At 61.2% G+C, this 57,210-nt stretch carries 53 protein-coding genes and 1 rRNA gene (1 of these 54 only partly in view); 32 read left to right on the forward strand and 22 right to left on the reverse strand.

Annotation, left to right across the window (positions count from 1 at the left end):
- Positions 1–127: 127 nt before the first annotated feature.
- Positions 128–243: ribosomal RNA gene (rrf, locus tag BUE38_RS19900) — 5S ribosomal RNA — on the forward strand.
- A gap of 260 nt (positions 244–503) precedes the next feature.
- On the opposite strand, the gene BUE38_RS19905 is transcribed toward rrf, so the two are convergent.
- The 5 genes from BUE38_RS19905 to BUE38_RS19925 all read right to left on the reverse strand — a co-directional run bounded on the left by BUE38_RS19905 (position 504) and on the right by BUE38_RS19925 (position 7,343).
- Positions 504–2,126, reverse strand: a complete 1,623-nt coding sequence (locus BUE38_RS19905) for an ABC transporter ATP-binding protein (protein WP_073436994.1) — start codon at positions 2,124–2,126, stop codon at positions 504–506.
- Positions 2,127–2,150: 24 nt separating this feature from the next.
- The gene (locus BUE38_RS19910; protein ID WP_073436995.1) at positions 2,151–3,035 is read right to left on the reverse strand and encodes an ABC transporter permease subunit; all 885 of its coding nucleotides are present in this window, start codon (positions 3,033–3,035) and stop codon (positions 2,151–2,153) included.
- A gap of 3 nt (positions 3,036–3,038) precedes the next feature.
- Positions 3,039–3,965 carry an oligopeptide ABC transporter permease OppB gene (gene oppB / locus BUE38_RS19915; protein WP_073436996.1) on the reverse strand — a complete coding sequence of 309 codons (927 nt, stop codon included), beginning with the start codon at positions 3,963–3,965 and terminating at the stop codon, positions 3,039–3,041.
- A gap of 20 nt (positions 3,966–3,985) precedes the next feature.
- Positions 3,986–5,626 (reverse strand): peptide ABC transporter substrate-binding protein, encoded by a 1,641-nt coding sequence (locus tag BUE38_RS19920; RefSeq protein WP_234987119.1) that lies wholly within the window; start codon positions 5,624–5,626, stop codon positions 3,986–3,988.
- Between the two features lie 88 nt (positions 5,627–5,714).
- The gene (locus BUE38_RS19925) at positions 5,715–7,343 is read right to left on the reverse strand and encodes a peptide ABC transporter substrate-binding protein (RefSeq protein WP_234987120.1); all 1,629 of its coding nucleotides are present in this window, start codon (positions 7,341–7,343) and stop codon (positions 5,715–5,717) included.
- Between the two features lie 451 nt (positions 7,344–7,794).
- Here BUE38_RS19925 and prfB point away from each other — a divergent pair.
- From prfB to BUE38_RS19960, 7 genes are all read left to right on the forward strand, one after another.
- Positions 7,795–8,893 (forward strand): peptide chain release factor 2 gene (gene prfB / locus BUE38_RS19930; RefSeq protein ID WP_371860439.1). Its coding sequence is split into 2 segments (ribosomal slippage): positions 7,795–7,869 and positions 7,871–8,893, totalling 1,098 coding nucleotides; the frame shifts between segments, so codons are not numbered across the junction.
- A 171-nt stretch (positions 8,894–9,064) separates the two neighbouring features.
- The gene (lysS, locus tag BUE38_RS19935; protein ID WP_073436999.1) at positions 9,065–10,606 is read left to right on the forward strand and encodes a lysine--tRNA ligase; all 1,542 of its coding nucleotides are present in this window, start codon (positions 9,065–9,067) and stop codon (positions 10,604–10,606) included.
- Between the two features lie 125 nt (positions 10,607–10,731).
- Positions 10,732–11,118 (forward strand): hypothetical protein, encoded by a 387-nt coding sequence (locus tag BUE38_RS19940; RefSeq protein WP_073437000.1) that lies wholly within the window; start codon positions 10,732–10,734, stop codon positions 11,116–11,118.
- Positions 11,119–11,473: 355 nt separating this feature from the next.
- Positions 11,474–12,877 (forward strand): MFS transporter, encoded by a 1,404-nt coding sequence (locus BUE38_RS19945; RefSeq protein ID WP_073437001.1) that lies wholly within the window; start codon positions 11,474–11,476, stop codon positions 12,875–12,877.
- 199 nt (positions 12,878–13,076) lie between these two features.
- Positions 13,077–13,388, forward strand: coding sequence for a BolA family protein (locus tag BUE38_RS19950; RefSeq protein ID WP_073437002.1), 312 nt, complete (start codon positions 13,077–13,079; stop codon positions 13,386–13,388).
- A complete protein-coding gene (locus BUE38_RS23330; protein ID WP_073437003.1) occupies positions 13,385–14,233 on the forward strand; it encodes a hypothetical protein in 849 nt (282 codons plus the stop codon). Before BUE38_RS19950 ends, BUE38_RS23330 begins: the two co-directional genes overlap by 4 nt.
- Positions 14,226–14,750 (forward strand): GNAT family N-acetyltransferase, encoded by a 525-nt coding sequence (locus BUE38_RS19960; protein WP_234987121.1) that lies wholly within the window; start codon positions 14,226–14,228, stop codon positions 14,748–14,750. Before BUE38_RS23330 ends, BUE38_RS19960 begins: the two co-directional genes overlap by 8 nt.
- A 159-nt stretch (positions 14,751–14,909) precedes the next feature.
- Here the strand turns inward: BUE38_RS19960 and BUE38_RS19965 are convergent, their stop codons facing one another.
- Together BUE38_RS19965 and rsmD are read right to left on the reverse strand one after the other, a co-directional pair.
- Entirely contained in the window at positions 14,910–15,131 is a 222-nt protein-coding gene (locus BUE38_RS19965) for a cell division protein ZapB (RefSeq protein ID WP_073437005.1), read from the reverse strand.
- Positions 15,132–15,324: 193 nt separating this feature from the next.
- On the reverse strand, positions 15,325–15,939 hold the full coding sequence (gene rsmD, locus BUE38_RS19970; protein WP_073437006.1) for a 16S rRNA (guanine(966)-N(2))-methyltransferase RsmD: 615 nt from the start codon (positions 15,937–15,939) through the stop codon (positions 15,325–15,327).
- Positions 15,940–16,206: 267 nt separating this feature from the next.
- Here rsmD and ftsY point away from each other — a divergent pair, with 267 nt between their 5' ends.
- The 4 genes from ftsY to rpoH all read left to right on the forward strand — a co-directional run bounded on the left by ftsY (position 16,207) and on the right by rpoH (position 20,316).
- Entirely contained in the window at positions 16,207–17,646 is a 1,440-nt protein-coding gene (ftsY, locus tag BUE38_RS19975; protein ID WP_073437007.1) for a signal recognition particle-docking protein FtsY, read from the forward strand.
- Positions 17,643–18,311 carry a cell division ATP-binding protein FtsE gene (ftsE, locus tag BUE38_RS19980; protein ID WP_073437008.1) on the forward strand — a complete coding sequence of 223 codons (669 nt, stop codon included), beginning with the start codon at positions 17,643–17,645 and terminating at the stop codon, positions 18,309–18,311. Before ftsY ends, ftsE begins: the two co-directional genes overlap by 4 nt.
- Positions 18,308–19,294, forward strand: coding sequence for a permease-like cell division protein FtsX (ftsX, locus tag BUE38_RS19985; protein ID WP_073437009.1), 987 nt, complete (start codon positions 18,308–18,310; stop codon positions 19,292–19,294). Before ftsE ends, ftsX begins: the two co-directional genes overlap by 4 nt.
- A 152-nt stretch (positions 19,295–19,446) precedes the next feature.
- Positions 19,447–20,316 (forward strand): RNA polymerase sigma factor RpoH, encoded by an 870-nt coding sequence (gene rpoH / locus BUE38_RS19990; protein ID WP_073437010.1) that lies wholly within the window; start codon positions 19,447–19,449, stop codon positions 20,314–20,316.
- A 75-nt stretch (positions 20,317–20,391) separates the two neighbouring features.
- On the opposite strand, the gene slmA is transcribed toward rpoH, so the two are convergent.
- The 5 genes from slmA to coaBC form a co-directional block, all read right to left on the reverse strand.
- Complete coding sequence (gene slmA, locus BUE38_RS19995) at positions 20,392–21,003, reverse strand: nucleoid occlusion factor SlmA (protein WP_073437011.1); 612 nt, start codon at positions 21,001–21,003, stop codon at positions 20,392–20,394.
- Between the two features lie 86 nt (positions 21,004–21,089).
- Positions 21,090–22,016 (reverse strand): acetylglutamate kinase, encoded by a 927-nt coding sequence (argB, locus tag BUE38_RS20000; protein ID WP_073437012.1) that lies wholly within the window; start codon positions 22,014–22,016, stop codon positions 21,090–21,092.
- A 116-nt stretch (positions 22,017–22,132) separates the two neighbouring features.
- Positions 22,133–23,518 carry a phosphomannomutase/phosphoglucomutase gene (locus BUE38_RS20005; protein ID WP_073437013.1) on the reverse strand — a complete coding sequence of 462 codons (1,386 nt, stop codon included), beginning with the start codon at positions 23,516–23,518 and terminating at the stop codon, positions 22,133–22,135.
- A 136-nt stretch (positions 23,519–23,654) separates the two neighbouring features.
- Positions 23,655–24,137 (reverse strand): dUTP diphosphatase, encoded by a 483-nt coding sequence (gene dut, locus BUE38_RS20010; protein ID WP_073437014.1) that lies wholly within the window; start codon positions 24,135–24,137, stop codon positions 23,655–23,657.
- Positions 24,138–24,207: 70 nt separating this feature from the next.
- The gene (gene coaBC, locus BUE38_RS20015; RefSeq protein ID WP_073437015.1) at positions 24,208–25,515 is read right to left on the reverse strand and encodes a bifunctional phosphopantothenoylcysteine decarboxylase/phosphopantothenate--cysteine ligase CoaBC; all 1,308 of its coding nucleotides are present in this window, start codon (positions 25,513–25,515) and stop codon (positions 24,208–24,210) included.
- 178 nt (positions 25,516–25,693) lie between these two features.
- On the opposite strand from coaBC, the gene radC reads away from it, so the two are divergent.
- From radC to BUE38_RS20085, 14 genes are all read left to right on the forward strand, one after another.
- The gene (gene radC, locus BUE38_RS20020; RefSeq protein ID WP_073437016.1) at positions 25,694–26,368 is read left to right on the forward strand and encodes a RadC family protein; all 675 of its coding nucleotides are present in this window, start codon (positions 25,694–25,696) and stop codon (positions 26,366–26,368) included.
- Between the two features lie 348 nt (positions 26,369–26,716).
- A complete protein-coding gene (gene rpmB, locus BUE38_RS20025) occupies positions 26,717–26,953 on the forward strand; it encodes a 50S ribosomal protein L28 (RefSeq protein WP_073437017.1) in 237 nt (78 codons plus the stop codon).
- A gap of 43 nt (positions 26,954–26,996) precedes the next feature.
- The gene (rpmG, locus tag BUE38_RS20030) at positions 26,997–27,152 is read left to right on the forward strand and encodes a 50S ribosomal protein L33 (RefSeq protein WP_021819788.1); all 156 of its coding nucleotides are present in this window, start codon (positions 26,997–26,999) and stop codon (positions 27,150–27,152) included.
- A 159-nt stretch (positions 27,153–27,311) separates the two neighbouring features.
- On the forward strand, positions 27,312–28,151 hold the full coding sequence (gene mutM / locus BUE38_RS20035; RefSeq protein ID WP_073437018.1) for a bifunctional DNA-formamidopyrimidine glycosylase/DNA-(apurinic or apyrimidinic site) lyase: 840 nt from the start codon (positions 27,312–27,314) through the stop codon (positions 28,149–28,151).
- Between the two features lie 49 nt (positions 28,152–28,200).
- Positions 28,201–29,391 carry a class I SAM-dependent rRNA methyltransferase gene (locus BUE38_RS20040; protein ID WP_073437019.1) on the forward strand — a complete coding sequence of 397 codons (1,191 nt, stop codon included), beginning with the start codon at positions 28,201–28,203 and terminating at the stop codon, positions 29,389–29,391.
- Between the two features lie 27 nt (positions 29,392–29,418).
- Positions 29,419–29,745, forward strand: a complete 327-nt coding sequence (locus BUE38_RS20045) for a putative signal transducing protein (RefSeq protein ID WP_073437020.1) — start codon at positions 29,419–29,421, stop codon at positions 29,743–29,745.
- Between the two features lies 1 nt (position 29,746).
- Entirely contained in the window at positions 29,747–30,223 is a 477-nt protein-coding gene (locus BUE38_RS20050) for an acyl-CoA thioesterase (protein WP_234987122.1), read from the forward strand.
- 164 nt (positions 30,224–30,387) lie between these two features.
- Complete coding sequence (locus tag BUE38_RS20055) at positions 30,388–31,464, forward strand: P-loop NTPase family protein (protein ID WP_073437021.1); 1,077 nt, start codon at positions 30,388–30,390, stop codon at positions 31,462–31,464.
- Between the two features lies 1 nt (position 31,465).
- A complete protein-coding gene (locus BUE38_RS20060; protein ID WP_159438911.1) occupies positions 31,466–33,064 on the forward strand; it encodes an ABC transporter transmembrane domain-containing protein in 1,599 nt (532 codons plus the stop codon).
- 24 nt (positions 33,065–33,088) lie between these two features.
- Complete coding sequence (locus BUE38_RS20065; RefSeq protein ID WP_073437023.1) at positions 33,089–34,648, forward strand: HAMP domain-containing sensor histidine kinase; 1,560 nt, start codon at positions 33,089–33,091, stop codon at positions 34,646–34,648.
- Positions 34,645–35,346 carry a response regulator transcription factor gene (locus BUE38_RS20070; protein WP_073437024.1) on the forward strand — a complete coding sequence of 234 codons (702 nt, stop codon included), beginning with the start codon at positions 34,645–34,647 and terminating at the stop codon, positions 35,344–35,346. Before BUE38_RS20065 ends, BUE38_RS20070 begins: the two co-directional genes overlap by 4 nt.
- 237 nt (positions 35,347–35,583) lie before the next feature.
- Positions 35,584–36,699 carry an alanine dehydrogenase gene (ald, locus tag BUE38_RS20075; protein ID WP_073437025.1) on the forward strand — a complete coding sequence of 372 codons (1,116 nt, stop codon included), beginning with the start codon at positions 35,584–35,586 and terminating at the stop codon, positions 36,697–36,699.
- Positions 36,700–36,815: 116 nt separating this feature from the next.
- Complete coding sequence (gene trpS, locus BUE38_RS20080; RefSeq protein WP_073437026.1) at positions 36,816–37,886, forward strand: tryptophan--tRNA ligase; 1,071 nt, start codon at positions 36,816–36,818, stop codon at positions 37,884–37,886.
- 181 nt (positions 37,887–38,067) lie between these two features.
- Positions 38,068–39,747 carry an NAD-dependent malic enzyme gene (locus BUE38_RS20085; RefSeq protein WP_073437027.1) on the forward strand — a complete coding sequence of 560 codons (1,680 nt, stop codon included), beginning with the start codon at positions 38,068–38,070 and terminating at the stop codon, positions 39,745–39,747.
- A 261-nt stretch (positions 39,748–40,008) separates the two neighbouring features.
- Here BUE38_RS20085 and acnA read toward each other — a convergent pair whose 3' ends face one another.
- Complete coding sequence (gene acnA, locus BUE38_RS20090; protein WP_073437028.1) at positions 40,009–42,753, reverse strand: aconitate hydratase AcnA; 2,745 nt, start codon at positions 42,751–42,753, stop codon at positions 40,009–40,011.
- A gap of 476 nt (positions 42,754–43,229) precedes the next feature.
- Here acnA and BUE38_RS20100 point away from each other — a divergent pair, with 476 nt between their 5' ends.
- The 4 genes from BUE38_RS20100 (at position 43,230) to BUE38_RS20115 (ending at position 46,043) form a co-directional block, all read left to right on the forward strand.
- The gene (locus BUE38_RS20100; protein ID WP_073437030.1) at positions 43,230–43,439 is read left to right on the forward strand and encodes a CPXCG motif-containing cysteine-rich protein; all 210 of its coding nucleotides are present in this window, start codon (positions 43,230–43,232) and stop codon (positions 43,437–43,439) included.
- A gap of 241 nt (positions 43,440–43,680) precedes the next feature.
- Positions 43,681–44,283 (forward strand): peroxiredoxin, encoded by a 603-nt coding sequence (locus BUE38_RS20105; RefSeq protein ID WP_073437031.1) that lies wholly within the window; start codon positions 43,681–43,683, stop codon positions 44,281–44,283.
- Between the two features lie 155 nt (positions 44,284–44,438).
- Positions 44,439–45,395, forward strand: a complete 957-nt coding sequence (gene trxB / locus BUE38_RS20110) for a thioredoxin-disulfide reductase (RefSeq protein WP_073437032.1) — start codon at positions 44,439–44,441, stop codon at positions 45,393–45,395.
- A 207-nt stretch (positions 45,396–45,602) separates the two neighbouring features.
- Positions 45,603–46,043 (forward strand): hypothetical protein, encoded by a 441-nt coding sequence (locus tag BUE38_RS20115; RefSeq protein ID WP_234987123.1) that lies wholly within the window; start codon positions 45,603–45,605, stop codon positions 46,041–46,043.
- A 91-nt stretch (positions 46,044–46,134) separates the two neighbouring features.
- Here BUE38_RS20115 and BUE38_RS20120 read toward each other — a convergent pair whose 3' ends face one another.
- Complete coding sequence (locus tag BUE38_RS20120; protein WP_371860437.1) at positions 46,135–46,413, reverse strand: SlyX family protein; 279 nt, start codon at positions 46,411–46,413, stop codon at positions 46,135–46,137.
- A gap of 114 nt (positions 46,414–46,527) precedes the next feature.
- Here BUE38_RS20120 and BUE38_RS23420 point away from each other — a divergent pair, with 114 nt between their 5' ends.
- Complete coding sequence (locus tag BUE38_RS23420) at positions 46,528–46,992, forward strand: cold-shock protein (protein WP_073437033.1); 465 nt, start codon at positions 46,528–46,530, stop codon at positions 46,990–46,992.
- Positions 46,993–47,068: 76 nt separating this feature from the next.
- On the opposite strand, the gene BUE38_RS20130 is transcribed toward BUE38_RS23420, so the two are convergent.
- The 6 genes from BUE38_RS20130 to BUE38_RS20155 all read right to left on the reverse strand — a co-directional run bounded on the left by BUE38_RS20130 (position 47,069) and on the right by BUE38_RS20155 (position 53,562).
- Positions 47,069–47,458 carry a hypothetical protein gene (locus tag BUE38_RS20130; protein ID WP_073437034.1) on the reverse strand — a complete coding sequence of 130 codons (390 nt, stop codon included), beginning with the start codon at positions 47,456–47,458 and terminating at the stop codon, positions 47,069–47,071.
- 7 nt (positions 47,459–47,465) lie between these two features.
- The gene (dapE, locus tag BUE38_RS20135) at positions 47,466–48,647 is read right to left on the reverse strand and encodes a succinyl-diaminopimelate desuccinylase (RefSeq protein ID WP_073437035.1); all 1,182 of its coding nucleotides are present in this window, start codon (positions 48,645–48,647) and stop codon (positions 47,466–47,468) included.
- A gap of 60 nt (positions 48,648–48,707) precedes the next feature.
- Positions 48,708–49,733: a 2,3,4,5-tetrahydropyridine-2,6-dicarboxylate N-succinyltransferase gene (gene dapD, locus BUE38_RS20140; protein WP_073437036.1), complete on the reverse strand. Its 1,026-nt coding sequence runs from the start codon at positions 49,731–49,733 to the stop codon at positions 48,708–48,710.
- A gap of 41 nt (positions 49,734–49,774) precedes the next feature.
- The gene (locus BUE38_RS20145) at positions 49,775–50,128 is read right to left on the reverse strand and encodes a Spx/MgsR family RNA polymerase-binding regulatory protein (RefSeq protein WP_073437037.1); all 354 of its coding nucleotides are present in this window, start codon (positions 50,126–50,128) and stop codon (positions 49,775–49,777) included.
- Between the two features lie 54 nt (positions 50,129–50,182).
- Positions 50,183–51,379, reverse strand: coding sequence for a succinyldiaminopimelate transaminase (gene dapC / locus BUE38_RS20150; protein ID WP_073437038.1), 1,197 nt, complete (start codon positions 51,377–51,379; stop codon positions 50,183–50,185).
- Positions 51,380–51,609: 230 nt separating this feature from the next.
- On the reverse strand, positions 51,610–53,562 hold the full coding sequence (locus BUE38_RS20155) for a fimbria/pilus outer membrane usher protein (RefSeq protein WP_073437039.1): 1,953 nt from the start codon (positions 53,560–53,562) through the stop codon (positions 51,610–51,612).
- A 304-nt stretch (positions 53,563–53,866) separates the two neighbouring features.
- Here BUE38_RS20155 and BUE38_RS20160 point away from each other — a divergent pair, with 304 nt between their 5' ends.
- Positions 53,867–54,268 carry an NUDIX hydrolase gene (locus BUE38_RS20160; RefSeq protein WP_073437040.1) on the forward strand — a complete coding sequence of 134 codons (402 nt, stop codon included), beginning with the start codon at positions 53,867–53,869 and terminating at the stop codon, positions 54,266–54,268.
- An 8-nt stretch (positions 54,269–54,276) separates the two neighbouring features.
- On the opposite strand, the gene BUE38_RS20165 is transcribed toward BUE38_RS20160, so the two are convergent.
- Together BUE38_RS20165 and map are read right to left on the reverse strand one after the other, a co-directional pair.
- The gene (locus BUE38_RS20165; protein WP_073437041.1) at positions 54,277–56,958 is read right to left on the reverse strand and encodes a [protein-PII] uridylyltransferase; all 2,682 of its coding nucleotides are present in this window, start codon (positions 56,956–56,958) and stop codon (positions 54,277–54,279) included.
- Positions 56,959–56,964: 6 nt separating this feature from the next.
- On the reverse strand, positions 56,965–57,210 hold the end of the coding sequence (gene map / locus BUE38_RS20170; protein ID WP_073437042.1) for a type I methionyl aminopeptidase. The gene runs 546 nt beyond the window's last position; 246 of the gene's 792 nt are visible here — the last part of the coding sequence; its start codon lies off the right edge, out of view; its stop codon occupies positions 56,965–56,967.

The raw sequence follows: 57,210 nt of genomic DNA on the forward strand, positions 1-57,210 counted from the left end.
AACCGGTACTAATGGTCCGTGAGGCTTGACCATATAACACCCAAGTGGTTTTGGTCGATGACGCACGAAATTTACGATTGACCGGATACAGAGACGTATCACGTCGGCATGATCTACACCCTTTTCGCCTGACGACCATAGCGAGTGTGAACCACCTGATCCCTTGCCGAACTCAGTAGTGAAACCGCTCAGCGCCGATGGTAGTGTGGGGTCTCCCCATGTGAGAGTAGGTCATCGTCAGGCATCTATTCGAAAAAATCCCCCGGATACGTCCGGGGGATTTTTTTTGCTTCGAGCGCCGAGCACGCTGGGCTCGGGCCGCGTGCGGTTCCGTGCCCCCATGTTGCTCGAAGCTCGTTGCTTGCCAACCCCGGTCATCGAGCGATGGTCGGGGTTTTCGCCTTCTGTGGCAGGCCACGAGCCTCGAGCACGCTACGCTCGGGCTGTGAGCAGTGCCGTGCCACCATGCAGCTCGAAGCTCGAAGCTCGAAGCTCGAAGCTCATCAAGCCACATCCTCGAGCATGGCGGCAGCAATCAGCTTCCTGGTGTAGTCGGTCTGCGGGTCGGCAAAGATCTGTTCTGTGCTGCCCTGTTCCACCACGGCGCCTTCCTTCATTACCAGCACCGTATCCGATAGCGCTCGAACCACGGCGAGATCGTGGCTGATGAACAGGTAAGTCAGCCCGTACTTGTCCTGGAGGTCACGCAACAGCTCGATGACCGTTACCTGTACCGAGCGATCGAGTGCTGAAGTGGGCTCGTCGAGCAGCAGGAAGTCCGGTTTCAGCACCAGGGCGCGGGCAATGGCGATACGCTGACGCTGGCCGCCGGAGAATTCGTGGGGGTAGCGATTACGCATGCCCGGGTCGAGACGTACCTCCTCCAGAGCCGCCATCACCTGAGACTCGCGTTCGGCGCGACTGAGGTGCGGAGCGTGTACCTTGAGGCCTTCACCGATGACATCGCCCACTGTCAGGCGTGGTGAGAGCGAGCCATATGGATCCTGGAACACCACCTGGAGTCGTGAGCGCAGAGGGCGCATTTCGGCCTTGTCGAGCGTGTCGAGCCGGGTATCCTCAAAGCGTATCTCACCCTTGCTCTTGAGTAGCCGCAGCAGCGCCCGGCCCAGTGTCGACTTGCCCGAGCCGGACTCGCCGACGATTCCGACGGTCTGGCCACGGCGAATATTCAAGTCGATGCCCTTCACCGCCTCGAAATAGTCGCTGGGGCCGAACCAGCGTTTCTTGATCGCGAAGCGCACACGTACATTCCTTGCCTCCAGCAGCATGGGCTGGCTGTCGGATACGACTGCCTTGCGTCCATGAGGCTCGGCATCGATCAGCATGCGAGTGTATTCATGCTGTGGGGCACGGAAGACCTCTGTGGTGTCCCCCTGTTCGACCAGCTCGCCATGGCGCATCACACAGACGCGGTCAGCGAAGTGACGCACGATGGTCAGGTCATGGGTGACGAACAGGATCGCCATCCCATAACGCCGCTGCAGGCCCTTGAGCAGCTCGAGGATCTGGGCCTGGACGGTGACATCCAGAGCCGTGGTGGGTTCATCGGCGATCAACAATTCGGGCTCGCCGGCCAGTGCCATGGCGATCATCACCCGCTGCCGCTGGCCGCCGGACAGCTCGTGGGGAAAGCTGTCGATGCGCCGGTGTGGCTCGGGAATTCCCACCTGCTCCAATAGTTCGATGGCTTTGGCACGTGCGGGCTTGCCCTTGAGGCCCTTGTGACGATCCAGCACTTCACGGATCTGCTGACCGATACGGTGTAGTGGGTTCAACGATGTCATCGGTTCCTGGAAGATCATGGCGATCTCACCGCCACGAATCCGGCGCATGCGCTTCGCGGTGGCACCGAGCAGTTCCTCCCCCTGGAAACGAATGCTGCCGCTGGCCTTCGCCAACTCCGGTAGCAGCCGCATGATCGCGGTGGAGGTGACTGATTTTCCGGAGCCGGATTCTCCGACCAGGGCAAGGGTCTCGCCGGGCTCCAGTTGAAAATTGATGCCCTTGACGGCCTCGACGCTGCCATGGGGCAGCTCGAACTGCACCGCGAGGTCAGCGACCTCAAGCAGGGGGCCGCTGGCGGGACGGGATGGGTGTTCAGTCATGCTGGCTACTCCTTGGTGTCACCGTCAGCGAGTCTTGGGGTCCAGGGCGTCGCGCAATCCGTCGCCGAGGAAGTTGAGACAGAACAGGGTCACGGCGAGGAACACTGATGGCACCAGCAGCATCCAGGGTTCGGTCTGCATGGATTCGGTGCCTTCGGAGATCAGCACCCCCCAACTGGTCAGTGGTTCCTGTACCCCGAGGCCGAGGAAGGACAGGAAGCTTTCCAGCAGAATGACCTTGGGTACCGTCAGAGTGACATAGACGATGACCGGGCCTATCGCATTGGGGATCAGGTGACGGGTGACGATCTTGCCATCCTTGACGCCGAGGGCATGGGCGGCCTCGATGAACTCGCGTTGCTTCAGTGCCAGCGTCTGGCCGCGCACGATGCGTGCCATATCCAGCCACTCGACGGCACCGATGGCGGCATAGATCAGGAAGATATTGCGCCCGAATACCACCATCAGCAGGATCACCAGGAACATGAAGGGCAGTGAATACATGATGTCGACAAAGCGCATCATCAGGTTGTCGAGGCGTCCACCGACATAGCCGGAGATGGCGCCGTACAGCACGCCGATCACCAGACTCACGAAGGTGGCCACCAGTGCCACGGACAGGGAAATCTGGCCGCCGTAGAGGGTGCGGGTCAGCAGGTCGCGGCCGTTGGCGTCGGTGCCCAGCAGATGCCAGCCCTCCAGCGTCGGCGCGCTACTGAAGGCGTTCCAATCAACCTCGGCCAGCCCCCAGGGGCTCAGCATGGGACCCAGGAAGCAGGCCAGTGCCATCAGGCCAAGCAGCGCGAGACTGACCATGGCTGCGCGGTTCTGTGACAGTCGACGCCAGGCGTCACGTCCGAGACTGTCACCTGCAGGAGCAATTGTCTGATTCAGGGTATCGGTAGTCATGGCTCAGTCGTCGTAGCGGATCTGTGGATCGAGGGCGGAATAGATCAGGTCAACGATCAGGTTCATCAGCACGATCAGGGCGCCATAGAAGACCACGGTACCCATCACCAGGGTGTAGTCTCGGTTCAGTGCGCCCTGTACGAAGTAACGACCAATGCCGGGAATGCCGAAGATCTGCTCGATGACCACCGAGCCGGTGATGATGCCGGCGATGGCCGGGCCGAGATAGGAGGTCACCGGTAACAGCGCCGGGCGCATGGCATGGCGCCATACCACCTCGGTTTCTGTCAGTCCCTTGGCACGGGCGGTGCGGATATAGTGACTGCCGAGCACCTCGATCATGCTTGCCCGCATCATGCGGGCGATGTAGGCAATCTGAGGGACGGCCAGCGCGACGATCGGCAGGATCATGTTGGGTAGCGCTCCATCATTCCAGCCACCCGCCGGTAGCCACTGGAGCAGCACACCGAAGACCAGTGCCAGCAACGGCGCAATCACGAAGTTGGGCACGGCGATGCCGGCCAGCGCCAGGCCCATCACTGTGTAGTCGATGCCGGTGTTGCGCCTCAGGGCAGCGATGACGCCCAGTGGTAATCCCACCAGTAGAGCCAGCAGAATGGCCAGCCCGCCGATTTCGAGACTGACCGGGAAGCCCTGCATGATCAGTTCGGTGACAGTGAAGTCCTTGTACTTGAACGAGGGGCCGAAATCGCCCTGCACCAGATTGCCGAGGTAACGGGCATACTGCTGCCAGAGCGGCTCATCGAGATGGTAGGCGGCCATCAGGTTGGCCTCGATCTGCGGCGGTAGGCTGCGCTCGCCATCGAAGGGACCGCCCGGTGCCACTCGCATCAGGAAGAAGGCGATGGTAATCACGACCAGCATCGTGGGAATCGCCTGCAACAGGCGTTTCAGGGTGTACTTGAGCATTGCGCCAGAGTCCTCCTTGATTACTGGCTGGTGTCATTCTGCGTCTTGAGAGAGACGTAGCGCAGTGGATGTACATCGAGCGGCGTGCTCTGCCAGCCCCGTACGTGAGGGGCCACCAGATGCACGCTGACGTAGTCGTAGATGGGCAGCAGCACATTGGCATCCAGCAGGCGCTGCTCCGCTGAACCGACCAACTGGCGTCGACGCTGTGGGTCGAGTTCGGCGCTGCTCCGGCGGACCAGGTCGTCGTACTCCTCATCGTGAAAGCCGGTGCTGCGCGCCGCGGACCCACCCGAGGCATAGGCATTGAGGAAGTCGTAGGCATCGTCGACCGTGGCGATCAACCCGTAGCGGGCCAGTTCAAAATCGGCCTGACGTACCGTGGCGTAGTGCACTGCCGCCTCGCGGTTGATCAGCTCCAGTTCGATCCCCAGCGGCTTCCACATGGCAGCGATGGCTACGGCGATCTTGCGATGATCGTCCAGGGTGTTGTACGCCAGGCTCAACTGCAGCGGGTGTTCTGGTCCATAACCGGCTTCATCGAGCAGCTGTTCGGCACGTGCCAGGCGTTGTTCCATTGGCCAGTCGGCAAAGGCCAGACGGGAGTCGGGCGCACCACTGACCGCGCGCGGCACGTACCACCAGGAGGGTGTCTGACCGATGCCCAGCAACTGGTCGGTGATCACTTCGCGACGCAGGGCCAGATTGAGCGCCTCGCGCACACGAGTATCGGCCAGAGGCGTACCTTCGCGCAGGTTGATCATGTAGAAGTAGCTGCCCAGCAATGGGCCGACCTGCAGCGACTCTGGAAGATGCTGCTGGACCCAGTCGAAGCGTGCCGAGGGCACCCCCGAGTAGGAGATATCCAGATCGCCGGCGCGAAAGCGGTTGAGAGCGGAGGCGGGATCTTCAATGGCATGGAAGGTGATGCCGTCGAGGGCGACTTCATCCACGGCGTAATAGTGCGGGTTACGCGCGACGTCGATGTGATCCTGAGGGCGCCAGTCCGTGAGCACAAAGGGACCGCTGGAGACCATGACACCTGGACGTGTCCAGTCGGTGCCACTGCTCAGCAGGTGCTCGGGCAGTGGTGCTGCTTCGCTCATTGCCAGGGCCTGAACAAACCAGGCCGTTGGTTCGACCAGTCGAATTTCCAGCGTATGGTCGTCTAGTGCGGTGACGCCGAGACTCTCGCCATCCACCTTTCCGGCATTGATCTCCCGGGCGCCGACGATCGGATAGTACAGGTTGGCGTTATGGTTGGCTGTGGCGGGATCCAGCACACGGCGAAGGGCAAACACCGCATCGTCGGCAGTGATCGGCTCACCATCCGACCAGAGTGCCTCGCGCAGGTGGAAGGTGTAGCGCTTGCCATCCTCGGAGACCTCCCAGCGTTCGGCGAGGCCGGGCTCGAGGCTGCCATCCGGTGCATAGTTGAGCAATCGATCGAACAGACTGCGGGTGATGCGAGTTTCCCAGTTGCCATTGACCTTCTGTGGGTCGAGGGTTCCGGGCTCGGCGCCATTACCGACCTGCAGGGTGGCACTGGCTGCCGTCGTACTGATCACTGTCGTACTGAGCGCAAGTGATGCCGTCAGTGCGAGACGGCGGATCATGTCCCAGGGGGACATATCTCTGAAAGACATATCTTTGGAAGACACAGGACCATTCCTCCCCAGCGCAGCAGGGGCGTGGCTGCCGTGCGGGCAGAGTCCGGCCCCGCTGCGCTTGATGGGTTGAATTCAGGGATTACTCGTCGATGGAGATCCAGCGCGACGGATGGTCGTCGTCGATATTGTCTTCCCAACCGGAGAGGGCCGGGTTCACCAGGTTGCGCGACACGTAATAGAGCATGGGGATCAGGGCGTTGTCGGCGAGCGCTGTGGCTTCGGCCTGTTCCATCAGCGCTTCACGCTCGTCGGCATCCAGCGTCATGGCCGCCTGATGGTAGAGCTCGTCGTACTCGGCACTGGAGTAAGCGCCGTAGTTGTTGCCGGCACCGGTGCGCAGCAGCGCCAGATAATTTTCGGCGTCGTTGTAGTCGGCGATCCAGCCGGCGCGAGCGATGTCGAAATCGCCCTGAGCAATGGTCTGGTAATGCACCGTGGCTTCGGAGTTGACCAGTTCGACCTCGACGCCCAGCGGCCGCCACATGGACGACACGGCCACGGCAATCTTCTTGTGCTCGTCGGTGGTGTTGTAGCGAAGGCGCAGTCGCAGCGGATTCTCCGAGCTGTATCCAGCCTCCTCCATCAACTCCTGTGCACGCTCCATACGGGCATTCATGTCATCGGTAATGTCGTTGCCATCGGCATCGCGGAAGGTCACGTTCTGAGCGTCGTAATGCTCGATACCCTCGGGGACAAAGGATAGCGATGGCAGGAAGGTGCCCTGCAGAATCTGCTGGGCGATCACCTCTCGGCGTACCGCCATGCTGAGCGCCTCACGCACCCGCGGGTCGGTGGTCGGATGTCCCTCACGGTGGTTGAAGACGTAATAGTAGCTGCCGAGATAAGGCGCCATGTGAGTGGCGTCGGGAATCTGTTCCTTGAGCAGCGAGTACATGCTCGAGGCATACTCGCGCATGATGTCCAGTTCACCCGCACGAAAACGCGAGACCCCGGCATTGCGGTCCTCGATGGTGTGGTAGCGCACGCCATCAAGGGCGACTTCATCGGCCTCGTAGTATTCGGGGTTCTTTCTGGTCGTGATTCGCGACTGTGAGATCCATTCGGTCGGCGTAAAGGCGCCATTGGTGACGATGTTGTCCAGGTCGACGTAGTCCTGCCCGAACTCCTGCCAGGTGTGCAACGGTTGCGGGTAGGTGGTGTAGTGGGTGAGTAGCTGGATGAAGTAGGGCGTCGGGGCATTGAGATGAACGACCAGGGTCCGTGGGTCGACTGCTTCCACCCCCAGCTCTTCAAGAGGCTTGTCGCCGGTATTCACGGCTTCTGCGTTGACTACGGGATAGAGCTGATAGGCGTACTTGGAGGCACTGGCCGGGTCGAGTAGGTGGCGCCAGCCGAACACGAAATCATCGGCGGTAACCGGCTCTCCATCGGACCAGCGAGCATCCTCGCGCAGGTGGAAGGTGTAGGTCCTGCCATCCTCGGAAACGTCCCAACTGGCGGCCATGCCCGGTAGAATCTCACCGTCCGGTGACTCCTTCACCAGGCCCTCGTAGACATCCATCAGCACCTGTGACTCCCAGATGCCGCCGGAAATCTTCGAGGTGTCGAAGGAGGCCAGTTCGCCGGTGACACCGATATCCAGGGTGGCAGCCAGACTGGCGGGGGCGAGTGTAAGGCCTGCGAGGCCGATGGCGGAGACCAGCGCCGTGCGGCGCAACCAGGTATTGCGTGAGAGAGACATCGTCATGACTTCCTTGCACGTTGATGGTTATTGTTGTGCGGCGCGCTATCCAGCAGCGCGGACAGCCGTGCCCGCTTTGGTTGTTCCAGCCCTCGCATGGGCCTCCTGCTGTGGCCCATGGTGATGACCCAGGCTCTGGCCGGTCGTGGTCACTGTGGTTACGGCACTTGGGACTGAGCACCTGGGACTGAGCACTTGAGACTGAGCACTTGAGACTGAATGTACAAGACCATCGCGCCAGGGCCGCAACGCTGTCCAGACGAAAATTCTCATAGCGCATTACGTTTCGTCGATGATGGCGGGCAAACCTTATCTGGCGCAGCGCTTCTGGGCGCCGCGGGTGGCGTTGGAACAGGATGAACCTGGGAGACACCACACCTGGAATTGGCTACAATATTTGCCCTTTTTCAGGGCCAGACGATGGTCCTGCCATTTCCCCTGTGGATAGGCGATTCCCATGTTGGAAACCAACCCGATTCATAACCTCATCAAGGACCTGTCTGAGCGGACAGAAGTCCTGAGGGGGTATCTTTGACTATGCCGAGAAGAAGGATCGGCTAGAGGAAGTCTCCCGCGAGCTCGAGGACCCGGGGGTCTGGAACGACCCGGACTATGCCCAGAAACTGGGCAAGGAGCGCGCATCGCTGGAGATGGTCGTGGCCACCATCGACGAACTCGATCAGGGACTGGGTGATAGCCGCGACCTGCTCGAACTGGCCGAAATGGAAGACGACGAGGATACCGTCAGCGAAGTCGAGCGTGAGCTCGAGGCGCTGAAGACCAACCTCGAGAAGCTCGAGTTCCGGCGTATGTTCTCCGGCGAAATGGACCCGAACAACGCCTACCTCGATATTCAGGCCGGTTCCGGTGGCACCGAGGCTCAGGACTGGGCCAACATGCTGCTGCGCATGTATCTGCGCTGGGCCGAGAGTCACGGCTTCAAGGCTGAGATCTCCGAGCTGTCGGCGGGCGAGGTTGCGGGTATCAAGTCTGCTACTGTGCACATCCAGGGCGACTACGCCTTCGGCTGGCTGCGTACCGAGACCGGCGTGCATCGCCTGGTACGCAAGAGTCCCTTTGATTCCGGTGGACGCCGTCATACGTCCTTCGCCTCGGTGTTCCTGTCACCGGAGATCGACGACAGCTTCGAGGTCGAGATCAATCCGGCGGATCTGCGTGTGGATACCTACCGTTCCAGTGGCGCCGGCGGACAGCACGTCAACACCACCGACTCTGCGGTGCGAATCACCCACGAACCGAGTGGCGTGGTGGTGTCCTGTCAGAGCCAGCGTAGCCAGCATGCCAACCGCGACTTTGCCATGAAGCAATTGAAGGCCAAGCTGTGGGAAGTGGAGATGCAGAAGCGCAACGCCGCCAAACAGGAAGCCGAGGATGCCAAGGCAGACATCGGCTGGGGCAGCCAGATTCGCTCCTATGTGCTGGATGACCAGCGCATCAAGGATCTGCGTACCTCCGTGCAGAGCAGCAACTGTGACAAGGTGCTTGATGGCGACCTCGATGATTTCATCGTCGCCAGCCTGAAACAGGGGCTTTAAGGCGCTACCCGTGGCAACCTGTAGCCTCGCCGCACAGCAGCGTGCGGGGCTACATTGATTTCCATCGTTCTCGATCTTGCCATTTTCACCGTCTCCCTCGAGGAGCCCCGGAAACGATACATCGCGTTTCCGCCAGCGATACGAGACAACTTCTGATACAGGACACTGGCCATGGCCAACCAGGATATTCCCACCACTAGTTCTTCCACTACAGGGGATGCCGCTCAGGAAGAAAACCGCCTGATCGCCGAGCGTCGTGCCAAGCTGGCCGCTCGTCGCCAGTTGGTTGCCGAGAAGGGTGGCAGCGTATTCCCCAATGACTTCCGTCGCGACAGCCTGGCCGCTGAACTGCAGGCTGAACTGGGCGACCGAGACAAGGACGAGCTGGAGTCGCTCGGCCGTGCTGCCGCTGTGGCAGGCCGGGTGATGCGTAAACGTGGTCCCTTCATCGTGATTCAGGATGTCAGCGGGCAGATTCAGCTGTATGTCGACAAGAAGGGGCTGCCGGCGGAAGTGTTGGACGACATCAAGGGCTGGGATATCGGTGACATCGTGGCGGGACGCGGTCCTGTGCACAAGTCCGGCAAGGGCGACCTGTACGTGATGATGCAGGAAGCGCAACTGCTGACCAAGAGCCTGCGCCCGCTGCCGGACAAGTTTCATGGTCTCACCGACATGGAAGCGCGCTATCGCCAGCGTTATGTCGACCTGATCATGAATCCGGATTCGCGTCGTGTATTCGAAACGCGTGCGGCCATCATCAGCGCCATGCGCCGGTTCTTCGAGGATCGCGGCTTCATGGAAGTCGAGACGCCGATGCTGCAGCCGATTCCCGGCGGTGCAACGGCACGTCCGTTCACCACCCACCACAATGCGCTGGATATCGATATGTATCTGCGTATTGCCCCGGAGCTGTATCTCAAGCGGCTGGTGGTGGGCGGCTTCGAGCGGGTATTCGAGATCAATCGCAACTTCCGCAATGAAGGCCTGTCCACGCGTCACAATCCCGAGTTCACCATGGTCGAGTTCTACTGGGCCTATGTCGACTACCGGGCACTGATCGATCTGACCGAGCAGATGCTGCGCGAGATTGCCCAGAAGGTGTTGGGTACCACGACCCTGAACTACCAGGGGGCCAGCTATGACCTGGGCCAGCCGTTTGTGCGCATGACCCTGCGTGAAGCTATTCTGGCTCATGGCGAGGGCATCTCTGGCGCGGACATCGACGATCTCGAGGCGGCGAGGGCGCTGGCAGCGCGCCTCGGCATTCAGGTCAAGGATGGCTGGGGCCTCGGCAAGCTGCAGACAGAGATCTTCGAGGAAGTCGCTGAGTCGAAGCTCGACCAGCCGACCTTCATCACCGAGTATCCCGCCGAGGTCAGCCCGCTGGCGAGGCGCAGCGATGCCAACCCCTTTGTCACCGACCGTTTCGAGTTCTTTGTCGGTGGACGCGAGATCGCCAACGGCTTCTCCGAGCTCAATGATGCCGAGGATCAAGCCGAGCGCTTCCAGGCCCAGGTGGCCGAGAAGGATGCCGGTGACCTGGAAGCCATGTACTACGATGCGGATTATGTCCGCGCACTGGAGGTTGGCTTGCCGCCGACCGCCGGTGAAGGCATTGGTATCGACCGACTGGTGATGCTGTTCACCGATAGTCCATCGATTCGTGATGTCCTGCTGTTCCCGGCCATGCGCCCTGAGGTAGCCGAGTAAGCTCAAGCGTCACTGCCGGCATTGCCAGCGGAGTTTACCGCTGGCAATGATCCGGCGTAGTAAGCGCTGGTAAGGGAGCAACAGAGCGCACATAATGGCTGCGTTTCGACGTCGAGGAGACTGTGATGAAACTGCTCAACCGCTCCGCCCTGAGCGTCAGGCCGACCCAGCATTTCGTTGACTGGATCAATGCGCTTGAACCGACGGTAGGCGATGATGACCTCACTCTTGCTGATGTCGAGCGCGAGAGCACTGTCTATCTGATTCCCGAGATGGATACGAGGGAAGCACTGGACGCCTTCGTTCGCGAGCGTTACCTCGATGTGCTTGAAAGCGAACTGCGTGCCTGGGAAGAAGACGAACGACAGTGGCCGGAGACACTCGATTGGGCCCTGTTCGAGCGTTTTCTACAGGTCGAGCACAGCTATCTGGCGGTAGATCTCGATAATGAGGTAGCGCTGGAAATCGCTGAAGTGGATGACGAATTGCTGGTCGATCTCGACCAGGATTGATGGTGTTCGGCAGACATGGCCATGGGGCGTGATCGCAGCCCACTACATGCCTCTCGGACGGGCCCCGAGGTATCCTCGCGGGGCCTTCTGCTCAGCGAGACCGCCTGCCTGGCGGGACCTTCTGTCTGGATAATTGGTCAGCATGGCTCTTCTGAGTGTCTATTTCCGAGTGCCTGTTTCCGAGTGCCTATTCAGGCCAGGGCTTGAGCCACACTGCGCCTGTGCTCTTTACAGGATGTTGTGGAGTCTGAATCGGACTGCTGTTTTCGATCGACTATTCTGTAGCTCGTAGCTCGTAGCTCGTAGCTCGTAGCTCGTAACCGCTTTCCCCGTGCCATGCCGATGGATACTGTGCATGAGTCGTTTATTCTCTGATCGTGAAGGTGATGATGGCCTGCCTGGTGGCGAGCGCCGTCTGGCCGTGATCGCGCTGGTGCTCGGTACCCTGATGGCGGTCGTCGACACCACCATGATCAATATTGCCCTGCCATCAATGGCACGCGATCTCGATATCTCCCCTTCACGGGCCATCTGGATCACCAACCTGTTTCAGGTGGTCTGTGCGGCCATGTTGCTGGTATTTGCCGCCGCCAGTGAGCTGCTCAGCCGACGCAAGGTCTATGTCGGCGGTATCGGGCTGTTCACCCTGGCTGCCCTGGGCAGTGCGCTGGCGCCCAATTTCGAGACGCTGCTGGTGTTCCGAGCCCTGCAGGGTGTCGGTGCCGCAGCGACTCTGTCGATTGGTCCGTCGCTGTATCGCATGATCTTTCCCTCACGACTGCTCGGCAGTGCACTGGGTCTGTCCTCGCTGGTGGTGGCGGCCGGCTATGCAGCCGGGCCGTCGATCGGCGGTCTGATCCTGTCGGTGGCCCGCTGGCCCTGGCTGTTTGCGCTCAACCTACCTCTCGGTCTGGCGGCGGTGGTCATGGCCTGGCGAGCTCTCCCGCGTGAGGCGCCCCGTGAAGGCAATTTCGACGCCATCGGTGCCGTCTCGTCGATGCTGATGCTGGGCGGGCTGTTCATGGCCATGGATGCAGTCGGTCACCGGGCGCCGTTGCTCGAGATCGTCGGCTGGGTGGCGCTGACCTGCACAGCGATGCTGGGCTTTGTGTGTCGTCAACGGCGTGCCAGCCATCCGCTGCTACCGCTCAGTCTGTTCCGCGAACCACGCTTTCGGCTGGCGGTCGGCGCTCAGGGAACGGCCTTCATCGGTCAGGGGCTGACGTTCGTTGCGCTGTCTTTTCTGTACCAGCAGGAAATGGGGTTCTCGGCGTTGCATACCGCCTGGTTATTCACTCCCTGGCCGTTGACCATCATGCTGGTCGGCCCGCTTGCCGGTCGCCTGGCGGATCGCTTCAATCCCGCTCTGGTGGCGACCCTGGGACTGGTGTTGCTGTTGATGGGACTGGTGAGTCTGGCCTCGCTACCGGCAGATGCCGGGGTTCTGGATAGTCTGTGGCGCACGGCATTGTGTGGAGCAGGGTTCGGCCTGTTCCAGCCACCCAACAATCGTGAGCTGATGACCAGCGTGCCGCTGGCGCGCAGTGCCAATGCATCGGGCGTCATGAGTACCACACGTACAGTAGGGCAGTCGCTGGGTGTCGCACTGGTGGGGCTGTGTCTCGCCGCAGGCACGGGTGTCCAGCAGGCGCTGTGGATCGGAGCCGCGACCACGCTACTGGCATTGTGCATCAGCATCGTTCGTGTAGGACGTGCCGGGCGAGCGCATGGAGAGGCGCGCGCGCTACGGGCTTCGTAGATGTCGGGTCAACAGCGTACAATGATTGTCAGGGAATGAGACTGTGCAGGACACAGTGTCACCCGTCGAGACAGTCCATTGCAGCTCATCACCTGCAGGCGCCATGGATGCAGCTGTCAGGGAACTGTCGAGGCGTTCAGCTTCCTGCTGGGTTCCATTCTCCCTGTTTCGAGAACCACTCACCTATTCGAGAACCGATATGAGCATTCAGGCGACCATCGAAGATAAACTCAAGGCGCTGGAGCCCACCGAGTTGGTGGTCGAGAACGAGAGCCACATGCACAATGTGCCGCCGAATTCCGAGACTCACTTCAAGGTCACTCTGGTGTCGGAGCGCTTTGTCGGATTGATGCCGGTCAAGCGCCACCAGCAGATCTACGCGTTACTGGCCGATGAGCTTTCCGGCCCGGTGCATGCGCTGGCGCTGCACCTTTATACCCCTCAGGAATGGTCAGCTCGCGGAGGAGCACGTCCCGACTCTCCCAACTGCCTGGGTGGTGGGCGCTCGTGACAGCAGAGCCGACACGGCTGGCCTATCTGGACGCCATGGGGCTGACCGCGTGGACCGCCCGCTACCAGTTGCCCAATGCCCTGGCGACACCGGTCTGCGACTGGCCGGAGCAGGAAGCACCGCAACCTGTCCAGGCCAGGGCAGGAGCCGAGAGCCTGCACGCACTGCTGGATGACACTGCTCCGAAGGCGGCGCCGAATTCTGAAGCGTCGCCTGCCGCCGAGGCCAGTGCCCGATCCGGTCGTTCCCAGCGCAAGGCTCGTGCTCTGTTGGGGGATATTGCGCCCCTTGAGGCCGAGCAGGAGCCTGGTGGCAATGCGGCGGCTGGAGAAGTAGAGGCGGTGCCGGAAACGGCAGCCGAAAGTGCTGAAGCGCTGCGTTTCGAGTGCCAGGTATGCTGTCTGGATGGGCGCTGGCTGCTGATGGTGGCACAGTCACAGCCACTGGATGCCGAGTGTCAGCGCCTGCTGCTGAATCTGCTGCGTGCCGCCGGAGTTCAGGCGACACAGCGCCCGGGGTTCGAGTCACTGCGCTGGCCTCTGGAAGAGGGGCTGCCGGTGCATCAGCCCCTGGCCGAGGCTCGTCAGGGACTCAAGGCTTTCGTGGCCGGTCGTCGTCGACGTGGCTGGGAGCCGGAGCGGGTGTTGCTGTTCGGTGAGAGCGAGGTGCTGCAGAGCGTGGTCGATGCCGGTGATAGTGACCACAGCCGCAGTCTGGCACTGCCGCTGTGGCAGGGGCCAGGCCTGCAGGAACTGCTCGGCAGCGCTGAAGCCAAGCGGGCCCTGTGGCCACGCATTCAGGCATGGCGTCAACAATGGCTGGGTGGGGCGCAACAGAGTGACTGAGGTGGTTCTGCTGGAGCCTTCCGACCTGCCGGACCTGATGGCGCTGGAGCAGGCTCAGGAAGTGGCGGTGTCCACACCGGCCTCGTTGAGCGCGGCGCTGTCCAGCAGTCCAGACGAGATGCGGCATCAGGTTTTCGGCGCCCGTTCCGAGGAGGGCCGGTTGCTGGGATATGCGATGCTGGCGCTGCAACCCTTTGATGCCGAATTGGAAGCCATTCTGGTGGCAAGTGAGGCGCGACGTCAGGGGATTGCCGGGCGCTTGCTCGACAGGGTGGTCACCGCCGCCCGTGATCAGCAGCTCGAACGGCTGCTACTGGAAGTGCGGGCCGGTAATCAGGCAGCGATCGCCCTGTATCGAGCGGCGGGCTTTCAGCTGGATGGAGTCCGCAAGGGGTATTATCCTCCAGGCCCAGCCGCAGGCGCTTATCCTCCAGGCCCAGCCGCTTCATCCCCAACCGCAAGCTCCGGGCTGCGCGAGGATGCGTGGTTGATGTCGCTTGACTTGAATTCTTGTTAACCCGGCATGCTTTCATGTTGGGTTAATGGCGGCACATGGACGCGCCGCCGTCGGCAGGGCACACGAATGCGGAGGGACTCAGTATGAGTCCCTCCGCATCATTGTTTCGGTAAGCCTTGCTGCTGCCGACCTGGACCGAGTGAGTCGGCTGTGCTCGACCTAGACCGAATGAGCCGGCTGTGCCGCTGCCTGCGGCTGACTGCCATCGACCTCGTCGAGCTTACCGAGCAAGGACGTCAGGCGACGCTCCCAATCCTCGCGCTCCTGCTTGAGGCGGGTATTTTCCTCGCGCAGCTCCTCGGCTTCCATCTTCAGCAATTCCAGAGCCTCAACAGCGCTGGTGACTTTCTGTTCGAGCTGGTTGAAGAGTTCAGTGCTCATCCTTGTCTCCTGCATGACATTCGTTCAGGCGCGCAGAGCGCGCATCGGGAAGCAGTGGATGAATGGCCGAGCGAATCGCTCACCGAGGCATTCAGGCAGTGTTTCCTGGAGCATGAGCGTAACGCTGTGAGGCGACAGGAACAAGCGTCGCGGCTGGGCGACGTCAAGGTCGTGACCTGGATGCTCGTTGCGATCAATCCATGCTGCGCTGATAGAGCCGTGCATGGCTGTCTCCGGCGCGCAGCTCGCGATGCAATTGCCAGGTGTCGGGCACCTCGACCTCCAGTCCGGACTCGACCTCCAGGTAGATCCAGCTTCGCGGGGCCAGCCAGGCGGAAGCTTCGAGGGTGGCACAGCACGGCTCCGCCAGGCCGAGACGGAAGGGAGGGTCGAGCAGCACCAGTGAGTAGGGCGCATTCGGCGTCGTGTTCTGGAGCCAGGCAATGGCGTCGGTGTTGATGACCTGGCCTTGAGTGATGCCGAGGGTTGCCAGGTTCTGTTCGATCAACTCGGCCACCTGACGATCACTTTCGATGAACGTTGCCTCGCGAGCGCCGCGTGACAGGGCCTCGAAGCCCAGAGCACCGGTGCCGGCAAACAGGTCCAATACCCGGGCAGCGTAGAGCTCCCCAGTCAGCCAGTTGAACAGGGTTTCGCGTACGCGATCGGGAGTTGGGCGCAGACCGGGCTTATCGAGCACGGGCAGCAGACGACGTCGATGGTCGCCCCCGATGATGCGCAGCTGGCCTGGTCGCGATGCATTGCGCGAGGTGCGGGCCGGGCGAGAAGAAGAGCGTTTTCGTGTCATGGGTTGCGATTCTACTGGAAACGCAGCCGTTATTAACGTGTCAATCAAATGGATCACCCTGTTCAATTCGATTGTCGCCTTGATGGTCGACGGCGGTGTTTCCTGTGCCGTAATTACCCCAGCACCAGAGCTTGCTGGGTTGATAACCCGACAGATTTGCGTGCCGAGTGAATAATTCAGTGCTTCAGGCATCGCCTGTTGTCCACAGTGACGGGCCGCAATGGTAGGATGTGTCGGTTCGTTCACCGGCTGAGGTGTTGGTCTTCCATGTTCGGATTTTTGAAACGCAAGAAGAAGCCCGACGTTCAGGAGCAGGCGCAGAGCGCCCTGCCCGAGAGCGCCGAGCAGGCCGATGAGACGGCTGTACAGGACGAGGTGGACGTTGATGCGTCGCAGGACACTCGTCCCGCCGAGGCTGAAAAGGCCAGGGTTGAAGAGCCCCCGGTTGAGGAGACCAGAGCCGAGGAGACCGAGGCTCGGGATGCTCTCGAATCGCCAGCTCCGGCTGATGAGCCACAGGGCGAGGAGACATCGCTGGATGAGCCGGTGGTCGAGGCGGCTGCGTCGCCTGATGGCACGCAGACGACATCCTCCCGTGAGGCTGAGTCGGCGCCAGAGCGTCAGCGGCCCGAGTCCGAGCCTCCGGCAGAGGTCACGGAGCTCGAACAGGGCTCGATGATTGTCGAGCCGACAGTTGGCCAGGTTTCCGACAAGCCTGCATTGCAGGAGAAGCCGGCGCTGCAGGACAAGCCGCGTAGCGAGAAGAAGGGCTGGTTTGCGCGTATGCGTGACGGCCTTGGCAAGACTCGAGCGAATCTGAGTGATGGTCTGGCGGATCTGTTCCTGGGCCGCAAGCAGATAGACGATGACCTGATCGAAGAGCTGGAGACCCAGCTGTTGATGGCGGATGTCGGCATCGATGCCACGTCCGAGATCATCGGGTCGCTTGCCGATCGGGTATCGCGCAAGGAGCTCAATGATCCGGATGCACTGTATCGAGCGTTGCAGGAGGAACTGGCCAATATTCTGGCGCCGGTTTCCCAGCCGCTGGCCATACCGAACAGCGGTGAAGGGCCCTTCGTGATCCTGGTTGTCGGTGTCAATGGGGTGGGCAAGACCACCACCATCGGCAAGTTGACCCAGCGCTTCCAGCGTGAAGGCAAGAGCGTCATGCTCGCCGCCGGTGACACTTTCCGTGCGGCGGCGGTGGAGCAGCTCAAGGTCTGGGGCGAGCGCAACAATGTGCCGGTGGTTGCTCAGCACACCGGTGCCGACAGTGCGTCGGTCATCTTCGATGCGGTGTCGGCAGCACGTGCACGCAAGGTCGATGTGTTGATCGCGGATACGGCTGGGCGCCTGCACAACAAGAGCCATCTGATGGAGGAGCTCAAGAAGGTCCATCGGGTAATGGGCAAGATTGATGCCGGCGCACCCCACGAAGTCATGCTGGTGCTTGACGCTGGTACCGGTCAGAACGCCCTGTCCCAGGCGGCGACCTTCAACGAGGCGGTACCGGTGACCGGCATCACTTTGACCAAGCTCGATGGCACGGCCAAGGGCGGCATTATCTTTGCGCTGGCGCAGCAGCTCAAGACGCCGATTCGCTTCATCGGAGTCGGGGAGACCCTCGACGATCTGCGGCCATTCGAGGCCAGCGAGTTTGTCGATGCCCTGTTCGATCAACGCTCGGGTGATGCCAACGAATGATCGAGTTCGATAACGTCGGCAAGCGTTACGGTGGTCGTTTCGATGCGCTGGCTCATTTGAGCTTTCGCATCGAGCGGGGGGAGATGGTGTTCCTCACCGGACATTCCGGCGCCGGCAAGAGTTCGCTGCTGAGGCTGGTCATGCGCCTGGAGCGCCCCTCGCGGGGCCGGGTGCTGGTCGCCGGTCACGATATCGACCGCCTGCACCACAGTCAGCTGCCGTTCTATCGGCGCCAGATCGGAGTGGTGTTCCAGGATCACCAGTTGCTGTTTGATCGCTCGATCTATCACAACGTCGCCCTGCCGCTGGAAATCCGTGGCCTGTCTCCGCGCGATACCGCACGCCGGGTGCGCGCGGCGCTGGACAAGGTCGGGCTGCTGCATCGCGAGAAGGCCCTGCCTATCGAACTTTCCGGTGGGGAACAGCAACGTGTGGGCATTGCGCGGGCGGTGGTCAACAAACCATCGCTGCTGCTGGCAGATGAACCCACCGGTAACCTCGACCCACAGCTGTCGGCGGACATCATGGCGCTGTTCGAAGATTTTCATCACATTGGTACTACCGTCATGATTGCCAGTCACGACCTGGCGCTGATTGCACGTTTGCGCCATCGTACGCTGCGGCTTCGGGACGGTCGCCTGGTGGCCGATGAGGAGGGGGCATGAGCAAGGCCGGTGAGCGCCAGCAGGTGACACGTCCACGTGGGGCTCGTCAGCAGTCAGTCGAGACTCAGGCTCAGTGGCAGGCATGGAGCCGACATCACCGCGCCATGTGTAGCGACAGTCTGCGCCGGTTGGTCAAGCAGCCGGTGGGCAGCCTGTTGACCATGCTGGCGATTGCCATTGCGCTGGTGTTGCCCAGTGCCCTGTGGCTGACCCTCGACAGTGCCCGCCTGGTCAGTGCCGAACTGGACGCCAGTGCCACCCTGACCGCCTACCTCGAAAGCCGTGTTGATGAAGGGGAAGCCGGGCGCATCCAGCAGGCCCTCGAGGCTCAGCCGGATATTGCTGCAACGCGCTTGATCACCGCCAGTGAGGGAATGGAGGAGTTCCAGCAGGCACTGGGACTGGAAGATGCCCTGGCGCGTCTGGATACCAATCCGCTACCGGCAACGGTCGTCATTACCCCCACTGATCCGCTACCGGAGAAGATGCGGGCCCTGGCCGAACGGCTGGGCGAGATGAGCGGGGTCGAGGAAGTTCGCCTGGATCTGGCCTGGGTCGAGCGGTTGCGCCAGTTGACGGAGGTCGGGCGGCGAGTGACCTTCGCCCTGGCGGTGCTTTTCGGTCTGGGCGTGTTGCTGGTGGTCGGCAATACCATTCGTCTCGCCGTGGAGAACCGCCGCAAGGAGATCGAGGTGGTGACGCTGATTGGTGCCACCCACGCCTTCGTGCGTCGTCCGTTTCTCTACAGCGGTGCCTGGTATGGCATGGGGGGAGGGCTCATCGCCCTGCTGCTGTTGACTCTGGGGAGCGACTGGCTGGCAACACCAGTGGCAGCACTGGCGGAGAGTTACGGTGCGCACTACACCTTGCCGAACCTGGGTCTCGTTGGCTCTACAACACTGCTCAGCTGTAGTACAATATTGGGCTGGTTGGGTGCATGGATAGCGGTCAGTCGCCATCTGGCGGGCATCAAGCCCCGCTGAATCCGGCCCCGACAGAATGCTCGTTATCTCGATAACCCTGTTATCCAGTAAGCGAATTGCGATATCTGCGACTAAAGGGGAACTTTCACCGTTCATCGTTCTCCAATGGGTCGTCCAGACATCATGTTGGTCTTCAAGGAGACAACCTGCACATGAGCAACAGTCTTCTGCCGGTCGGTCATCTTTCTCCGGGTCATGACCTCAATGGCTATATCCAGGCAGTCAACCGCATCGCCGTATTGAGTGCCGATGAGGAGCGTGAGCTTGCCTGGCGTCTCCAGGACGAGGGCGACCTCGACGCGGCTCGTCGTCTGGTCATGTCCCATTTGCGTTTTGTCGTGCACATTGCACGCAGTTACTCCGGTTATGGGCTCCCCCAGGCGGACCTTATCCAGGAAGGCAATGTCGGCCTGATGAAGGCCGTCAAGCGCTTCGATCCGAATCAAGGCGTGCGTCTGGTGTCTTTTGCCGTGCACTGGATCAAGGCGGAAATCCACGAGTTCGTGCTGCGCAACTGGCGTATCGTCAAGATCGCTACCACCAAGGCCCAGCGCAAGCTGTTCTTCAACCTGCGTGGCGCCAAGAAGCGTCTGGCCTGGCTGAACAACGACGAGGTTGATGCCATTGCGCGTGATCTCGACGTCAAGCCGGAAGTCGTGCGTGAGATGGAAGGCCGCCTGGCCTCCCACGATGCCGGCTTTGACGCGGGTCCCAGCGATGATGAGGAGAGTGCCTACCAGGCACCGGCGCATTATCTCGACGATGCCAGTCTGGATCCGGCAGCTCAGCTCGAGGACAGCGATTGGGAAGAGGATTCGTCCCGTCGCCTGCAGGGTGCCCTTGCGTCTCTCGATGAGCGCTCGCGCAATATCCTGGTGCAGCGTTGGTTGTCGGAGAACAAGGCAACCCTGCATGAGCTGGCCGATGTCTATGGTGTCTCAGCCGAGCGTATTCGTCAGCTCGAGAAGAACGCCATGAAGAAGGTGCGTGAGCAATTGGGCGACGCCATGATGGCGGCCTGATACGCAGTCTCTGATTAGCGCACGATAAGCAACGCCCGGACCTCAGGTCCGGGCGTTGCTCGTTTCTAGCCTGTATCAGGCGGGTACCGAAGCCCCGCGCAACAGTTGGGTGGAAATGGCCTGCCACTGGTCTTCCCAGTGTACGGTAGGGCGGTGCCGGTAGTCGCTGCGTACGAACTGGGCGATGCGACCCTCAATCAATGCACTGAGCAGGTTGGCCCCGGCAGTGGCGGGAATGGCCGGGCGCCGCCCTTCACGCAGCTCGGCTTCACGCAGTACCTGCTTGAACTGTGTCTCGAGGCGCTCGAACAGTTGATGGATGCGCAGTCGCAGGCGGGCGGTCTCGCCGGTCAGGACGTCGCCACCGAGTAGCCGGGATAACCCGGGGTTCTTCTCGGCAAACGCCAGTACCAGCGCCGTGATGTGATAACAGCGCGGCAGCGCCTGCTGATGATCGTCGAGGATCCGGGTGATGCGTTCGAACAGGCTTTCCTCAATGAAACTGATCAGGCCCTCATACATGCGAGCCTTGCTGGGGAAATGGCGATATAGGGCTGCTTCCGACACGCCAACCTGACGAGCCAGCGCGGCGATGGTGATGCGCTTGCCGCTGTCTTCCTCCAGCATCAGGGCCAGCGCCTGCAGAATCTGCTCTCTGCGACTGGGTGGTGTAATTGCCTGCGTCATAGATTGATTCTTTATGTTTGATGCCGCCGGATCAAGCCGGCGGGCAATGTTCCCTGGTCATTGACCGGCCACCCACGGGTAGCCGGTCAGCCCTGTCCCTGCTGCTCGACCTCCGGCCCGGTATTGGTGATCAAGGTCCCGACGCCGGCATTGGTGAAGATCTCGAGTAGTGTAGCGTGTGGCACGCGACCATCGACGATGTGTGCACTGACCACGCCTTCCTTGACCGCATCCAGAGCACAGCGGATTTTCGGCAGCATGCCGCCATGGATGGTGCCATCGGCGATCAGCTCATCGACTTCAGCGGTACTCAGACCTGTCATCACCTCGCCATCACGGTTCATCAAGCCAGCGACATTGGTCAGCAGCATCAGCTTCTCGGCGTTCAGTGCCTCGGCTACCTTGCCGGCAACGAGGTCGGCATTGATGTTGTAGCTGTTGCCATCAGCGTCGACCCCGATGGGGGCGATCACGGGGATGAAGTCGCGGGCGGCGAGCATCTCGATCAAGTCGGTGGAGACATGCTCCACTTCGCCGACATGGCCGATATCGATGATCTCCGGGGCGGTCATTTCCGGTGTCTGGTGCTTGACCTGGAGCTTGCGTGCCTGGATCTGACGCCCGTCCTTGCCGGTCAGGCCGATAGCCTTGCCGCCGCACTGGTTGATCTGGTTGACGATCTCCTTGTTGACCAGTCCACCGAGTACCATCTCGACCACATCCATGGTCTCGGAGTCGGTAACACGCATACCGCCCACGAAGCGTGATTCGATCTGCAGTCGCTCCAGCAGCTCGCCAATCTGTGGACCGCCGCCATGGACCACAACCGGATTGATACCGACTTCCTTCATCAGCACCATGTCGCGGGCGAAGGAGTCAATCAGCGCGTCTTCGGTCATGGCATTGCCGCCATACTTGACGACCACTGTCTTGCCGGAGAAGCGCTGGATATAGGGGAGAGCCTCGGAGAGGATCTCTACCACCAGGCGCGGATCGCGAGCCTGTTCGCTCATGGGGGTCATGTCTCCTTGTCGTCTTGCTGCTGCTGTTGTCTTGTTGCTGCCATCTGTCCTGCGGCTGGCGGGACGACTCTGTTCCTGAGTTCAGGTTCAGAACGGGTCGGGCAGCGTCAGGTTTGGGGTAATGTCAGAGCCGGATCAACGTCAGCCAGGGCCGTGGCGAAACGGTCGCGAATTCGGGTCAGGGCCGCCTCGCTCTCACCTTCGAAGCGCAACACCAGCATGGGAGTGGTGTTGGATGCGCGGCACAATCCCCAGCCATCGGCATAGTCGACACGAATGCCGTCGAGAGTGGTCTTGATGCCATCCTCGCCGAAGTTGCCCTGCTGCGCCAGACGAGTGACCAGGCCGAACTTGGTTTCGTCGGTGACCTCGATATTGATCTCCGGCGTGCTCAGGTTCTGGGGATAGCGGTCGAAGAAGGCATCAGCATCGCCGTCGTAGTGTGACAGGATCTCGAGCAGGCGAGCGGCGCCGTACATGCCATCATCAAAACCGTACCAGCGTTCCTTGAAGAAGATATGGCCGCTCATTTCACCGGCCAACAGGGCGCCGGTTTCCTTCATGCGAGCCTTGATCAGCGAATGACCGGTGCGCCACATCTCTGGAGTGCCACCGGCGCCCTCGATGACGTCGATCAGCTTGCCGGTGCATTTGACGTCGAAGATCACCCGGGCTCCCGGGTTGCGGTCGAGCATGTCCTCGGCAAAGGCCATCAGCAGGTGGTCCGGGTAGATCAGGCGTCCTCGAGGCGTGATGACACCGAGACGGTCGCCATCACCATCAAAGGCCAGACCGATATCTGCCTGGTGCTCAGCGACAGCCTTGATCAGATCCTCAAGGTTTTCGGGCTTGCCCGGATCCGGATGATGGTTGGGGAAAGTGCCATCAATCTCGTCGAACAGTGCAATGGTCTCGGCGCCCAGTTGCTCGATCAGCCTGGGGCCCAGCTCACCGGCGACACCGTTGCCGCAGTCGACTACCGCCTTGAGGCGGCGCCCCGGCGTGATGTCGCCGAGGATGCGCTCCAGGTAGAGGCTGCGTACATCCTGCTGGCTGACGGTACCCTGACCGCTACGCAGGTTGCCGCTGGTGATACGCTCGTACAGTGAGGTGATGGCATCGCCATACAGGGCGTCCCTGCCGAGTACCATCTTCAGGCCATTGTAATCCGGTGGGTTGTGACTGCCGGTCAGCATGACTCCAGAGGTGGCGCCTTCGAGCACGTTGGTGGCGAAGTACAGCACGGGGGTTGGAACCATGCCGATATCAATCACATCGCAGCCGCTGGCCGCCAGGCCACGGATCAGGGCGGTCTGCAGGCGAGGGCCCGACAGTCGGCCATCACGTGCGACCACAATGCGTGTTTCGCCGCGCTCCTGGGCCTCGCTGCCGATGGCCTGGCCGATAACCTCGACATTCTCTTCGGTCAAGGTGTCGTCGACAACGCCACGAATATCGTAGGCACGGAAGATAGTGGCTGGAACCTGGGGCATGAAAGCCTTCCTCTGATTGACCATGTACCGGGTATTGCTATGCACTGATGTTGGCCAGGTACTGATGTTGGCCAAGTACTTATGTGGATTCGGGGGAGCCCGTGTTCTCTGCTGGGCTCCGCGGGTCTCGGCGGTGTCAGTGCCGCCCGGAACTGCCGAACCCGCCGCCGCCTCGCAGACTTTCGCTGAAGTCATCGACGATCTCGAGCTCGGCCTGAACCACGGGGACGATGACGTACTGGGCCATGCGCTCGAAAGGCTCGAGGGTGAAGGTGCTGTGGCCACGGTTCCAGACCGAGACCATCAGTTCGCCCTGGTAATCGGAGTCGATCAGGCCGACCAGGTTGCCGAGCACGATGCCGTGTTTATGGCCGAGGCCGGAACGCGGCAGGATCATACCGGCCAGCCCGGGATCGGCAATATGGATGGAGAGGCCAGTACGCACCAGTTCGGTCTGGCCCGGCTCGAGGGTCAGTGGCTGATCGAGCAGCGCGTGTAGATCCATCCCGGCGGAGCCCTCGGTGGCATAGCGCGGCATGCGGTCCTTGAGGCGTTCGTCGAGAATCTTGACCGCCAGGCGAGGGCGTGAGGGCGTTGCAGACGAAGGTTTTGAAGACATTGCAAGGGTTCCTGGTGGAGGGAGCCGAGCGGAGGCAAGGCAAGCCTCGCCGGCTCTCCCGGTAGTCAAATCATGAAGAGCTTGTATGGCGAGGCTGGCGCTGCGCCAGGCAGTCTAGAGCACGGGTGATCACCGCCTGGGCCAGTTGTGTCTTGGGCTGTGGCGCTTCTGCCTGGCGGGCAATGCCATCGCCGTTACGCCACAGCAGGATGGCAGCATTGTCATCACTGCCGAACCCCAGATCCTGTCGGGAAACATCGTTGGCTATGATCATGTCCAGTCCCTTGCGCTCCAGCTTGGCCTGGGCGTACTGCTCGACATCGCGTGTTTCGGCGGCAAATCCTACCACCATGGGCGCGTCGGCAAGGGCTGAAATTGTCGCAATGATGTCCGGATTCTTGATCAGCCTCAGGGTAAGTCCCTGTTCACCCTCGACCTTCTTTATCTTGTGTTCGGCAGCAGCAGCGGCGCGATAGTCGGCCACAGCAGCACAGCCGATGAAGATGTCACAGTCACTGGCGAGGTCCTGTGCAGCCTCGAGCATCTGTTGGGCCGTTTCCACATCGATGCGGGTCACCCCGGCTGGGGTGGGCAGAGTGACCGGTCCGGCAATCAGCGTGACTCGAGCGCCGCTGTTGCGAGCCGCTTCGGCAAGAGCAAAGCCCATCTTGCCGGAACTGTGGTTGGACAGGTAACGCACCGGGTCCAGCGGCTCACGGGTCGGGCCGGCGGTGATCACGATATGTCGGCCATGTCCCGCGCCATCCTGATCAACCTCTCGCTGATCAACAGGGGGTGATGAACCCAGCAGTACAGCGGCAATCTCCTCCGGCTCCAGCATGCGCCCCGGCCCAACATCACCACAGGCCTGGTCTCCCTGGCCCGGGCCCAGCAGTGTCCAGCCGTCGCTGCTCAGTTGCGCGACGTTACGCTGGGTGGCGGGGTTGCGCCACATGGCTTGATTCATCGCTGGGGCCAGCAGTTTCTCGGCATCGCTGGCCAGGCACAGCGTAGTCAAGAGGTCATCGGCCTGGCCCTGGGCGAGTCGCGCCATGAGGTCGGCGGTGGCCGGGGCGATCAGAATGCGATCGGCCCAGCGCGCCAGCTCGATATGGCCCATGCCCAGCTCGGCAGCAGGATCCAGCAACGAGGTACGGACGGCGCGTCCGGTCAGGGCCTGCAGGGTCAAGGGGGTGATGAAGGCCTGAGCGCCCTCGGTCATCACCACCTGTACCTCACAGCCTGCCTGCACCAGCAGACGGGCCAGAAAGGCGCTCTTGTAGGCGGCGATGCCGGCACTGATGCCGAGCAGCACGCGTCGTCCCGGAACAGCGGGCCGTGGACGAACTGTTGGGGATGGCAGATCAGGGGCTGACATGGGGAGTCCCGCACAGATAATCGACCTCATACCTTACCACTGGTCCGGGATCATGCGTAGCCGCGCAGAGGGACAGCGGCTGTCCTTCGACCGTCTAGACTGATGGGTAGCGGCCATGGAAGGTCGCGGAACGGCACCGGGCAATACAGGGTGCCGGATGGAAAAAAGGGGGACACGGATGTCGATACGCCAATGGCCGGAGACCGAGCGGCCGAGAGAGAAGTTGATTCGTCATGGAGCGGCGGCGCTGAGTGACGCCGAGTTGCTGGCGATTATCCTGCGTGTGGGGACGGCAGGAAGATCCGCGGTGGATCTGGCCAGGGAGGTATTGGTGGCGCTTGGTGGGTTGAGGCCATTGATGGAGGCTGATCTTGAACGACTCAGCGCCCTGCGTGGTCTGGGATCGGCCACCTGGGCGCAGCTGCAGGCCGGTCAGGAAATGTCGCGTCGTCACCTGGCCTGTCAACTTGACAGGGGCGAGGCCCTGACGGCTCCGAACCTGGTGCGCCGCTATCTTACCGCTCAGTTGCGGCATCTCGACCACGAGGTGTTCGCGGCGATCTTTCTCGATACCCAGCATCGGGTAATCCGTTTCGAGATATTGTTTCAAGGCACATTGGACAGCGCCTCGGTCTACCCGCGAGAAGTGGCCAGACGCGCCTTGGCGCTGGGAGCAGGGGCATTGATACTGGCCCACAACCACCCGTCCGGTGTGGCCGAGCCCAGCGATGCCGACCGTCGTATCACCGAGCGACTACGCGAAGCGCTGGTGCTGTTCGATATTCGTGTGCTGGATCATTTTGTGGTCGGAGATGGAGAAGTGGTGTCCTTTGCCGAGCGAGGATGGGTATAATGGCGGCTATGCTCGAGAGTCGTTGTGCGTTCTGGGTTGCCGACGACTTTCGCTGTCGAGCAAGGAATCAGGAAGCTCCGCCCCGTGTATCGGGGCGGAGTCGTGTGTTGCAGCTTTTTCCGGCGTTTTTCTTGCCTGTAGGGCAGGGGTCTGGTATAAAGTGCACCCTTTGAATTCCCTTGGGTCAAAAGCACGGGGCTTATAACATGGGCTGAAGGCTCATGCCATGGCTGGAGGTGCCGTCGCGACACGTTTGCCAGACATCTGGTCCTCGTTTCGCTGCAGTCCTCGCTCTTCCCGGTTTGCCCGACAGGTTTTGAACAACTCGCCACGCGGTTGGAGGCTTCCATGTCCAAAGTATGTCAGGTTACCGGCAAGCGCCCGGTGACTGGTAACAATGTTTCACACTCCCAGCGCAAGACTCGTCGTCGTTTCTTGCCGAACCTGCACTCTCATCGTTTCTGGGTCGAGTCCGAAAAGCGTTTCGTGACCCTGCGCGTTTCCTCCAAGGGCATGCGCATCATCGACAAGAAGGGCATCGATGAGGTGCTCAGCGATATCCGCAAGCGCGGCGAAGCTGTCTAAGCCGAGCTGACGACGTTCCACGCGACTTTCTGGGAGAAACGAAATGCGTGACAAGATTCGTATGGTGTCAAGCGCCGGTACTGGCCACTTCTACACCACCGACAAGAACAAGCGTAACACTCCGGACAAGCTGGAAATGAAGAAGTTTGACCCGGTTGTTCGCAAGCACGTGATGTACAAGGAAGCCAAGATCAAGTAAGGCGAATCCACTGGCCCGCGTGGCCAGTTGATCAGCAGCTTGATGCTCTGCTTCCTCCGCAGGCGAAGCGCCTGTCTCGAGAACCCGGCCCGCAGGTCGGGTTCTTGCGTATGGCGAGGCCTCTGCTCACGCCCTTTCCATCAGCCGCCGAGATAGCCGATGCCGGAACTGCCCGAGGTTGAAACGACGAGACGCGGTATTGCGCCTCATGTCGAGGGGCGCGAGATTCGTGAGGTCATCGTGCGCGAGTCGCGCCTGCGCCTGCCGGTGCCGGACGATCTTGTGGACCGTCTGGTCGGTGCACGTTTCGATCGCCTGGCGCGGCGTGCCAAGTATCTTCTGTTGCCGTTGCAGGATGGCGACGATGCTCATCTTGAGCGCGGCACCCTGATCTGGCATCTGGGTATGTCCGGCAGCTTGCGTATCGTGCGTCTGGGGGACCTGCCCAGAAAACACGACCACGTTGACCTGGTGCTCGATGATGGCGGCATATTGCGCTATCACGACCCGCGACGTTTCGGCTTTGTCGACTGGCTACAGGGTTCTGTCGCCAATGATCCGAGGCTGGCGAAGCTGGGGCCGGAGCCGTTGTCCGAGGCCTTTGATGGTGCGCGGTTGTTCGAGATGTCGCGTGGCCGGCGTATCGCCGTGAAGCCCTTTCTGATGGACAACACCGTTGTTGTCGGCGTGGGCAATATCTATGCTGCCGAGGCACTGTTTCTTGCCGGCATCGACCCACGTCGTGCCGCCGGACGCATCTCGCGCGAGCGCTATGATCGTCTGGCTGCGGCCTGTCGAGAAGTGCTGGCAGCGGCTATTACCCAGGGGGGTACCACCCTGCGCGATTTTGTCGGTGGTACCGGCGAGCCGGGCTATTTTGCCCAGCGCCTCAATGTCTATGGCCGGGATGGAGAACCCTGCCGACGCTGTGGTGCTGAATTGCGTCTGGTGACACTGGGGCAGAGAGCCAGCGTATTCTGCGCGGCCTGCCAGAATTGACATCGGGGCTGCCATTTCTCCCTCCCCCCGTCCAAGGAATCTGATTATCGTGACTCGCTCACTGCGCCTGAAGAAGAATGCCGACCGCCGTATCAAGGCCGGTCACCTGTGGCTGTATTCCAATGAGATCGATATTGCCGAGACACCGCTCAAGGGATTCCAGGCGGGAGAGCAGGCGATCATCGAGGAGGCCAATGGCAGAGCCATCGGCCTGGCCTACGTCAACCCCAACTCGCTGATCTGTGCGCGTGTGGTGTCGCGGGACCCGAGCATGCGTCTCGACCGCTCGCTGCTGGTGCACCGTCTCAAGCAGGCACTGGCACTGCGCCAGCGTCTGTTCGCCGAACCCTTCTATCGGCTGGTACATGGCGAGGCCGATCTGCTGCCCGGACTGGTCATCGACCGCTTCGATGATGTGGTGGTGGTCCAGCTCAACACCTTCGGTATGGAAGCGGTGAAGGATGAACTGCTGGACGCGCTGGACAAGGTCATTGCACCGTCCTGTGTGGTGCTGCGCAATGACACCAGTGGACGCCGTCAGGAAGGCCTCGAGCAGCAGATCGAGGTGGTCAAGGGCACGCTACCTGAGCAGGTGTTGCTGCGCGAGAATGGCGTGACCTTCGCTGCGGCGGTGCTCGACGGACAGAAGACCGGCTGGTTCTATGATCATCGCGTCAACCGTGCCTGGCTCAACCAGCATGTAGCCGGCAAGCGCGTACTTGACCTGTTCAGCTACATTGGTGGCTGGGGGGTCCAGGCGGCTGCCCACGGGGCCAGTGAAGTGCTGTGCGTGGATGCCAGCGAGCCGGCCCTGGAACGTGTTGCCGAGAATGCGGCGCTGAATGGCGTACATGAACAGGTCGCCATTGGTCAGGGCGATGCCTTCGAAGTGCTTTCGGCGCTGCGTGCAGAAGGCGAGAAGTTCGATGTGGTGGTGCTTGATCCGCCGGCCTTCATCAAGAAGCGCAAGGATATTCCCAACGGTGAGCGCGCCTACGGTAAGCTCAACCGTGAGGCCATGCGACTGCTGGGTCGGGATGGCCTGCTGCTGTCGGCATCCTGCTCGATGCACCTGGCTCCGGAGCGTCTGACCGATGTGGTTCGCGGTGCCGTTCGCCACCAGGATCGTCAGGGCCAGATCATCTATCAGGGACACCAGGGACCGGACCATCCGGTGCACCCGGCAATCCCCGAGACGTCCTATCTCAAGGCCTTGGGTGTACGCGTATTTCGTGACTGATGGCGATCTGACGCAATGGAGGCGGGCATGACGGCAGTGCCATGGGTATTGGTTTTTGTGCACAGCAACGCCATGCTGGTAGGACATGTGAATAACCTGCTCGATGCCGCCGGCATCCATTGTGAGGTTCGTAACATGACCCTCGGAGGCGGCGCTGGTGAGCTGCCGCCTCTCGAGTGCGAACCCCAGGTCTGGGTGGCCGCACATAATCAGCAACGAGCCGAGAAGGTGATACGCGAGGCTCTGGATTCACCCGGTCGCCAGCCGGAATGGCAATGTGCCGACTGTGGGGAGCGCCTCGAAGGGGCCTTTGATACCTGCTGGAACTGTGGGGCACGACGAGAGGAGTCTTGAAGTGTCGGAAGTGGTGGATGTGTCGAAAGTGGCTGAACTCGACTGGGACCTGCCCCGACCTTTCGTGATCGAACTGGACGTGGGAGACGAGGCCATTGATCACTATGGCCATGCCAACAATGCCGAGTACCTGCGCTGGGTAGAACAGGCGAGCTGGGAGCACTCGGCCCACCTCGGGCTGACTCTGGCCGACTATCGTGAACTGGACCGTGCCATGGCTGTGCATCGCCATGAGCTGGATTATCTGGCACCGTGTTTTGTCGGAGAGCGGCTGGCCATGGCCACCTGGGTGATCGAATGTGACGGACGCCTCACACTGACGCGCCGTTTTCAACTCCAGCGTATCGCCGACGGGGTGACCCTGCTGCGGGCCCGGACCCGCTACGCCTGTATCGCACTTTCCTCGGGGCGGCCACGGCGCCTGCCTGACGCCTTCGTCAAGGGCTATGGTGACGCCGTCGTCACAACTGACGACTGAATACCAGAAATATCTACTGCTTGTCTCCTGCAGGCGACGTCGGGTGCTGTGCTGATTCAGTAAACATTCATCTGGTATTCATGTTCAGCTAACGCCTCTGTCAAGACGCCTTCGGGTGTCATCCGTAGCATCCGCGAGTGCCGAACCACACTGAGGATCTCGTGATGAGCTGCATGACTCCCTTTCAGTCCTACCGTATTCCTGCCACCGCCAAATGGGCCTTCACCACTCGGCGTGTCCAGCGTGACGACGTGCATGGTCTGGCGCCGTTGAGCGCTGAGGCGCGCTCTGGTGATCTATTGCTTTGCCGAATTCGTAGTGTCCATCAGCACCGCAGGGTTCAACTGGCCTGTGGCCGCCCCGCGGAAAGTTACCCTGGTGATCTGGTGGTACTTTGTCTCGGTGATCGCTATGCGCCGGATCAATTCATGGGGCGTGCGGCCATTGCGCCGGAGTCCATGGACCTGCTTGCCGGTGGTGGCATTGCCGGCCTGGTCGAGGCCGCCCACCATCGTATGTCCAGTCCGACCCAACTGGAGCCATTGGGGCTGCTGGTTGATCGCCATGGTCAGATCATCAACATCGACCGCTATGCCTTGCCGCAGCGCAGCGTGCCTGCGGATATCACCGTGCTGGGCGTCTTCGGTGCCTCGATGAATGCCGGCAAGACCACGGCGGCGGCCGGACTGGCACACGGGCTGCAGGCGGCGGGGCTACGGGTCGCTGGCATCAAGGCCACCGGCACTGGTGCCTTCGGTGACTATAATGCCTTTTCCGATGCCTCCATTGCGGTGACTGACTTCACGGATGCCGGGATGGCATCGACCTATCGCATGCCACTTGAGCGGATCGAACAGGGCTTTGCCAGCCTGCTGGGCCATGCCGCCGAGCAGGGCGCACAGGTTGCCGTAGTGGAAATCGCCGATGGTGTGCTGCAGCAGGAAACGGCGGCCATTCTGCAGGATTCGAGCATGATCCAGCGCCTCGACGGCATGCTGTTCGCTGCGCCGGATGCACTGGGTGCACTGGGAGGCATTGGTGTGATGGCGCAGTCCGGGCATCGTCCCTTCGCCCTGGCAGGCATGTTGAGCCTATCGGCTCTGGCAACCCGGGAAGCCGAAGCGGCCACGGGGCTGCCGGTGCTGACGCGCGAGCAGCTGTGTGATGCCGATACCATCATGGCGCTGGTGCAGCCGTATCTGCGCACCGGCACTGCCGCTGCCAGCAACTGTGCCGCCTGAGATGTCTCTGCCCACCATATCAGGGGGGCGACGCGGCGTTGACATGTATCTGGTGGCCGGCATGGGCGTGATTCAGGCCGTGCTGATGATCGTCAATGCCTTCGCCACCCGCGATCTGTTCATCGCTCTGCATTCCGCCCGTGACCTGCCGATGGCCGCTCTGCTGACACTGGTGCTGGCCACTCCAGCGATTGCCGCACTACAGGCGTTCTCGCGGGTGCGTGCCGAAGCCATTGGCCAGAGCTATAGCCTGGAACTGCGCCAACGCCTGTTCGAGGCGATTGCCGGTATGCCGACCGAACAACGCGATGATCGCCGCCTCGGCGGACTGTCACTGCGTTTCGTTGGAGACCTCAGTGCCGCACGTGGCTGGGTTGGGCTGGGGATTACCCGACTGTTGTCCGGGATCATTGTGTTACCCATGGCAGGGGTGTGCCTGTGGTGGCTGAACCCGACCCTGGCGCTGACCGGAGGGGCTCCGATACTGCTGGCAGTGGTGCTGTCACTGGGATTGGGCAGCGCACTCAATCATCTGCACCGCAGCTTGCGTAGGCGCCGTGCCGGCGTGGCCATTGCCGCCATGGAACGTATCGGTATAGCGCGTGAACTGGCGTTGATGAATCGTCTACCTCGCGAGCTGGGTTCTCTCGAGCGCAAGGGCGCGCAGTCGGCGGCCGACGCGGTGAGACGTGTGCGTCGTGTTGCGCTGTTGCGAGCCTTGCCCAGTGCTTCGCTGGGGATATCCGCCGCGGCGATGCTGTGGGCGACAGCGCAGTATGATATTGCGGTTGCGGAAGCCGCTGCAGCGTTGTCGGTGCTGGCGGTACTGGTGTTGCCACTCAAGGAGTTTGTGGGGGTCTGGGATCGCTACAATGGCTGGTGCATTGCCCGTGACAAGTGTCGACGCCTGATGGAGCAGGCTGGCCCGGTGCCACGCCCCAGGCGTCAGCGGCATGCGGTGGGTATCGATCTGGATAATGTCTCGATCGGAGGACTGTTCCTCAACCTGACTATCCGCCCCGGACAGTGTGTGCGCATTGCGGCTCGGGACAGCGATCAGGCCGGGCTGTTGCTCGAAGCAATGGCCTTGCGACGGCGCTGTGACGCAGGCACCATCCGTTATGGTACCGGCGGTGAATTGCCGATGGTGGCGTATGTATGTGATTCGCCAACCATTCTGCGTGGTAGTCTGCGTCGTGCCTTGACCCTGGCCGCCGCAGTGCGGCCGGTGGATGAGCGGCTGAAGGAGCTTGCTGCCGACTGTGGTCTCGGCGATCTGCTGGAGCGTGTCGGAGGCCTGGAAGGGCGTCTGGCCGAACAGGGGCGCAATCTGCTGCCCGGTGAGCGCTTACGCCTGGCGGTGGCACAGGCACTGACCGCCAGGCCGGACATTATTGTCGTCAATAGCCAGTTGTGGCCGAGTCTGGCCGATGGCGGGACGTTGCTGAAGCGTCTGGTGGAATCCGGGGCAACTCTGGTGCATGCATTGCCGGAAGCTGTCGATGCCGGCAACAGCCATCTGCTGGTGATACAGGCGCTGGACAGGGAGTGGCAGGTCCAGCCGCCCAGGGAAGATATCTCGGGTACGGATACGCGATGAAGATGGTGCGATGAAGATAGTGCGATGAAGATAGTCGGGGTAGTCGCTGGCTATACCTTGATACTGTTGACCATGGCCTTCGGTGGCGCTCTGCTGGCCTTCTGGAATGTCGAGCGCACCACCTGGTTGACCGATCGCATGAACCTGGCGCACCGCTCCTACAGTGCTCATTTGCGGCTTTCGGCGCATAGTTACCAGTTGTTCAAGCAGTTCGGTGATGCGGTGGTCATCGGTGACCAGGATTCAGGGGCCGGTGAGCGCGAGATGATCGCCAGGGTGTTGGAGGATATCAGCGAGATTCGCTCGATCATTGCCGCCGAGATTCGGCTTGCCGGTGAGGGTGAGCGCGAGGAGTTGGTGGTAACCGATGAGATCGCCCGCAAGATCAATGCGCTGATCATCGAGTTCGACGACTTGATTCGCATTGGCGAAAGTCTCGATCCGGTGACCCGCTGGCTGCGTTTTTCCGACCTGCTGGATGAAAGGATCGATCAGGAGTTTCGTTCGCTCATGGAAGATGCGATCAGAGAAGAAAGTGACGAAGCCAATGAGGCGCGTCGTGCCCTGGAAGAGGGGGCGCGACGGATTCGTATCATTGCCATGGCCTTTGCGGTGGCTGCCATTGCCTTGACCCTGGCGGTGACGGTCTACTACCGCAGAAGAGTGGCCCTCCCCTTGAAGCGTTTGATGCATGGCGTCGAGCATATGCGAGGAGGAGACTTCAATCGCCCGATCGCGGTGTCGGGACGTGATGAAGTCGGTCATATCAGCCACCTGATCAACCAGTTGGCGGCGGATGTCGGCACCCATCGCCAGGCTCTGGAGCGTCAGAATGCGCGCCTCGAGAGCGCGGTGGCAGAGCGCACCCAGGAGCTGGAGCGCTTGCTTGAGGAGGCGCGCCAGGCTGAGCGCAACCGGCGACGGTTGCTGGCCGAGGTCAGTCACGAGCTCAAGACCCCCCTGACCATCATCCACGGCGAAAGCGATGTTGCCCTGCGCGGACGGCATACCTCGGAGCCCGAGTATCGCGAGGCCCTGAATCGTACCCGGGAAGCGGCGGCCCATACATCCGCACTGATTGATGATCTATTGTTCATTGCCCGGCAGGAGGGGGGGCAGCCGGCCCTGCAACTGGAACCAGTCGACCTGGTAGCGTTCCTCAAGGATGCGTTGAGTCTGTCGCCGCGTCTGGTCTCGCTAAACACCGAACTGTCCGAGGCGACCATCCATGGTGATCGTCTGCGTCTGCGTCAGTCGGTGCTGGCTCTGCTGCAGAATGCTCGGGTACATGGGGGAAATCATCTTGCTGTCAGTCTGCAGGCAACCCTCAGCGGCTTTCGTATTGCCGTCGAGGACGACGGCCCCGGACTCGCTGACGCCGACAAGGAGCTGGTCTTTGAACGTTTCTTTCGTGGCTCCAATGCAGCAGGCAACTATGTCGAAGGCAGTGGCCTGGGGCTACCGATCGTGCGCGCCATTGCCCGATCCCATGGCGGCGAGGCCGGTCTACATGATCGCCATGGTGGTGGTCTGGTGGTGTATATGGACCTGCCACGCGGTGACTCGGTGGAGGTAGGTTCATGAATATCCTGGTGATCGAGGATGAGGAACGCGTCGCGGACTTCATCTGCCGCGGTCTGCGCGGCGAAGGCTGGTGCGCAACTCATTGCGCCGATGGTGAAGGTGCGCTGGCCATGCTGCGCGACAATACCTTCGATGTGGTGCTGCTGGATATCGTGCTGCCCGGTATCTCTGGCCATGAGGTCTGCGCGCGACTGCGCATGGCGGGGAATCACACTCCGGTGCTGATGCTCACTGCGCTGGATGCCACCGACGAGAAGGTGGCCGGGTTGCGACGTGGTGCCGACGACTATCTGTCCAAACCTTTCAGCTTCGATGAGCTCATCGCTCGCATCGAGGCGCTGCATCGCCGAGCCGAGGCCTTCGCCCAGGCGGCGGTGTCGGACGCCGGAAGTGTCGATGAAGTTCAGTTCGATCGTGAGGCGCTGTGTCTGGTGGTTGACGGTGAAGCCATCTCTCTGTCGGCACGAGAACGGGATCTGATGGCACTGTTGCTGGCCAACGGCGGTCGGGTGCTCAGTCGCGAGCGTATTCTCAACTCGATATGGGGGCTCAACGAGGACCCCATGACCAACACCGTAGACGTCTACATTGCTCGCCTGCGCAAGAAGCTGGGGAGCTACGCCGGGCGTATCACCACGGTGCGCGGGGCAGGGTATCGTTACGATGAAACACCCCTCACGGTCATTAAACGTCTGTGACTGACTTGTACTTTTGGTGTAGAGGCCGTGATTCTTGCTGGCGATACTCCGGTCTGACGATTGTTTTTCGGCTGACAAAATGCCGACGTTCTGATTTTTCCGTTTTTATTTGGCCCTCCCCACAGCAAAAAACTCTTGTGCTGTAATGAAGTTGACGATATTTCAACTTCAACCGAGGAGCTGGCTCGACGCTGTCATTGTCGGGTGACCAGTCAGCGGTAGTCAGGGAGCAGAATCATGCATATAGGTGTCCCCAGAGAGATCAAGAATCACGAGTACCGGGTTGCCCTCACGCCCAGTGGTGCTCGGGAACTGGTAGAGCGCGGACATACGGTTGTTGTCGAGCAGGGCGCGGGTGATGGGGCAGGGTTTGCCGACAGTGCCTATAAGGCGGCAGGTGCCGCCATCGAGCCGGACGTGGCGGTACTGTGGGAAAATGCCGAGCTGATCCTCAAGGTCAAGGAGCCCCAGGCCGAGGAAGTCGCACGCCTGAAGCCGGAGCATACGCTGTTCACCTACCTGCATCTTGCCGCTGAGCAGAAATTGACGCAGGGCCTGATCGACAGCGGTGCAACCTGTATTGCCTACGAGACCATCACCGCCGCCCAGGGCGGCCTGCCGCTGCTGGCGCCGATGAGCACCGTGGCCGGGCGCATGGCGGTACAGGCGGGTGCCCATAGCCTCGAGAAGGCACAGGGCGGTGCAGGGGTGCTGTTGCCGGGTGTTCCTGGTGTGGCTCCGGCGCGAGTGACCGTCATCGGTGGCGGTGTGGTAGGCGAAAACGCTGCACGCATGGCATTGGGGTTGGGAGCCGAGGTTACGGTGCTCGACCGCTCGATTTCGCGCCTCGAGACTCTGGATGATCGCTATCAGGGTCGCATGAAGACGGTGTTCTCCACCGCCGATGCTGTCGAGGAAGCCGCTCGTGAGTCGGACCTGGTCATTGGCGCAGTGCTGGTGCCGGGAGCCGCGGCGCCCAAGCTGATCACACGCGAGATGTTGTCGCTGATGAAGCCCGGTGCTGTGCTGGTCGATGTGGCCATTGATCAGGGCGGCTGCTTCGAGACCAGCCGACCCACCACCCACGCCGAGCCGACCTATGTGGTGGACGGTGTGGTGCACTACTGCGTTGCCAACATGCCGGGTGCTGTGGCTCGCACCTCGACTCAGGCGCTGACCAATGCCACTCAGCCCTTTGTCGTGGCGCTGGCCAACAAGGGCTGGCGTCAGGCGCTGAAGGATGACACTCACTTCGCGGCAGGCCTCAACGTGCATGCTGGCCTGGTGACCTACGCCGCCGTGGCCGATGCCTTCGGCCTGGCGTATAGGCCGACCGCCACTCTGCTCGACTGATCGCCCATTCTCGCCAGCATGTCACCGCTCAATATGGCTGATGTGCTGGCGTTCGCCTTGGGCGAGGCTCCGCGTTACCATAGCGGGCATTCTTGATTGAGCAGAGTTTCGCGCCCATGTCCGCACCTTCCGTCTCGACCCCTTCATCACCTTCGTCTTCCGGTGGCCAGCAGCAGGCCAGGACCCGTGTCCTGACGGGCATCACCACCACTGGTACTCCTCACCTCGGTAACTATGTCGGGGCCATAAAGCCGGCCATCGAAGCCAGCCTTGACCCCAATGTCCAGTCCTTCTATTTCCTCGCCGATCTGCATGCGCTGATCAAGTGCCAGGATGCCCGCCGGGTGCAGGAATCTCGCCTCGAGATTGCGGCCACCTGGCTGGCGCTGGGTCTGGACACCGACAACGCCATCTTCTATCGCCAGTCGGATATTCCCGAGATTCCGGAACTGACCTGGCTGATGTCCTGTGTCTGCGCCAAGGGCCTGATGAACCGCGCTCATGCCTACAAGGCCGCGGTCGCCGAGAATGAGGAAGCCGGTAACCAGGACCCGGACAAGGGTATTACCATGGGGCTGTTCGGCTACCCGGTGCTGATGGCCGCCGATATTCTGATGTTCAATGCCAACCGGGTGCCGGTGGGGCGTGATCAGATCCAGCATATCGAGATGGCCCGCGATATGGCGGGACGTTTCAACCATCTCTACAAGGGCGACTTCTTTACCCTGCCCGAGGCAGTGGTCGACGAGCGTGTTCAGGTGCTCAATGGGCTGGATGGACGCAAGATGTCCAAGAGCTACAACAACACCATTCCGCTGTTCGTCGGCGAGAAGAAGCTGCTCAAGCTGGTGCGCAAGATCAAGACCAACTCGCTGGAGCCCGGTGAGCCCAAGGATCCTGATACCTGCACGTTGTTCCAGATCTATTCGGCTTTTGCCTCCGAGGAAGAGACGCAGGCAATGCGCGACGAATATGCCGCCGGCATCGGTTGGGGTGATGCCAAGAATCGTGTCTTCGAGTATCTCAACGAGCAACTGCGCGAGCCGCGCGAGCGCTATCAGGCGCTGCTCGAGGATCCGGGCCATATCGAACAGATACTGCTGAGGGGTGCCGAGAAGGCTCGAGAACAGGCTGCCCCCCTGATGGATAGATTGCGTGTCGCCGCTGGCCTCGGGCGTTTTGTATAGGCCATCCATCGGTGTTGAGAAGGATGCGGGCGCTATCGCCCAGCCCCTAAGCAGAAGTGCGCATGAAGCCGCCATGCAGACCGGTGACGATCCGGGCGGCACAGTGCCGTGCTAGAGTGGCCAGCAAGGCGTCGCCGAGAACGCCAACGGCCCAGACCCCAGTTACTGAATGAGAGCAGAGATGAGCACATCAACCAAGCGTCCACTCTATATTCCCTTTGCGGGCCCGTCACTGCTGGAGATGCCGTTGTTGAACAAGGGCAGCGCCTTCTCTGAGCGGGAGCGCCTGCAGTTCAACCTGATAGGTTTGCTTCCGCAGACGGTGGAGACCATCGATGAGCAGGTGGAACGCGCCTACTCCCAGTACTTGAAGTGCCAGAACGATCTGGACCGCCACATCTATCTGCGTGCCATTCAGGACGACAACGAGACGCTGTTCTTCCGTCTCGTCTCCGAGCACCTCGAGGAAATGCTGCCGATCATCTACACGCCGACGGTGGGCCAGGCCTGTGAGGAGTTCTCGAACATCTACCGCAACCACCGCGGACTGTTCATTTCCTGGCCGGACCGTGAGCACATCGACGACATTCTGCGCAGCGCCACCAAGGACAACGTCAAGGTGATCGTGGTCACCGATGGCGAACGTATTCTCGGTCTCGGTGACCAGGGGATCGGCGGCATGGGGATCCCGATCGGAAAGCTGTCGCTGTACACCGCCTGTGGCGGCATCAGCCCGGCCAACACCTTGCCGATCATGCTCGATGTCGGCACCAACAACCAGACTCTGCTCGATGACCCACGCTACATGGGCTGGCGCCATCCGCGTATCAGCCAGGAAGAATACGATGAGTTCATCGAGGCCTTCATTCAGGCGGTCAAGCGTCGCTGGCCCAAGGTGTTGCTGCAGTTCGAGGATTTCGCCCAGGCGAATGCGGTACCGCTGCTGGAGCGCTATCGCGACGAACTCTGCTGCTTCAATGATGATGTCCAGGGGACGGCGTCGGTCTGTGTCGGCACTCTGATGGCTGCCTGCCAGGCGCGTGGTGAAGGCATGGCGCAGCAGCGTGTGGTGTTTGTTGGTGCGGGCTCTGCAGGCTGTGGTATCGCCGAGATGGTCGTCGTGGCGATGATGGCCGAAGGGCTCACCGAGGCGCAGGCGCGCTCACGCATCTGCATGGTCGACCGTGAAGGCCTTGTCACCGATGATCAGACCTGGCTGCGTGATTTCCAGCGGCGTCTGGCTCAGCCTTCCAGCATGGTGGATGAGTGGGAAGGTCAATCACTGCTTGAGGTCGTGCGTCAGTTCAAGCCGACCGTGCTGCTGGGGGTCTGTGGCAAGCCGGGTATCTTCACCGAAGAGGTGGTCAAGGCCATGCATGCCGGTTGCCGTACGCCGCTGATCATGCCGTTGTCCAACCCCACCAGGCAGGCCGAGGCCAAGCCGGAGGACGTGCTGAAGTGGACCAATGGCGAAGCCATGGTCGCCACCGGCAGCCCCTTCGCTCCGGTCGAAATCAACGGCAGGACCATCCCGATTGCCCAGTGCAACAATGCCTATATCTTCCCGGGTATTGGTCTTGGTGTGGTCGCCAGCGGCGCCCGCCATGTCACCGATGCCATGCTGATGGCCGCTTCCCGTGCGCTGGCCCGTGAAGCCCCCATCGTCAAGACCGGTGAAGGCTCGATGCTGCCACCGTTGTCGCGTATCCGCGAGATATCCGAAGCGATTGCCTTTGACGTTGCCGCCCAGGCGCAGCATGAAGGCGTGGCATTGAAGACCGATGGGGCCAAGTTGCGCGAGGCGATTCAGAAGTCTTGCTGGACGCCGGATTATCGGGACTATCGTCGTCGGGCGTTCTGAGCACCAGCCACGAGCACCGAGTTCCGAGCACCGAGTTCCGAGCAGTCCTTGCAGGCGGCGGGCTTCGCGCTTCGCGCTCTTCTGGTAGGCGGATAATATAACGTCTGAAATGAATGCCCCCGGACCTGATGGTCCGGGGGCATTTTGCTGGTAGCGCTTGAGTGTCGGTCTGAAAATAACGCTCGCAGCTCGCGACCCACATGGAAGTGGGAAGTGCGTTTGTTCGTCTGGAACGAACATAGCTAGCTCGTAGCTGGACCCTCAGGTCGCCGCTCCGATCATCTTCCTCAGTACGTAATGCAGGATGCCGCCGTGGCGGTAATACTCCAGTTCGTTGGCGGTGTCGATCCGGCACAGGGCCTCGATGGCCTTGTCGCCCTTGTCACTGTGGATGGTGACCTTGACCTTGCTTCCGGGGCGGAGGTCACTCAGGCCCGAGATGGAGATGCTTTCGTCACCGGTCATGCCCAATGACTTGCGGTCTTCACCCTCGGGGAACTGCAGTGGAACTACCCCCATGCCGATCAGGTTGGAGCGGTGGATGCGCTCGTAGGATTCGGCCAGAACCGCACGAACCCCCAGCAGCAGGGTGCCCTTGGCGGCCCAGTCGCGCGATGAGCCGGTGCCGTATTCCTTGCCGGCGACCACCACCAGCGGCGTACCTTCCTCCTGATAGCGCATCGCCGCATCGTAGATGGCCATCTGCTCGCCACTGGGCACGTGACGAGTCTCGCCGCCCACCACACCGTCCAGCATCTCGTTCTGGATCCGTACGTTGGCGAAGGTGCCGCGCATCATCACTTCATGGTTGCCGCGCCGCGACCCATAGGAGTTGAAGTCCACTACCTTGACACCGTTCTCCTGCAGGTAACGTCCAGCGGGACTGTCCGGCTTGATCGCACCGGCCGGTGAGATGTGGTCGGTGGTCACCGAGTCGCCGAGCATGGCCAGGATGCGAGCCTGCTCGACATCCTCGATGGGCGCCGGGTCACGTCCCATGCCCTCGAAGAAGGGCGGGTGCTGGATGTAGGTGGAGTCGCTGCTCCACTCATAGACCTCGCTCTGGGGCACATCAATGGCCTTCCATACCTCGTCACCATCGAAGACCTCGGCATACTGCTTGCGGAACATCGCAGTGTTGACCTTCTCCACCGCTTCGGCGACTTCCTTCTGTGAGGGCCAGATGTCCTTGAGGTACACCGGGTTTCCATCGCTGTCCTCGCCGAGAGGGTCCTGGCTCAGGTCGCAGCGCACATTACCGGCCAGAGCGAAGGCCACTACCAATGGCGGTGAAGCCAGCCAGTTGGTCTTGACCAGCGGGTGTACGCGTCCTTCGAAGTTACGGTTGCCGGACAGTACCGAAGCCACGGTGAGGTCGCCTTTCTTTACGGCTTCCTCGATGGGTTCGGGCAGTGGTCCGGAGTTGCCGATGCAGGTGGTGCATCCATAGCCCACCAGATTGAAGCCCAGTTCGTTGAGGTCGTCCTGCAGGTCGGCGGCGGCCAGGTAGTCGGTCACCACCTTGGAGCCGGGGGCCAGTGAGGTCTTGACCCAGGGCTGGGTCTTGAGTCCCTTCCTGAGTGCGTTTCTGGCCAACAGGCCTGCGGCCATCATGACGCTGGGGTTGGAGGTGTTGGTGCAGGAGGTGATGGCGGCGATCACGACGGCACCGGGGTCCAGGCTGAAGGTGCTTCCGTCATGATTGACCTCCTGGCTGTCGGCGTGGAGATAGCTGCGCTCCACTCCGACGGCGGTCTGGCCGCCTTCGGCAGCGAGGTTGTCACTGCGCTGTTGGTCCACTGACTGGCCATTGCCTTCCATCAGCTTCTCGAAGGTGGCGCTGAGATCCTTGAGCGCGACGCGATCCTGAGGACGCTTGGGCCCGGCCAGGCTGGCCTCGACCTCGCCCATGTCCAGTTCCAGAGCGTCGGTGAAGATGGGTTCATGGCCGGGCTCGCGCCACAGACCCTGCTCCTTGCAGTAAGCCTCGACAAGGGCAATCTGCTGGTCATCACGCCCGGACAGACGCATGTAGGTGAGGGTTTCGTCATCGACCGGGAAGAAGCCGCAGGTGGCACCATACTCCGGCGCCATGTTGGCGATGGTGGCACGGTCGGCCAGTGGCAGGTCCTTGAGGCCGTCACCGTAGAATTCCACGAACTTGCCGACCACCCCCTTCTTGCGCAGCATCTCGGTGACTGTCAGCACCAGGTCGGTGGCGGTGATACCTTCACGCAGCTTGCCGGTCAGTTTGAAGCCGATGACCTCGGGGATCAGCATCGACACCGGCTGGCCGAGCATCGCTGCCTCGGCTTCGATGCCACCGACCCCCCAGCCCAGTACGCCCAGACCGTTGATCATGGTGGTATGGGAGTCGGTGCCGACCAGGGTGTCGGGGTAGGCGAGGGTTGTACCGTCCTCTTCCTTCGTCCAGACGGTCTTGCCCAGGTATTCGAGATTGACCTGGTGGCAGATGCCGGTGCCGGGGGGGACCACTCGGAAGTTGTCGAACGCCTCCTGTCCCCAGCGCAGGAATTCATAGCGCTCGCGGTTGCGCTCCATCTCCAGCGCGACATTGTCCTTGAAGGAGCTGGGATCACCGAAGTGATCGACCATCACCGAGTGATCGATGACGAGGTCCACGGGGCTCAGCGGGTTGATGCGAGAGGGCTGCTCGCCAAGCGCTTCCACGGCAGCTCGCATCGAGGCGAGGTCGACGACGCCGGGGACACCGGTGAAATCCTGCATCAGCACTCGGGCGGGACGGTAGCCGATTTCGCGGTCGGAGCGGCCTTCCTTCTGCCAGTCGATCAGGGCCTGAATATCCTCGACACTGACGCTTTCGTCATCGGCGAACCTCAGTTGGTTCTCGAGCAGTACCTTGAGAGTCATCGGCAGGCGCGAGATGTCGCCCAATGCCTGGGACACCTTGTTCAGGCTGTGAATCTGCCAGGACTGGTTGCCGACGCTGAGCGTCTGGCGGGTATCTGGTAGCGATGTAGTCATGCTGTCCTCCTGAGGCTGAGGAACCACTGATTGAATGCCTGCGCAGGCGAATCACTGTGTCGCGCGGTGCTATCAATCCTCACATATATGCTGCATATGCTGTGGTTGATGCGCTCCGAGCTCCTTGTGCTTCATTCTGCTCGTCGATTCACTCGGTGTTTCCTGAATATCGAACGGTCCGGGTTCTGTTCATGCAAGGTCGTCAGAGGCGGGCTGCTGGCGGCGGGAACCGAAGACGATGCCTCGCCATGACCAGATGGCTGCTCTGAGCGCGCCTACCCTCCAGTCTGGTATTGGTATGTTGGAGGGGAGCTTCAAGTGTCGAAAGCGGTGTTGGGTGGAGCGCCTTCTCGGGCGTTCCGTCGTTGCACCTTTTCCTTGTCGTCCGGGGAGCACACCTTGAAAGGTAACTCTCCTGTCGCCATCTTCATAGTTCCACCTGATATCAGGTGTCTGTCGCGAATCAGGAGTCTGTCGTGAATGAGGAGCAGCTTCCCGCACGAGTGGTGAATTGCCCGTACTGCGGTGCGCGTTTCAGCATGCTGGTGGACCCATCCCAGGGCAGTCACGAGAGCTGGGAGGACTGCCCGCAGTGTTGTGCCCCCATTCATTTCAAGGTGGCCGTATCAGCGCTTACCGGTGAGATCGAGTCACTGGTGGTGGGTGCCGACGACGACGTGATCTGAATCGTCGCAGCGAGGATTGTCCCGTGGATGCGCTCTTGCCGAGCCCCGAATGACGCCACAATGGTGGATTTTCACGCGTCAATGTGACGCCGTCATTGCGGCGTCATCAAGGTAGCGGGACAATAGGCCGCGACTATTCGGGCCATAGGCTCGGTCGACTGGCGTACAGGTGTCCTGATGTGATTGAGTGGACAACCCTTTTTTCCGCCGATTCAATCCTCTGACCTTCAAGGAGTGTTACATGAGCGTACTGGTAGGACGTCAAGCCCCTGACTTCGAAGCAGCTGCAGTTCTCGGCAACGGCGAGATCGTGGAAGACTTCAAACTGTCCGACAGCAACGGAAAACTGCGCGTGCTGTTCTTCTGGCCGCTGGACTTCACCTTTGTCTGCCCGTCCGAGATCATTGCCCACGACAACCGTCTGCAGCAGTTCAAGGATCTGGGTGTTGAAGTGATCGGTGTCTCCATCGACTCGCAGTTCACCCACTATGCATGGCGCCTGACCAGCCCGGAAGCGGGCGGCATCGGTGAAGTTGGCTTCCCGATCGTGGCTGACGTCAAGCACGAAGTCACTCAGGCCTACGGTATCGAACATCCGGAGGCTGGCGTTGCAATGCGTGCGTCCTTCCTGATCGACGAGCAGGGTGTGGTACAACACCAGACCGTCAACAACCTGCCTCTGGGCCGCAACGTCGACGAGATGCTGCGTATGGTCAAGGCACTCAAGCATCACCAGCAGCACGGCGAAGTCTGCCCGGCAGGCTGGGACGAGGGCAAGGAAGGTATGAGCGCTGACGCCGAAGGCGTTGCCAAGTACCTCGGCGCCCACTCTTCCGCGCTGTAAGACAGACAACCGTCTGACGGTGGGGGCCTGTGCCCCCACCTGCGGCTTGGGTCATACCGACTGCCTGGCAGTCGGTATTGCCGAATCCGTAGCGATCCGTCGATGCTCCCCAGTATCCGATAATACGCTGTTCCCACTTCCCCCATGAGGTTGCCATGAGCGAAGCGCGTCACGAACGTTTGATCATTCTCGGTTCCGGCCCGGCAGGCTATAGCGCTGCCGTCTATGCCGCGCGAGCCAATCTCAAGCCGCTGCTGATTACCGGCATGCAGGCGGGCGGTCAGCTGACCACGACGACTGACGTCGACAACTGGCCCGGCGATGATGCCGGTGTTCAGGGCCCGGAACTGATGGAGCGCATGAAGCGTCATGCCGAGCGCTTCGACACGGAAGTGCTGTTCGATCATATTCACGAGGTCGAGCTGCGCCAACGCCCCTTTACCCTCAAGGGGGACAACGGTACCTACACCTGTGATGCGCTGATCATTGCCACCGGTGCCAGTGCCCGTTATCTGGGGCTGCCGTCCGAGCAGCAGTTCATGGGCCAGGGCGTATCTGCCTGTGCCACCTGTGATGGTTTCTTCTACCGCAACCAGGAAGTGGTCGTGGTCGGCGGCGGTAACACCGCCGTGGAAGAGGCGCTGTACCTGTCCAACATTGCCTCGAAGGTGACCCTGGTGCATCGCCGGGATAGCCTGCGTGCAGAGAAGATTCTCCAGGACAAGCTGTTCGACAAGGCCGAGAACGGTAACGTTGAGTTGATCTGGAACCACACCCTCGATGAAGTGCTGGGCGATAACACTGGTGTGACCGGCGCGCGTCTGAAATCCGTCGATGATGGCACCACCCATGAGATCCAGGCTCCGGGTGTGTTCATTGCCATCGGCCATAGCCCGAACACCGGTATCTTTGAAGGCCAACTGGACATGGCGGGTGGTTACATCAAGGTCCAGTCGGGGCTCGAGGGCAATGCCACCGCGACCAGCGTCCCTGGGGTCTTCGCCGCCGGTGACGTCATGGACCACGTCTATCGCCAGGCGATCACCTCAGCGGGCAGCGGTTGCATGGCAGCCCTCGACGTCGAGCGTTACCTGGACGACCTGGCGAACTGAGCCATGCTCTGGCCGGGTTGCGAGCCTGCTCGTAACCTCGGCCTCGGCAACAACCTTCCGAGTACTCCCACGCCGGTGAAGGAAGATATCAGCAAATGCTGGTGCTGGAGACTATTCTGGGACACAGGGCTTACCCGGTTGCTGGCCTCACTCGGGGCGGCAGGCCGGATGGCTGTTTCGCTGTTTTCCATGATCGGGAGGTGCAATATGATGCACAGGACCTTGTTCAGTCGCGGGTTGTTGCTTGCATTGCCCTGGATGGCCGTTCCCGCCCTGGCCGCCGATGGGCAGGACCTGACCTTTCAGGGTGATGCCAGTTTCGGCGGACCTCATGGCGGTCAGGCGATCCAGGTGGCGCTGGTCGAGGCGTCATCGGGTGAAGTACTTGAGACGCAGAGTGGTGAAGTTTCTGCCGATGCGGACCCCGCCTTTTCCTTTGATTTCCCCGGCGCCCTCGAAGAGGGTGGAAGCTACAGGGTGAATTACTGGATCGACTCCAACTTCGGTGGTGGCAGCGAGGGTAGTTGTGACGAGCTGCAACAGGACCATCAGTGGAGTCGCGACATCGAGATGAGCGATGGTGCCGTCACCCACGTCGAGACGCATGATCCATCGACGCTCACCGCCGTGTGTGATTCCTTCGACTGACCCGGCAGGGCACTGAGGCCGCCGGTTCGTTGCAGCGGAGCGACGGCCTTTCCTCGTCACCGGCCCGGACTGCCTGTCATCGGGAGTAGCCTCAATAGTGCGGGGGTAATTCGTCCTCCGGTCCCGGCATATCTCCCTGAAGGTCACCATGGCTGGCGCGCAGTTCCTGCAGGCGTGTCTGCATGGCGTTGCTGAGTCGCTCGAGTTGCATCAGGCGTCGCTCCTGTTGGGCGACGGCGGCATCCAGGCTATCCAGCCAGTGCTCCTGGTAGGCCAGCCGGCTCTCCAGTGCTTCAAGCCTTTGTGCTGTATCTGCGGACGGATTTTCCGTCTCCGTGATAGACTCATGTTGCGGTGTGTCACTGTTCATCGTGTCAGCCGTCTGCCCTGGTGCAGCAGGACCCTGAAGCCCTGCGGGGTTTTATAGAGGTTCTGGTTAATTTTCAATCTATTTCAACCAATGACAAGAGAGTATTTCAGGTCCATGAAGAGAAGGGATGTTGTTCGTTGTGGTCTTGTCAGCCTATTGCTGGCCGCCCCGTCACCACTGTTGATTATCCTGTTGTTCAGTCTTGTTACCGGTGTTGCTACCGAACAGCTGTTGGCGGTCATTCAGGATGACCAGCTCGTCAAGGGATACGTGACGATAGCAGTAGTCGTATTTGTGCTGCTGCTGGTAGCGACGCTGACAATCAATGCACTGGCCCCGAAGCGGGCCTCGCTGGTCGAAGATGAGGACGATGATCGCGAGGTCGGCGAGGTCAAGTGGTTCAATGTCAACAAGGGCTACGGTTTTATCACTCGTGATGACGGAGAGGACGTATTCGTCCACTTCCGTGCCATTCGCGGGCGTGGTCATCGTACCCTGGCCGAGGGCCAGAAGGTACGCTACTACGTGGTGCAGAATGACCGTGGCCTGCAGGCAGATGACGTTACTGTCATCACCTGATTACGGTATGCGGTTGATTCGAAACGCCTCGCGAAAGCGGGGCGTTTTCGTGTATTGCTGTTGTGTCCGGGGCGACTCAGCGCGAATCGGTATCCGGCCAGTCGATGATCGCCTCGCTACCATCCGGCAGCACTTGAAGAAAGCGATCCGGGTCGTCCCCGGGATGCCAGCCACCCAACGAGCAGCGAACTTCACAGTCCAGTGCTGAAGCCGCTGCACGGGCGCAGTCGCCATCCGTGGCCCAGGGGCTGGCGGCGCTGTCGATCCACAGACTGGCAAATTCATCGGCGGCTCGTGCTACCAGCAGTACCGGGATGTCATGGCCCTGGTGGTTGCCCTCGGTACGCCAGCGGAGCTTGCCGTGAGGCTTGAGCGCTGGGGCGGTAATGGTGGTTTCCAGCCAGGCGCTGATGCGCTCGACATTGGCAGGAGCCAGGTAGATCTCGATATCCGGGTAGCGTTCCATTGACACCTCAGCGGGTCTCCTGAGCAACGAACAGTTGCTTCAGAATAGCTTCATAAATGGCACTCAACTCATCCAGGTCCGCAGCCCGCACGCACTCGTTGACCTGATGGATGGTGGCATTGCGGGGACCGAGCTCCACTACCTGGCTACCGAGCGTAGCAATGAAACGACCGTCCGAGGTTCCACCGCTGGTGGAGAGCACCGGGCGCTGGCCAGTGATGGCCTCGACGCCAGCCATGGTGGCTTCCACCAGCGCGCCCTCGCGGGTCAGGAAGGGCTCACCATTGAGTGTCCAACTGATGTCGTAGTCGAGATCATGGGCGCGCAGTATGGCTTCGGTACGTTCACGTAACTGCTGTTCGCTGGTCTCGGTGGAGAAACGGAAGTTGAAGGTGGCTTCGACTTCGCCAGGAATGACATTGGTCGCGCCGGTACCGGCACGGATGTTGGATATCTGGAAACTGGTCGCCGGAAAGCTGTCGTTGCCGGAGTCCCAGTGTTCCGTGGCCAGAGCATCGAGCGCCGGGGCAATCTGATGGATCGGGTTGCGGGCAAGGTGCGGATAGGCCACATGGCCCTGGATGCCGCGTACCTTGAGGATCCCTCCCAGCGAACCACGACGACCATTCTTGATCACATCGCCGAGGCGCTCGGTGGATGAGGGCTCACCGACCACACAGTAGTCGAGGCGCTCGTGGCGTTCACGCAGGTGCTCGACGACGGCTCGGGTGCCATCAATGGCCGGACCTTCCTCATCGGAAGTGACCAGAAAGGCGATGCGGCCATCATGGTCCGGGTGCGTGCTGACGAAACGTTCCACCGCGGTCACCATGGCGGCCAGGCTGCCCTTCATGTCCGCAGCACCGCGACCTCTCAGCATACCCTCGGCGTCGATCAGTGGCTCGAAGGGTGGTGTGCTCCACTGGAGCTCCGGCCCGGAAGGTACCACGTCGGTATGTCCGGCGAAGGCCAGCACAGGACCGTGATGGCCATGTATCGCCCAGAAGTTCTTGACGTCACCGAAGGGCAGGAGCTCGATGGTGAAGCCGAGTTGCTCGAGGCGTTCGATCATCAACTCCTGGCAGTCCAGGTCATCGGGGGTGACGGAAGGACGGCTGATCAGCTCCATGGCCAGCTCGAGGGTCGCGGACAGGTCGACGTTGGGCGATTGAGGTTCAGTGGTTGGCATGCAGGGTTCCGGAAGGCGGCGGCGGCTGTCGCTTGTCTGGCCCAGCCGCCGCGGAATGAATCAATTGTGGGCGTGGAGTGCTTCGTTGAGTGCGATGGCGCTCTTGTTGGTCAGGCACTCGATACGGCCATTCCGGGAGTTGCGGCGCAGCAGCAGATCGTTCTGGCCAGCCAGCTCGCGAGCGGCGAGGGTACGTACTTCCTGTCCCTGGTCGTCGAGCAGCGCTACCTTGGCACCTGCCGTGATATACAGGCCGGCTTCCACCGTGCAACGGTCACCCAGCGGAATACCGATGCCGGCGTTGGCGCCGATCAGGCAGCCTTCGCCCACGGAGATGACGAGGTTACCACCGCCGGACAGGGTGCCCATGGTCGAGCAGCCACCGCCCAGGTCGGAACCCTTGCCGACCATGACGCCGGCCGAAATACGGCCTTCGATCATGCCCGGGCCTTCGGTTCCGGCGTTGAAGTTGACGAAGCCTTCATGCATGACAGTGGTGCCTTCCCCGAGGTAGGCTCCCAGACGCACTCGAGCGGTATCGGCGATGCGTACGCCGGTCGGTACCACGTAGTCGGTCATCTTGGGGAACTTGTCGACACAGTCCACCGACAGGCTGCGGCCTTCGAGGCGGGCGCGCAGGCGACGGGTGGGCAGTTCCTCGATATCGATGGCGCCTTCGCTGGTCCAGGCAATGTTGCGCAGCAGGCCGAACATACCGCTCAGGTCGAGCTCATGCGGCTTGACCAGACGATGGGACAGCAGATGGAGCTTGAGGTAGACCTCAGGCACATTCTGCGGTGCCGCGTCGCTGTCGATGAAGGTGGCGACCAGCGGACGCTTGCTGACCGCGAGGCTGTCGGCGAGGCTGGCCTGTTCGTTGTGACCGGCATCACGCAGTGCCTGGGCAAGCCCGGCGCAGTGCTCCGGGAGCAGGCTGACGACGGCGCTGCCGCCCGGTGCATCAAGGGCGCGGGCAGCGGCTTCAACCAGGCTGGCCTCGGGGTTGATCAGGGGAGCTGGATAGTAGACTTCCAGCCAGTCGCCCTGGGTGTTCTGGGTGCCGATACCGAGTGCAAAGCTGAGCATGGGGGTGTCCTTGGTCAGAATGTGATCAGAGAGGTTCGAATTCAAAGATTGGAGTAATCGCCATCGCGATAGCCGACGCGAATGTCATCGCCGAGATCGAGCAAGGGGCGCTTGATCAGTGTCGGGTTGGCCAGCATCAAGGCGCGGGCCTTGTTTGAGTCCAGACCGTTCGAATCAATATCGGCCTTGTCGTCTTCCGGTAGATTGCGCCAGGTGGTACTGCGCTTGTTGAGTAGCGTCAGCACCGGCACTTTCTCGAGGATATGTTCGAGCAGGGCGGCGGAAACGCCATCCTTGCGCAGGTCATGAACCTGATAGGGATGACCGCTGCCATCCAGTGCCTTGATCGCCTTGCGGCAGGTGTCGCAGTTGTGGATCACATAGATCGTCAGCATGGGGTGCTTCCTTCGCTTTGGAGCGGTTGCAGTCCGGTTTTCAGGCAGCGTTGATCAGCCACGTTCGATCAATTGCCTGATGCGTTCGGCAGCCTCGCGAGTCGGTTCCAACTCATCGACCAGTGCCAGGCGCAGACGTCCCGAGCCGGGATTGATGCCATCGACGCCGGGCCGGCCCATATAGCTTCCGGGTAGCACGCTGACGTGAGCTTCCTGGAACAGGCGTCTGGTAAAGGTTTCATCGTCACCCTCGGGAACCGCCGGCCACAGATAGAAACTGGCCTCGGGCCGGGGAAAGTCCAGCACCGGGGCAAGGATATCGGTGACGGCGGCAAACTTCTCGCGGTAGGCATCGCGATTGTCACGGACATGCTGTTCATCGGACCAGGCGGCGATGGACGCCTGCTGGATCGGCAAGGCCATGGCGCAGCCGTGGTAGGTTCGGTAGCGCTTGAAACGCTCGATCAGTTGCGCATCACCGGCAACGAATCCTGAGCGCAGACCGGGTAGATTGGAGCGTTTGGACAGCGAATGGAAGACCACGCAACGATGATAGTCGTGACGCCCCAGAGCGGCAGCGGCCTCCAGTAAGCCGGGGGGTGGCGTCTGCTCATCGAGATACAGCTCGGAGTAGCACTCGTCCGAGGCGATGATGAAGTCATATTTATCCGCCAACTGGATCAGGCGCTGGAAATCCGCCATTGGGGTGACCGCACCGGTCGGATTGCCCGGCGAACACAGGAACACCAACTGCACCTCGCGCCAGGTGTCCGGGCCGATGGCATCGAAATCGGGGCGAAAACCGTTGTCCGCGTTGCAGTCCAGGTAGAGCGGCATCCCTCCGGCGAGCAGTGCTGCCCCCTCATAGATTTGATAGAAGGGGTTGGGCACGGCTACCCGAGCCGGGCGGCCACGGTCCAGGCTGGCCTGCACGAAGGCAAAGATCGCCTCGCGGGTGCCGTTGACCGGAATGATCTCGCGCTCGGCATCGAGCTGGTCAAGAGAAAAGCGCTGCGTTGCCCAGCGGGCCATGGCCTGGCGTAACTCGGGAAGCCCTGTGGTGGCAGGGTAGCGCGCGAACTCCTGCTGATACTGCACCAGCGCATCAAGCGCCGCCTGATAGGGGGGATGCTGAGGCTCACCAATGGTCAGCGGACGATGGGCCAGGCCGGCAGGCGGTGTCAGTCCAGCTTTCAGCGCCGCTAGACGCTCGAAAGGGTACGGCTTGAGGGCGTCGATATCGGGGTTCATGGGTGTCCAGGCGCGCCCTTCAGGGCGTCGTTGTGATGCCGTAACACGAGGCCGGCATATCGTTCATGTGCTGGCGCCCATCGGCGCCGCGAGGCGCGCAAAGCGCCGGGCTCCCGATTATAGGGAAGCCGACAGATTGCCTCAAACTTCGTCGTGGCAACCGTTGGGGGCATGGTGAAGCATGATGGCATGCCGAGCTGGATATTAACCCGGCATGCTTTTATGTTGGGTTAATAACCTCCATCACTGGCGTTTGTGTCCAGACGTATTTCCTCATACAGTTCGAGCTCTTCTTGAGGATAGTCGTCCGGATGAATGACGATGATGGCGCCCTGGGTGGGAATGACCTCGCGTGTCGCGAGATGCCAGCGATTGTCGCGAGTGGTATCGAACTCGATGTTGTTGGCCTGGTAGGGAGTCAGCCCCGCCATCAGGGCATCACTGCTGGCGCTGATATAGCTCTGGAGTGAGTCGCTGGTTCTGACTCGGCGACCGTGGCGCGGCTGGACCAGCACCATGGTTTCACCACGATTGGGGCTCAGCAGCAGCCCTCCCGAATGTGCCAGTAAGGTGCCGCTCAGCGACCCGCTGTATTGATTGCCATCGCCTTCCCGGCTGGCATTGATACCGAACAGGGTGGCAGGAGTCTTCCACTGCAGGTTGGCGCCATAGTCATCGAGCTGGGTGCCCTGTTCTCCTACCAGGCTGGCATGGACCTGGTAGTTGGCCTGATGAGCTGCCCCGAACTCATCGCCGATGCTGGTGCGGAAGCGTGTTGGGTCTTCACTGCCGAAACTGGAGCTGGCTGTCACGTCGGGACTCTGGCTGGCCAGACCCAGTGGCAGCGTCACACTGGCCAGATAGAGGCTACTGGGTTCATCGTTCTTGATGTCCTGACTGGCACTGAGATACAGGTTTCCCCAGTTGAAGTCGCGGCGGTATCCCAACTGATAGGTGGTGGCCTGGTCATCGCTGTCCCAGTAGTGTCGGCCAGTGCCACTCAGGTCGAGTTGACCCCAGCTGCCTACCGGTTGGCTGACGGTCAGTTGAAAGCGATTCTGTTCGCGCGCGCCGTCATCGTCGTCCTGCCAGGCGAAGTCGTCGAGGCTGACGTAGTCTTCGTTGGAAAAGCGATAGGCGGCGAGGGCAAGGGAGGTATCGGTGGCCGACAGGTGGTGACTGTATCCGAGGCGGTAGCTCTCACCCTGCAGAGTCCTGCGGGTGCCATCATCATCCAGCATGTCACTGGCAGTGGAGGAAGTAATGTCGGCGCTGAGAGCGCCAAAGGGCGTCGCTGCAGCGCTTCCGGCCGTGAGTGCCGTATAGCCTTCCGCCAGCACACCCCCGGTATACAGGCTGGAATAGTTGTTCACTCCGTGACGCCAGGTGCTCTGACCGAACCAGGGGCCATCGACATGCTGTTGCTCACGCAGTCGGCCCAGGCTGAAGCTGTAACGCGAGTTGCCCGGCCGTAGCAGATCCACTTGCGTCAGGTAGGGCACAGTGAAGTGGTGATTGCTGCCGTCGGCCTCACTGACCACGACATCAAGATCGCCGGAGTCCTTCGGTGCCTGCAGGTCATGAATGATGAATTCGCCAGGGGGCACTTGAGTCTCATAGATCACCGAGCCCTGCTGGGAGACGGTTACCGTTGCCGACGTACGTGCCACGCCACGCACCACTGGAGCATAACCGCGCTGGTTCATGGGACGCATCTGCTCATCACTGCGTAGCTGGACGCCACTGAAGTCTACCCCGTCGAACAACTCAGCCGGTGTTGAATACTGGCCCAGGGTCAGGCGTGAGTTGAATCGCGAGAGGTCATGCTGTGCGTAGCTGCTGATGACGTCATAGCCGCGCTGCTCCTCGTCGATCCTGGCATTGGCATTGTGGCGCAGCCGCCAGGCGCCGGCGTTGAAGCCGAGGGTGTAGTTGAGGTTGTAGCGGCGTGACCTGCTGTCATCGGCCTTGCGACGCTGGTTGGCGTCCACGTCATAGGACAGGAATCCTGCTGTAACGCCCTGATTGCGGCCCGTCGAGTGTCTCGAGGTCTCACGAGAAGCGGGAAGGTCGTCGGCAGGCTGGGTCAGCAACTCCCTGGACAGAGAGACCGTCTGTTCCGGCGATTCACGTCCGAGCGTGATGCCGGGAAGCAGCAGCAGAAGACATGCTGTGCGCAGCAACCATCCTGATGACGCATGTATCGCGGAATTGACCATCTATTGTGCTGATCGGTGAGGAAGAAAAATGAGTCGTCTCGACGTTCTCGGTCGACTCGAACATTCGGCAATGCAGACGGCATGGGGTTCCGTTCGGCTGAAGAAGAATATCAGTGAATGGTTATGCTGTTCGAGGTCAACTGTGTCGGAACAGCCCTCGCTGTGTCGAAATGTTATTGCCACAAGTTGTGTGAGGCTATGCGAAAATGCCATGCCCCAGGGAGATGCCTCACTGGTTCATCCGGTTTCAGACCCATCAGGAGAAAGCATGTCTGCTCAGGATTCCATCATCAGGATTGCCGCCGCCTTGATTGAAGACGAGGAAGGACGTCTGTTGCTGGTGCGCAAGCGTAACACCGATGCCTTCATGCAGGCAGGTGGAAAGATGGAGCCGGGTGAGGCGCCTGAGGCAGCATTGGTGCGGGAGCTCCAGGAGGAGCTGGGGCAGTTCCCCGACCATCTTCAGCCATTGGGAATCTTCACCGCGCCTGCGGCCAATGAGCCGGGGCATCAGATCGAGGCACATGTATATCGTGCCTGTATGACGGGAGAGCTGCAGGCGGCAGCCGAGATCGAAGAGCTGTGCTGGGTGACGACGGAGGAAGCGGAACTGCTGCCCCTGGCACCGCTCACCAGGGATCACCTTCTGCCGCTGGTGGCCACCGTCTGAAGAGACAGTCAGCCCTGAATGCTGAGCACCTCGATCAGGCGTTCACGAAGCTGCTGCTGGCGCTCGGGGTCGGTGAGCGGGTCCCCGCGCCGATCGGTGATGTAGAAGACGTCCTCGACGCGTTCGCCGAGAGTAGCAATCTTGGCGGCGGACAGGGAAATGCCCTGTTCGAGAAAGATGCCACCGACTCTGGCCAGCAGGCCTGGACGGTCAGGAGCGGTCAGCTCGAGCATGGTGCGATCGCTGCCCGGGTCCTGCTCGATGGCGACCTGAGTGGGGACCTTGAAGTGCTTGAGCTGGCGGGGAGTGTGCCGGGTCACGATGGTCGGATAGTCATCGGGGTCATCGAGCTCCTCGAACAGATGACGGCGAATCTCCTCCAGGCGTCCCGGGTCACGAATGGCGCGTCCCTGGTCATCAAGCACGATGAAGGTATTCAGCGTCCAGTCGTTGTTGGAGGTGGCAATGCGGGCATCATGGATCGACAGCCCGAGTTGTTCCATGGCGGCGGCAGTGGCTGCAAACAGGTTGTCGACCGCATGGGTGTGGATAAAGACCTTGGTGCCGCCTTCGGCCATGTCGGCAGTGGGGGCATTGATCAGGACCAGGGGAGGTGGTTGATTCTCATGGGCGAGGATTCCTTGGGTCTGCCACACCACTTCACTGGGCGCATACTGCAGGAAGAAGTCCTCGCCCAGGGATTGCCAAAGGGCATCGACCCGGGTCATGTCCTCGCCGATGACGCTGAGCAGGGAGCGAGCTTCCTCTCGGGTTTCGCGCACCCAGTCTTCCCGCTCCAGCGGGTTTTCGAGGCCTCGGCGCAACGCACGCCGCGCTTCGGTGTGCAACTGGCGCAGCAGCGATGCCCGCCAGCCGTTCCACAGGGTCGGGTTGGTGGCGTTGATATCGGCCACCGTCAGCACGTATAGATAGTCGAGGCGGGTTTCATCACCCACAGCAGCGGCGAAATCACGAATCACGTCGGGATCGGTGATGTCGCGCTTCTGGGCGATCATCGACATCAGCAGATGGTTCTCCACCAACCAACTGAGTAGCCGGGTATCACGCTGGGTGATGCCATGGCTCTCGGCGAAGGCTTCGACATCCCGGGCCCCGATCAGTGAGTGATCACCACCACGGCCCTTGCCGATGTCATGAAAGAGTCCGGCGATCCACAGGATGTCCATGCGAGGTAGCTGGTGAATCAGCGTTGCGGCGACCGGGAATTCGCGTTTGGCTTCGGGCTTGCGCATGCCGTGGAGGCACTTGAGAAGACGCAGGGTGTGGGCATCGACAGTGTAGATGTGGAACAGGTCGTGTTGCATCAACCCCACGGCCTGGCCGAATGCCGGCAGGTACTTGCCGAGCACGCCATAACGGTTCATGCGCCTGAGCTGACGTGCCACATTGCCGTTGGAGCGCATCAATGCCATGAACAGCGCCTGGTGCTCGGGGTCATCGCGATACAGGTCGTCGATCAGGTGGCGGTGGTCGCGTATCAGGCGGATGGTGTCGGCACGCACACCCTCGATCTCGGGGTGCTCGGCCATGAGATAGAACAACTCGAGCAACGCTGAGGGCTGGTTGCGGAACACCGCCCGTGAGCGGGCCTGGATATAGCCACCGGCGATCTCGAAGCGCTCGTTGAGAGGCGTGACTTCCAGCGGAATGCGCGGCCGCAGGATCACTTCATCGAAGTGCTGCAGCAGCATGTCATTGAGTCCGGCCAGGGCCGTGACATGGCGGTAGTAGCGCTTCATGAACTGTTCCACCGCGAGGCGCTCGGGAGTGTCGTGGTAACCGAACAGTTCGGCGATGGTGTTCTGGTGGTCGAACAGCAGGCGGTCTTCGGCGCGGCCGGTCAGCATGTGCAGGGCGTATCGGACCTGCCACAGGAAGGCCTGCCCCTGGCTGAGGATGCGATGCTCGGCATCGTTCATGAAGCCGCGGGCGACCACATCCTCGTAACTCTCGGTGTCGAAATGGCGCTTGGCGACCCAGCCGATCATCTGGATGTCGCGCAGACAACCCGGTGAGCTCTTGATATTGGGTTCGAGATGATACTCGGAGTTGTTGAAACGGTAGTGGCGCGAGATCTGTTCCTGCCACTTGGCCTCGAAGAAGCGGTCTGCGGGCCACATACGCTCCGGCGACAGTCGTTCGCGCATGGCCTGACGCAGGGGCTCCGGACCTGCCAGAGTGCGTGATTCGAGCAGGTTGGTGATGACTGTGACATCGGCTTCGGCTTCACGCTCGCAGTCGTTCAGTGAGCGCACGCTGTGACCGATCTCGAGACCGATGTCCCAAAGGAAGGTGATGAAGGTGGTCAGCCCCTCGCGATACGGCGTGTCGTCGTCGCTGGCGAGCAGGAACATCAGGTCGATATCGGAGTGGGGATGCAGCTCGCCGCGGCCATAACCACCGACCGCCAACAGCGCAACACCATCATCAAGCTCGGGATAACGCTGCCATGCCATGGCCAGCAGCTGATCCATGCACCAGGCGCGCCCCCGCACCAGATCGCGAATATCGGTACCACTGAGGAAGCGTTCGTCCAGGCGAGCCTGGATTTCCTTGAGCGCCCCCTTGAAGGGAGCGATCGGCGAGCGCTGGCCATCGAGTTGTTGCCGGAACTCGTCGAAGTCGAACAGCTCATGGTCCGGGGTGAAGCGATAGTGGTGCAGGAGCATGGAGGATCAGCGCTCGAGGAAGGACAGGTCTTCATCGGAACGGGCAGTCAGTACCTCCACACCCGTTTCGGTGACCAGTAGCGTGTGCTCCCACTGTGCGGTCAGGCTCCTGTCCCTGGTCACGGCGGTCCAGCCGTCGCGCAGGACCTTGGTACGATGGTCGCCGACATTGATCATCGGTTCGATGGTGAAGCACATTCCCGCCTTGAGCTCGATGTCCGCTTCGGGAGCATAACCGTCATAGTGAAGAAC

This window comes from Halomonas cupida (assembly GCF_900142755.1).
In the GTDB taxonomy this organism is placed as follows: Bacteria; Pseudomonadota; Gammaproteobacteria; order Pseudomonadales; family Halomonadaceae; genus Halomonas; species Halomonas cupida.

Coding starts and splice junctions, on each gene's coding strand:
- BUE38_RS19905 (WP_073436994.1), bottom strand. CDS start 2,126: ATGACTGAACACCCATCCCGTCCCGCCAGCGGCCCCCTGCTTGAGGTC.
- BUE38_RS19910 (WP_073436995.1), bottom strand. CDS start 3,035: ATGACTACCGATACCCTGAATCAGACAATTGCTCCTGCAGGTGACAGT.
- oppB (WP_073436996.1), bottom strand. CDS start 3,965: ATGCTCAAGTACACCCTGAAACGCCTGTTGCAGGCGATTCCCACGATG.
- BUE38_RS19925 (WP_234987120.1), bottom strand. CDS start 7,343: ATGACGATGTCTCTCTCACGCAATACCTGGTTGCGCCGCACGGCGCTG.
- lysS (WP_073436999.1), top strand. CDS start 9,065: ATGGCCAACCAGGATATTCCCACCACTAGTTCTTCCACTACAGGGGAT.
- BUE38_RS19940 (WP_073437000.1), top strand. CDS start 10,732: ATGAAACTGCTCAACCGCTCCGCCCTGAGCGTCAGGCCGACCCAGCAT.
- BUE38_RS19945 (WP_073437001.1), top strand. CDS start 11,474: ATGAGTCGTTTATTCTCTGATCGTGAAGGTGATGATGGCCTGCCTGGT.
- BUE38_RS19950 (WP_073437002.1), top strand. CDS start 13,077: ATGAGCATTCAGGCGACCATCGAAGATAAACTCAAGGCGCTGGAGCCC.
- BUE38_RS19965 (WP_073437005.1), bottom strand. CDS start 15,131: ATGAGCACTGAACTCTTCAACCAGCTCGAACAGAAAGTCACCAGCGCT.
- rsmD (WP_073437006.1), bottom strand. CDS start 15,939: ATGACACGAAAACGCTCTTCTTCTCGCCCGGCCCGCACCTCGCGCAAT.
- ftsY (WP_073437007.1), top strand. CDS start 16,207: ATGTTCGGATTTTTGAAACGCAAGAAGAAGCCCGACGTTCAGGAGCAG.
- ftsE (WP_073437008.1), top strand. CDS start 17,643: ATGATCGAGTTCGATAACGTCGGCAAGCGTTACGGTGGTCGTTTCGAT.
- ftsX (WP_073437009.1), top strand. CDS start 18,308: ATGAGCAAGGCCGGTGAGCGCCAGCAGGTGACACGTCCACGTGGGGCT.
- rpoH (WP_073437010.1), top strand. CDS start 19,447: ATGAGCAACAGTCTTCTGCCGGTCGGTCATCTTTCTCCGGGTCATGAC.
- slmA (WP_073437011.1), bottom strand. CDS start 21,003: ATGACGCAGGCAATTACACCACCCAGTCGCAGAGAGCAGATTCTGCAG.
- argB (WP_073437012.1), bottom strand. CDS start 22,016: ATGAGCGAACAGGCTCGCGATCCGCGCCTGGTGGTAGAGATCCTCTCC.
- BUE38_RS20005 (WP_073437013.1), bottom strand. CDS start 23,518: ATGCCCCAGGTTCCAGCCACTATCTTCCGTGCCTACGATATTCGTGGC.
- dut (WP_073437014.1), bottom strand. CDS start 24,137: ATGTCTTCAAAACCTTCGTCTGCAACGCCCTCACGCCCTCGCCTGGCG.
- coaBC (WP_073437015.1), bottom strand. CDS start 25,515: ATGTCAGCCCCTGATCTGCCATCCCCAACAGTTCGTCCACGGCCCGCT.
- radC (WP_073437016.1), top strand. CDS start 25,694: ATGTCGATACGCCAATGGCCGGAGACCGAGCGGCCGAGAGAGAAGTTG.
- rpmB (WP_073437017.1), top strand. CDS start 26,717: ATGTCCAAAGTATGTCAGGTTACCGGCAAGCGCCCGGTGACTGGTAAC.
- rpmG (WP_021819788.1), top strand. CDS start 26,997: ATGCGTGACAAGATTCGTATGGTGTCAAGCGCCGGTACTGGCCACTTC.
- mutM (WP_073437018.1), top strand. CDS start 27,312: ATGCCGGAACTGCCCGAGGTTGAAACGACGAGACGCGGTATTGCGCCT.
- BUE38_RS20045 (WP_073437020.1), top strand. CDS start 29,419: ATGACGGCAGTGCCATGGGTATTGGTTTTTGTGCACAGCAACGCCATG.
- BUE38_RS20055 (WP_073437021.1), top strand. CDS start 30,388: ATGAGCTGCATGACTCCCTTTCAGTCCTACCGTATTCCTGCCACCGCC.
- BUE38_RS20060 (WP_159438911.1), top strand. CDS start 31,466: ATGTCTCTGCCCACCATATCAGGGGGGCGACGCGGCGTTGACATGTAT.
- BUE38_RS20065 (WP_073437023.1), top strand. CDS start 33,089: ATGAAGATAGTCGGGGTAGTCGCTGGCTATACCTTGATACTGTTGACC.
- BUE38_RS20070 (WP_073437024.1), top strand. CDS start 34,645: ATGAATATCCTGGTGATCGAGGATGAGGAACGCGTCGCGGACTTCATC.
- ald (WP_073437025.1), top strand. CDS start 35,584: ATGCATATAGGTGTCCCCAGAGAGATCAAGAATCACGAGTACCGGGTT.
- trpS (WP_073437026.1), top strand. CDS start 36,816: ATGTCCGCACCTTCCGTCTCGACCCCTTCATCACCTTCGTCTTCCGGT.
- BUE38_RS20085 (WP_073437027.1), top strand. CDS start 38,068: ATGAGCACATCAACCAAGCGTCCACTCTATATTCCCTTTGCGGGCCCG.
- acnA (WP_073437028.1), bottom strand. CDS start 42,753: ATGACTACATCGCTACCAGATACCCGCCAGACGCTCAGCGTCGGCAAC.
- BUE38_RS20105 (WP_073437031.1), top strand. CDS start 43,681: ATGAGCGTACTGGTAGGACGTCAAGCCCCTGACTTCGAAGCAGCTGCA.
- trxB (WP_073437032.1), top strand. CDS start 44,439: ATGAGCGAAGCGCGTCACGAACGTTTGATCATTCTCGGTTCCGGCCCG.
- BUE38_RS20115 (WP_234987123.1), top strand. CDS start 45,603: ATGATGCACAGGACCTTGTTCAGTCGCGGGTTGTTGCTTGCATTGCCC.
- BUE38_RS20120 (WP_371860437.1), bottom strand. CDS start 46,413: ATGAACAGTGACACACCGCAACATGAGTCTATCACGGAGACGGAAAAT.
- BUE38_RS23420 (WP_073437033.1), top strand. CDS start 46,528: ATGAAGAGAAGGGATGTTGTTCGTTGTGGTCTTGTCAGCCTATTGCTG.
- BUE38_RS20130 (WP_073437034.1), bottom strand. CDS start 47,458: ATGGAACGCTACCCGGATATCGAGATCTACCTGGCTCCTGCCAATGTC.
- dapE (WP_073437035.1), bottom strand. CDS start 48,647: ATGCCAACCACTGAACCTCAATCGCCCAACGTCGACCTGTCCGCGACC.
- dapD (WP_073437036.1), bottom strand. CDS start 49,733: ATGCTCAGCTTTGCACTCGGTATCGGCACCCAGAACACCCAGGGCGAC.
- BUE38_RS20145 (WP_073437037.1), bottom strand. CDS start 50,128: ATGCTGACGATCTATGTGATCCACAACTGCGACACCTGCCGCAAGGCG.
- dapC (WP_073437038.1), bottom strand. CDS start 51,379: ATGAACCCCGATATCGACGCCCTCAAGCCGTACCCTTTCGAGCGTCTA.
- BUE38_RS20160 (WP_073437040.1), top strand. CDS start 53,867: ATGTCTGCTCAGGATTCCATCATCAGGATTGCCGCCGCCTTGATTGAA.
- BUE38_RS20165 (WP_073437041.1), bottom strand. CDS start 56,958: ATGCTCCTGCACCACTATCGCTTCACCCCGGACCATGAGCTGTTCGAC.